This window comes from Aureimonas altamirensis (genome assembly GCF_001463885.1).
GTDB lineage: Bacteria > Pseudomonadota > Alphaproteobacteria > Rhizobiales > Rhizobiaceae > Aureimonas > Aureimonas altamirensis.
The window spans coordinates 1-56,241 of the sequence record NZ_BBWQ01000017.1 but is presented as its reverse complement, the minus strand read 5'-3'; the positions used below and the strand labels follow the sequence as shown (position 1 = coordinate 56,241).

The window sequence follows — 56,241 nt, the reverse complement described above, 5'->3', positions numbered from 1 at the left end:
CGCAGCGCACGGGCCAGTGCCCGGGCGATCTGCGAAACCTCGATCGTATGCGTCAGGCGGGTGCGGAAATGGTCTCCCTCGTGCGAGACGAACACCTGCGTCTTGTGCTTGAGGCGGCGGAACGCGGTGGAATGCACGATACGGTCGCGATCGCGCTGAAACGGCGTGCGCGTCGGGCTGGCGGCCTCTGCGACAAGGCGCCCGCGAGAGCTGGCCGCGTGCGTGGCGAAGGACGCCAGCGGCTCGCGTCCGAACCCGTGCCCAAGATGCTGCGCCATCGGTTCCCCTTCGGTTGCGGTGCATACGCCACCGGCGCGCCGTTGACCCGGCGCTGGGCCGTCCATACTTTAGGAGCGTTGTTCCAACAAGAAGAGGCCGGGGCAGATTCCCCGGATACGGCCATGAGCGACGGCACCACGGTTCAGGTTTCGGACGCCGCCATCAAGCGCATTTCCAACATCCTCAGATCCGCCGGCGGCGCCAACGCGCTGCGCATATCGGTCGAGGGCGGCGGCTGCTCGGGTTTTTCGTACAAGTACGATCTGACCGAAGCGGGCGAGCCGGACGATCTGGTGATCGAGCGGGATGGCGCTCGCGTTTTGATCGACCAGATATCCCTTCCCTATTTGGAAGGCTCGGTCGTGGATTTCGTGGACGATCTGATGGGGCAATCCTTCCAGATCCGCAATCCGAACGCCGTTGCATCCTGCGGCTGCGGAACGAGCTTTTCCATATGACGCTTGTCGCGACGTGGAACATCAACGGCGTCAAGGCCCGGATCGACGCGCTCCTGGCGTGGCTAGGCGAGCGCAAGCCCGACATCGCCTGCCTGCAGGAGATCAAGAGCGTCGACGAAGGGTTTCCCCGCAAGGAGATCGAGGCGCTCGGCTACCACGTCGAGACCCACGGGCAGAAGGGGTTCAACGGCGTTGCGCTCCTGTCGCGTCAGGCGCCACTCGAAATAGGCGTCGAACGCGGCCTGCCCGGCAATGACGACGATGTGCAGTCGCGCTTCATCGAAGGGCTGTTTCCCCTGTCGAACGGGGACCGCATCCGGGTTTCCTGCCTCTATCTGCCGAATGGCAACCCGATGGGTACGGAAAAGTTCGACTACAAGCTGGCCTGGATGCACCGGCTCGAGGCGCATGCCGCGCGGCGGCTGGAGGAGGAAATCCCCTTCGTGATGGCCGGAGACTACAACATCATCCCGGAGCCGAAAGACGCCAAAAATCCGGCTGCATGGGTGGATGACGCCCTCTTCCAGCCGGAAAGCCGGGCTGCCTACCGCCGCCTCCTCAACCTCGGCATGACCGATGCCGTCCGCGCCACGACCGATCGGAAGGAGGTTTTCACCTTCTGGGATTATCAGGCCGGCGCCTGGCAGAAAAACAACGGCATCCGGATCGACCATCTGCTTCTGTCGCCGGAAGCGGCATCGCGGCTGCGCTCGGTGGGAATCGATGCGCATGTGCGCGGATGGGAAAAGCCCTCCGACCACGTCCCCGTGGTGGCGGAGTTTCACTGACGAGGCGTTACGGAAGGTCGATCAACGGGCCTTCGGATTGCGAGTAGGCCAGCGCGGTGCGCCGTTCGTCTTCGCTGCTGAGCGAGAACGCCTCTTCCTGCAAAGGCTGGATCCAGTTGCGCTCGTCCGGGGCCGCGTCGCGCAAGGCGCGCGTCAGCATGGCAAGGCCGCGCACCGGCTCTGGCCGGACGGCAATGGCCTTGCCGTCGAAGATGAGATAGCCAAGCAACGCCTCGGCCCTCGGAAAGCCCTTGTGCGAAGCCAGCTTGAGCCACCGTGCCGCCTGGCGCGGATTGGCCTTGCCGCCCTCGCCCGCCAACAGCATCCGGCCAAGCTCGAACTGCGCGCGCGCATCGCCGAAATAGGAAGCGGCATGGCTGTACAGGGCACGCGCCTGCGCCGCATCCTCGTGCACCGGCGTGCCGGGTATGCCCTTGCGGAAATACTCGGCCAGCGCGATCACCGCGCTGGACACATAGGCGGCGTCGGTAGACCCGGAGGTTTCATCGTCCTGGTCGCGGACGATCCGCTCGAACATCTGGAAGGCCTGGTAATCATCCTCGGGTACGCCGTCGCCGTCGGCATACATCTGCCCGAGTTTCCAGCGGGCACCCGGATGCCCCTGATCGGCCGCGAAGCGAAGAACCTCGAGGGCTTCCACCTTTTCGCCGCGCTTATACGCGTTGAAGCCGAGGGCGAAGACCTCTCCCGGCGACATGCCGATGATCTCGTCGAATGGTGTGTCCTGCGCGTTGGCGGGAATCGGGGCGGCGGCGCTGGCGGACAGCACCATCAAGCAACCCACTACCCGTCCCAGGACATGCCTCACCGCGGTGCTCCACCCGTTCCATCGATGCCGGCAGCAGGTTCCATCACGGACGCTTCAAACTGCCGTATCGGCCCTTGAAGTGATGTCCGTTTATGGCAGCAGCGCGGCATTGCCAGTGTGTCGATCTATAGCCGATGCTGTTTTGCAATGGTGTTGCCGACGCACAACAAGGGCGCGGTTGGCCCCGAGATGGAAAACGGAACGTTACGAGCGTAAGCGCTTGCACAAAGCAAAAAGGATGCGCCGGCAAAACCGACACATCCTTTACAAAGCAACGATTTACTGCAGTGCTCAGAAGTTCAGCTTGAACGAAGCGGAGGCGGCGTAGACCCAGTCGTTGTCGACCTCGGCGTTGAAGATGGCGCCCCGGTCCACCGACTGCGATCCATCGGTCCAGTAGCCGACGAGGCCACCCACGCGGATTTCGCCGAAGTTCTGCTTGAACGACACGCCGCCTGACACCGTGTAGAGGTCGGTATAGGTGGTTTCAGCACCGGTCGAGACGCCGCTGTCGTAGCCGAGCATGACGGCCGCCGAAATCTCTTCGTTGAAGGCGCGGCCCAGGCCAATCTGGAAGGAGTAACCATCGTCCCAGTAATAGGGGCTGTTGTTTTCGCGGGCGCCGAGTGCTGACTGGTACGTCACCAGAACGTCGCGATTGGTGCTCCAATCCGTCCAGCGGAAATTGGCCAGAAGAAGCGTATCCTCGGCAATGCCCGTCTGGAAGTTCACGTAAAGGCTTTGCGGGCTGATGACATCGTTCAGGAAGGCAACGCCGGCCGGCAGCGTAGGCAGAACCGCTTCCGGCACGATGCCGAGCGTTGCGCCCGATGCGCTGATGATGCGTCCCGGGCCCGTAATGGTGGCGAAGCCCGTGCCGTCCGGGCTCGAATGCGTCACTTCGGAGCGATAGAGAATCTGCGCGCGAAGGGCGATTTCCGGCTTCTCGTAGGCCAGGCCGATGCGATAGCCGGGTTCGTAATCGCCGCGCGCATCGACGGAAAGCGAAACGGGAATCACCAGCGCCGCGGTTGCCGGCAGCGCCGGGTTGACGGCTGCGGCCGGCACGGCCGCGCTTCCGAGGCTGGTGCCCTGAAAATTGAAGTCTTCGAAAAAGACACCACCGAGAAGGCTGAAGCGGCCCATATCGGCATCGTAGCTGGCGCGGCAGGTGACGCCCCATTCGTTCGAATCGAACTCGAGGCTCTGAACGCGTGATCCCGTTGCGGGGTCTACCGGCTGGGCGCCTCCCGGGAGGCTCGAGTAGTTCGCCTCGGCCGCGAAGCTTTCGATATAGGTTCCGGCGCAGGCGAAGGGCCCGTTGCCGAACTTGATGGCGGGGCTGGGCAGCCGGTAGGTGCCGGTATACTGGCCGTAATCGCCGGACACGCCCTCGATGGACGAGAAGCCGCGTTCAGGGCTGACATAGGTCATGCCGAAGCGTGCGGAGAACATCCCCGGCTCGTACAGGATATCCGTATCGGCGATACCCCGCTGGAAGCCCGCCGCCGAAGCAGCGCCCGATCCAGCCGCCACGAACATCGCTGCCGACGCCAGAAGCCCACCCAGTCTACCCATGTCGCATTCCCCCCGTAGGTGCCGCCAGCCCGGCACTCTTTCATGCGACGGTATGATGTCACGCAGAATTTGCAACAGTGCCCGGCAGGCCTGGGCAACCCTAGGTAACTAAATTCAAATAAGAGACTTCGAGACTAACTTATTGAACCGTTTAAAAAATAAAGGCGGATGGCCATTGCCATCCGCCTGTAATTGTCTTCCGTATACGGAAGAGTTGGCGCTCCATGTTGCTGGGAAACAACAGAATTAGCCGATGCTGTGCGCCGCCTGTGCCAGCGCATCGCGCTCCTGCTCGTAGGCCGCGCGCTTCTCACGCTCCTGCTCGACCACCTCTTCAGGCGCATTGGCCACAAAACGCTCGTTCTGGAGCTTCTTGTCTATGCGCGAGATTTCGTCTTCCAGCTTGGCGATGGCCTTGGCCAGTCGTGCCTTTTCCACGGCAATGTCGATGATGCCTTCCAGCGGCAGCGCATAGGTGACGCCGGCGCTGACGATCTGGGCCGAATTATCGGGCGATTGCGCCGCATTCTCGATATCGAACAGCCGCGCCAGCCGGCGCAACGATGCCTCGTGGCGCACAAGCTTTTCGCACGTTGCCTCATCCGCACCGAGGGCCAGCAGGCGGATTTCGGCGCCGGGCGGCACATTCATCTGGGCCCGCACCGAGCGGATTTCCGTCACGAGGTCGATCAGCCAGTTGATGTCGGCGGCAGATGTCTCGTCTGCAAACGCGTCCCTTGGCCACTCCGACAGGCACAGCATGGCCGGCCGGCCCCCCTCCTTCGGTGCGGTGACCGACCAGAGCTCTTCCGTCAGGAAGGGCATGAACGGGTGCAGCAGCGCATAGATCCTGTCCAGCACATAGCCCGTGACGAGCCGCGTTTCCTGCTGGGCCCGCGGGTCATTGGCCATGAAGACTGGCTTGGCCAGTTCCAGATACCAGTCGCAATAGGTGTTCCAGACAAACCGGTACAGCGCCCCGGATGCATCGTTGAACCGATAGGCGGCCAGCGCCTCGTCGACGCTCGACACGGTGCGCGCAAGCTCGGTCAGGACCCACCGGTTCAGCGGAAGCTGGACATCGTCCGCGGACAAGGCCTTGCCGTGCACCGCCCCGTTCATTTCGGCAAAGCGCGTGGCGTTCCAGAGCTTGGTGCCGAAATTGCGGTAGCCGGCAATGCGCTGCGGGTCCAGTTTCACATCGCGCCCCTGGGCGGCCATGATGGCCAGCGTGAAGCGCAGCGCGTCGGCCCCGTATTCGTCGATCAGCTCGAGCGGATCGATGACGTTGCCCTTGGACTTCGACATCTTGGCGCCGGTCTTGTCGCGCACCAGCGCGTGCACGTAGACGGTGTCGAAGGGCTCCTTGTCCATGAAATGGAGACCCATCATCATCATCCGGGCAACCCAGAAGAAGATGATGTCGAAGCCGGTGATCAGGTCGCTGGTCGGGTAATAAGTGGCAACCTCTTTCGTCTCGTCCGGCCAGCCCAGCGTCGAAAACGGCCAGAGTGCGGAAGAGAACCACGTGTCGAGCACATCCTCGTCACGCGTCAGAAGCTGCTGGATGCCATCCGGATCGTCGGCCATCGCGCGCGCTTGCGAATCCGTCAGGGTGCCATTCACCACATAATGGGCCAGTGCCGTGGCGAAGGCCTCTTCTTCCTCTTCGGCGACGAAGATTTCCCCGTCCGGGCCGTACCATGCCGGGATCTGGTGTCCCCACCACAATTGCCGAGAGATGCACCATGGCTGGATGTTTTCCATCCAGTCGAAATAGGTCTTCTCCCAGTTGCGGGGCACGAATTTCGTGCGTTCGGCGCGCACGCTGGCAATCGCCGGCTCTGCCAGCGTCACCGCATCCACGTACCACTGGTCCGTCAGATAAGGCTCGATCGGCACCCCGCCACGGTCGCCGTGCGGCACCATGTGGACATGGTCGTCCACCTTGGCGAGGTAGCCTTCCTCTTCCAGCCAATCCACAAGCAGCTTGCGGGCCGTGAAGCGGTCGAGCCCCTCGAACATGCCGATGGCCCGCTCGCCGTCTTCGGCGTAGAGCCCTTCCAGGAATTCGGCGTTGTCGCGCAGCGATATTGTGCCATCCGGAGCCAGGATGTTGATTGCACGCAGATTGTTGCGGCGGCCCACCTCGAAGTCGTTGAAGTCGTGCGCGGGGGTGATCTTCACCGCACCGGAGCCAGCTTCCGGATCGGCATAATCGTCGGCCACCACCGGGATCAGGCGCCCGACCAGCGGTATACGCACCTTGCGCCCGACCAGGTCCTCATAGCGCTGGTCTTCCGGATTGACGGCCACTCCGCTGTCGCCCAGCATGGTCTCGGGCCGGGTCGTCGCGACCACCACGAAGCTTGAAGGGTCGGACACGTCGTAGGACTGCCCGTCGACAGGGTAGCGGATATGCCAGAGATGGCCGTGGATCTCGCGCTGCTCGACCTCGAGGTCCGAGATGGCCGTCCGCAGCTTCGGATCCCAGTTGACCAGCCGCTTGTCCTTGTAGATCAGGTTTTCGCGGTACAGTTGCACGAAGACCTTGCGGACGGCCCGCGACAGGCCCTCATCCATGGTGAATCGCTCGCGGGACCAGTCGCACGAAGCGCCAAGCCGGCGAAGCTGGCCAAGAATGGACCCGCCCGACTCGGCCTTCCATTCCCAAACCTTGTCGATAAAGGCCTGCCGGCCGATCTCGCGCCGTCCCGGCTCGCCACGGGCGGCCATCTGACGCTCCACCACCATCTGCGTGGCGATGCCCGCATGGTCCAGGCCGGGCTGCCAAAGCACGTTCGCCCCCAGCATGCGCTTGTGCCGGACAAGAATGTCCTGCAGCGTGTTGTTGAGGGCATGGCCGATATGCAGCGAGCCCGTCACATTCGGCGGCGGAATGACGATCGAATAGGCTTCCGCGCCCGGACGCGCCCCGGCGCCGGCGCGCGACGCACCCGCCTCGTCCCACAGATTTGCGATACGGGGCTCAACCTGAGCGGCGTCGTATGTCTTCTCGATCATGATGCGGGTCCGTTGCGGCCAGACTTGGTCGGCCATCGGTTACAGGCAAGCTTTCGGCCCTGTCAACGGAAACGGCCACGCGGCGGCGCGTCGGTGCGCGAAGGCCCGGCCGGAATCAACGCCCGCGGGTAACGGCGCGCCTTATTTCCTCGCGTACGATCTCCTGCACGGTACGCGCCAGGTTTTCTTCCAGCCATTGCTGCATCATCGGTCGCAGCATCTCCTGCGCCATCTCTTCCAGCGAGCGCAGTTCACCGGCACGGATCGCCTCCGTCAGCTCGGCAAAGGACGCATTGATGGCAGCTTCCGAATCTTCCGAGATCAGCGGTTCGGCATTGACGAGCGCATCGTCGAACCTTTGATCGTGCAGGATCGCGTCCCGATACTCGCGCATCCGGGGCTCGTCGTTGTTGGCTGCGTAAGCAGGCATGGCGGGCTCTTCCGGCTCCGCGACATAGGCCGGCTGCATGTCGCCACCATCGTCGGCCCACGCATCTGCTACGGGTTCGGCTTCCGGCACCTGTTCGGCTACGGGCTCTTCCGCGTACCATTGATCGTCGGGGGCGAGATCATAGGCGACGGACCCCTCATAGGATGGCCGCAGCGTGTAGGCTGCCTCGCTATGCTCGTTCCAGTTGGCTGCGCCAGCAGTCGTGCCTGCCGCGACATCCGCATGAACCGGCTCGGCGCTCCGCGCCGAAATCCGCTCGCTGTCGCTGCTTTCGATGATCTGCCTGATGGACGCCAGTATCTCGTCCATCGACGGCTCGGCTGCGCCGTTTGCCCTACGCATCCCGCAATCCCCGATATCGCCTCGCGAAGGCCGCGAGAATCATTGGGTAGAGCGTAACCGACAAGCCGCCTTACATGAATCCCCCTCAAGGTTGTCGGTTAAACCTTGAGGGGATTTTTCAACACTTTCTTCAGATGTCAGCGGCCGTCGGGCGTCTTCATGCCATGCCACTTGTTCTGCACGGCCTGGTAGTGAACTTCCGGATCGTAGGTCTGGACGTTCAGCGCCAGCTGTGTTGCCGACAGGCGGCCCACGGCAGACAGCAGCTCATACGAGCGCACGATGACGTCGCGCTGCGCACCGGCCAGCAGGATCTGGGCGCTGATGACATCGGCCTGCGCGTCGAGCACGTCCAGCGTCGTGCGCTGGCCCACCGTCCGCTCTTCCTGGACGCCGTTCAGCGCCAGACGCGCCGCCGCCACCTGCGCCCGATAACCGGTCACGTTGGCTTCCGCCGCCTGGATGAGCGCCCAGGCGGATGCCACCGCCGCGCGCACCTGATCGCGGATGCTGTCCACCTCGATACGGCGCTGCCCGAGGACTTCCTTGGCTTGCCGCACCTGCGAGGCAACAAGGCCGCCCTGATACAGGGGAATCGTCAGCGTAGCGCCCACGCTGGCGGAGAGTTCGTTGCTGGAGCCGACATCGATATCGACGCCCGGCAGCCCGGTTGCGGCGGCCGGCGAGGTCGAGGAATAGCTGTTGTCGACCGAAGCGCCCACGCTTACCTGAGGCAGGGCACGGCCTTCACGCGACTTCACCTCGTAGGCGGCGGAGTCGACCGCAAAGAGGGCGGCCGCAATGGCGGGGTGCTCGGCCTGCGAGATCGACAGCGCGCTTGCAATGCTTTGCGGCTCAAGCTGCGACGGCGGGCGCGTGCCGGGCGACAGGTCGCCGGCCGGATCGCCGATCACCTGCAGGTACACGGCCTCGCTGGAGGCGACCTGCGCGAGCGCGCTGTTCAGAAGCGCGGTTGCCAGGGCCTCTTCCGACTCGGCCTGCGCCACGTCGGTGCGTGTACCCTCGCCCACGTCGAAGCGGGCATTGGCGGCGCGCACCTGCTCGCGAAGGAAGGCCAGGTTCTGGCGGCGAAGCTCGGCGATCTGGCGATCCCGGATCACGTCCATATAGGCCGTGACGGTATCGAGAAGCGTATTCTGCACGGTATTGGCAAGATCGGCCTGCCCGGCGCGCACGGCGGCCTGGGTAGACTGGATGTTGTTCGGCGTCTGGAAGCCGTCGAACAGAACCTGGTTCAGCTCGATGCCGCTGCTCAGCACGCCGCCGCGACCGTTGATCCGCGGCAGGCCGTCGCCACGCGTCGTTCGGCTGCGCGTCGCCGAGGCGCTGGCGCCCAGCGAAAGCGTAGGCCGCAAGCCGGCGCGTGCCTGGGGCACGTTTTCGTCGGTGGCGCGCAGGGCCGCACGAGACGCATTCAACGATTGATTGTTGGAGTAGGCTTTGGCGAGAACTTCGCGCAGGGTATCGGCACTGGCGACTCCCATGCCGGCAACTAGAAGGCCCAGCGACATCGCCGACGTGAGGAAGAAACTCTTCCGCATTGAAATACCCCGCTTCGCGGAAGCGTACCGGACGCTCCCAAATTTACTCGCACACGACGACAACCGCCGCGCCACGCCCCTCAGCATTAAAGAAATGCACTTTGCGTTAACCGGACGCCAGTGCGAACCCAATTGCAATTCACCTTTTGGGCTGCAGGTGTGACCGATGGATAACAGTTATGCGCCATCCGGTCGGCAGCCCGGATCGACACTACCGCGAATTGCTTGCCTAAAACACGAATTGCGGTTTGGCCGCAAATCCGGGCAGTGGCCGAAGGCTGCAATTAAAAGCGAAACGGCTGGAGACGAGCCCGTCCTCCTTGGAGTAGAGCCGCGCCGCGGCCGCGTTGCCGCGCCCTTCCACGACCACGAGGCGCCCACGCTCCCGCAGCTGGTCGAAGAAGACGGGCGGAACCGCATCGACCGCCCCTTCGAAAAGGATCACGTCGAAGGGGCCTTCCTTGGCGTATCCCTCGTTCAGCGGCCCGGTGACGACGACCGACGACAGGGTGTTCGTCCCGGTCAGGTTTTGGGTTGCGGCATCCGCAAGCGCGGCGTCTTCCTCGAGCGCCACGACCGAACCGGCGATTTCGGCAAGCACGGCGGCCGAATAGCCGAGACCGCACCCGACATCGAGAACGACATCCGTGGGCTGGATCCGGGCCAGCTGCAGCAGCCGGGAGAACGGCGCCGCTTCCATCAGGTAGCGCCCCCCTCCGAGCGAGATCTCGTCGCCGATATAGGCGAAGACCCGCTTGTCTTCGGGGACGAAGCGCTCGCGCGGTACGGTCAGCATCGCGCGCAGGACCGCGTGGTCCGTCACGTCCGAGGTGCGGACCTGATTGTCCACCATCTTGATACGCGCCTCTGAGAAATCCATGCCGGCGGTCTCCTGCAATCCGATATGCAGGCTTCCATAAATCCGCTGGCCCCGGGGTGCAAGCGAGCGCCTCCCGGCGCGCTGAATTTACCCCATCACTTTGCCGGGCCGGATCGGGCCGATCGGCTTGCACCTGCGCAAGGCGGGCACCATGTTCACAGCCTGCCGCAAATGCACGATGCGACGCGTAGCGGGCGGCGACCCGAATCTTCGGAATGCATGAAAATAAGGAGAAGTGGCTCCCCGGGCCGGATTCGAACCAGCGACCAATCGATTAACAGTCGATTGCTCTACCGCTGAGCTACCGGGGAATGCTCTGGCTCTGCCTGAGCGAGGGTGCCTATAGCAAACCCCTCGCCGTCTTGCCAAGCACCCTATCGCAAAAAATCTCGCTGTCCGTCACGCCTGCTCCCTAGAAGTTGCCATGATTAGCCGCTTATAGGAATTGGTGGGGCGCACGCTCTTTTGTTGAAAGATTGATCACCGGACATGGACACGGAAAAGCGAAAAGGCGGCAGCTATGTCAGGCTGCGCGGCAATGCGATCGAAGTTTTCGGTCGCAGCGTACGCCTGCCCGCTTCACGTCCCGCGCGCGTCGCCACGGGCGCGGCTTTCGTGACGGGGGGCATCTTCAGCTTCCTGCCTGTCCTCGGCATCTGGATGCTGCCTGTTGGCTTGCTGATCCTTTCGGTCGATTTCGCTTCGGTACGCCGCTGGCGACGCCGCACGACGGTGCGCTGGGGACGGCGCAAGGGTCGCCCGCAGCGAATCATCGGTCGGCTTCCGCATATCGAACCGACGGGCAAGGGACGCGGACATTAGCTTGCCGGCCTGAACGGCAATTTCCCTGCGAAAGCCCCTTGCGCATCCCCCCTCGTGCCAGTCGGTACAGCGCCGTTGGGGCCTCGGGGCGGAGTGGTTACGCAAAGGACTGCAACGCCTCTAACACCCTAATCAAAGCAATCGGCATTCTGAAAAGCACGCCAGAAATCGTCCGGAACAGGCATTTTTCGGCCGTTGAGTATCCGGGGTTTTCAGGCATTTCCAGAATGAAATTTCGGATGGACTCGGCGAGGACGCGCACGCATCCTTTGCTTGACAGGTTTGCGATAGGCAACTGCCGATTCAGGGGCCCCGCTCCGCCCGATAGACCATTTAATGTCCCAGTTTTACTGGCGCCATTACCCGGCCGACAACAGTGCGCTAGGCGGCGGGATCGGAGCATTCATCCGGTAGCTATGAAAAGAGTTACTGCCTGGCCTAGTTTGCGCGAGCACAACAGACGCACCGGTGATCCAGCGGAGTTCGTGATCCGTCCCTGTGTCATGTAGCGGGTAGTGTCTAGGATCAGACAGTTCTACAATGTCTGCTTTCGACCCCATGTGAGACATCCCAGCGCTTGGAATTCTTCCCCAAAAGCCGACATGGTGCTATTGTTTGATTCTGGTGTTGCCCACGCCGCCCCCCTCCGCTGGGAAAGTAAATATCATGCAGGGCGAGTAATAAACCCAGCCAAGTTCCGGCCGAAAGCAAAAGGAGGGATTGCTGACAAGGCTCGCACTGGAAGGGTATTATGAAGCTCTCAGCACCAATCTATCATCTCAAGCGCACGGCAAAACAGCTCGCCCGTAGCCAGGGAGTTGATCTCAATGTCGCCCTTGACCGAGTTGCTGCGGCAGAAGGTTTCAGTAGTTGGAGCCTGCTTGCAGCTAAGCATACGTCAAGTTCGTCTGCGGCCAAGCTGTATGCAGGCCTGAAACATGGCGAAGTGATGCTTATTGGAGCACGTCCGGGACAAGGAAAGACTCTGCTTGCCTTGGAAATCGTGGCTGAGGCCCTGAAGGACGGCAAACAGGGCATGTTCTTTACACTCGAGTATACCGAAGCGGAAGTTTATGCGCGTTTCGCATTAATAGGCTTTGATGCCAGACAGTATGGAGACGCTTTCAGACTCGACTGTTCAGACTATATTTGTGCGGACTACATCATTGCCAAGGCGGAGTCAGCTCGGCCTGGAACGGTGATCGCAGTCGACTATTTGCAATTGATGGATCAGAAACGAACACACCCACAACTGTCCGAACAGATGGTAGCTCTGAGGACCTTTGCGGATGACCGAGAATTGGTGTTTCTCATGATCTCTCAGATTGCCCGCACATATGATCCTGTCGCGAAGCGCGTTCCTGATTTAACGGACGTCAGATTGCCCAATCCTGTCGACATGGCTGTGTTCACCAAGACGCACTTCATTGGCGATCATCCATCGGCATCCGAAGGGGCTCATTAGTCCGCTCGCTCTGCCGCAGGCCATACGGCCTGCGGTTTCGATGTCGGCATTTGTGGGTCACTAGACGAAAGCCACCAGTCCGTATTCCACCCCATAGCTGATCTGATCCGGAACAATTTTCACTGAATTGGCATCGTTCACACCGAAGGGTCCACCGTTAGATCCTGAGCGCCCGACCATATTTTACCGGGACTTAGTCGTTGTAGCGGTTGCCGCCCCCAGCAAACCGCGCACCCTGCGGCCAACGCATCTGATAAGTGCCGCGAGACCTCGTCCCTTATCGGAACACCCGCACGTCAATGTTGTTGGCAGGTCATCCACAAGGAGCCTGCCAATGATCCGGTCGACCCGCTTCAAGCACGGCCACCCCAACTATATGCTGGAATGCGAAGAGGCAGTGTAGTTCGCCTTAAACGAGGTCGGGGATTTTGCCGATGCCAACGGCTGGGCGCCGGATGCAGTAGATGCGGCCATGCTTAGCCTAGCCGAGAATCGTTACGGGCGAGCGAAGCGAACGACGGATCGAAACGGCCATGCGAATGCTGCGGCGAGATTCCTAGCCCTCTTCCCTACGACCATCCTCCCTGTCGCCGTGAGCGACGATCATCAACGCGTCGTCCGGCAACGGTCGCTGCAGCGCCTTCGCCTCCTCCCAAGGCGCACGCATCCACACGTCCATTTCCTCGAAAGTCGTCAGTATGACGGGCATCGCCTTTGGATGGATCGGCCCGACGACCGCGTTCGGCTCGCATGTGAGGAAGCCGTAGAGGTCGGCATTTACCTCGCCCTCTTTCACCTTTCGCGTGCTGGTCCAGTTCGTCCAGATACCGGCGAAGACGCATAGCGGCCGATCTGCCGACAAGGCGAACCACACAGGCACCTTTTTGCCGTCGATCGTGTCGTATTCGGAAAAGCTGGTCAGCGGCACCAGGCAGCGGTTTGCGGGCCCAAGCCACCGGCGCCAATGCGGGCTTGCTGTGTTCCTGATGTTCGTGACGCCGCTATCCACTTTACGGCCCTTCAGGACGAACTGCGGCGACGGCATGCCCCAGCGCATGAGCGTCAACTCCCGCTCGCCGTCAGCGCCGGTGCGGACGACCGGCGCCGGATAGTCCGGAAATATTCCAGGCATCGGAGGCAGGTTACCGGTGCGGTCGTGCAGCGATCGCGTAAGCCCGACAATGGCCGATTGCCCTTTGGTCAGCGAGTAGAGATTGCACATGCACCGGGCTCCGATCCGCAGTGGCCCAGCTTACCGCCTACTTCCGACGGGGAAAGTTAATTCGCCCCATAGGCACGGCGGCCACCACTCGCAAAACAATGCCCGAACGGCTTTTCAGAATGGCGCAAGGAACGGCTTTTCAGAATGAGATTTGCCCCCCTTGCGCAAACCCATGGGAGCCAGTAGGTACAGCGCCGTTGGGGCCTCGTGGCGGAGTGGTTACGCAGAGGACTGCAAATCCTTGCACGCCGGTTCGATTCCGGCCGAGGCCTCCATCCAAAATCACCACAAGATCAAACTTCTACGCATGGTGTTCTGCGCCGTGATCGGGTGGATATGCGGCACCGGATCCACAACCGGAAATGGCTTTTTCTCTGCGGTTCCCAAAGCTTGCGCATTTCCACGTGGTACGCGCCCCCATGGAATCGGTGCCGAGCGCGGTTGGCCAGCACAGTGAAATCATCGCGGTGGAGCGGGAATCAGCCGGGGAAACCTGAGCGGATTATCAGGTAGCTTCCGCTGCGGGTGCCAGCCATCCGGACAGGTTCTCCGTGATGATCGTCGACAAGGCGCGGATATGGGCGTCGTCGTCGTTAAGGCACGGAATGTAGGTGAACTGCGTTCCGCCGGCATGCAGGAAGGCTTCGCGGATTTCGCCGTTGATCTCTTCCAGCGTCTCGATGCAATCCGCGCTGAAGGCTGGCGAAGCCACCGCGATATGGCGGATACCCCGCTTGGCCAGTTCCGCCACATGCTCGACCGTATAGGGCTTGAGCCATTCCTCCGGGCCGAACACCGACTGGAACGTCGTATCAATGCTGTCGGCCGCCCAACCCAGGCGTTCGCGCAGCAGCCGCGTCGTCTTCTGGCATTGGCAATGATACGGGTCGCCCTGCATCAGATAGCGCTTCGGCATTCCATGATAGGAAGCGACGAGCTTTTCAGGCCGGCTATCCGCCTGCGCGTAGGCGCGCTCGACCGATTGCGCCAGCGCCTCGACGTAGAGCGGATGCTCGAAATAGGCGTCGACCACCCGTGCGGTCGGCTGCCGAAACTGCTTCATCAGAGCGCGGAAGAACTGGTCGTTGGCGGTGGCGACGGTTGCGCCCGCATATTGCGGGTACAGCGGAAAATAGAGGATGCGCGTGCACCCCTCTTCCACCATCCGCGATACCACCGATTCCACCGACGGATTGCCGTAACGCATGCAGAAATCCACGATCACGGCATCGCCGTATCGTGCGGCCAGCGTCTCGCGCAGTCTGTCCGTCTGCCGGCGCGTGATGGTCAGCAGCGGACTTTCGTTCAGGCTTTCGTTCCAGATCGACTTGTAGTTGGCGCCGGAACTGAACGGCCGCTTCGCCAGGATCACCGTCTGCAGGATCGGCTGCCATTTCCAGCGCGGGTAGTCGATCACGCGCCTGTCGGACAGAAACTCGTTCAGATAGCGGCGCATGGACCAGTAGTCGTAGCCATCGGGCGTCCCCAGATTGGCCACCAGGATGCCGACGCGCGCCGGCGGCACCCTTGGATGCCCGGCGGGCATCGACGATGTTCGGGTGGTCGAGGTCAATTCGTCCATGTACGCCGGTCCAGTCATGCTACGGGCCATCGATGCCTTTTAGAATGGCTGGATATATGGCGAGGCGGCCATAGCCGCAACTCGCCGAATGGGCCGCGTCAGAACCTGACGCGCAGCCCTGCCGTGCCGGACACCTCTATACTGTCGCCGAAATCGCCAAGATCGCTGGCAACGCCCACCTGGCCGTACACCGACCAGGCATCGTCCGACCAATTGTAGGTAGCGCCGAGTGCGCCGCCCAGCCACGTATCGCCGGTGCTGGAGTCGAGTGGAATACCGCCGACCTCAATCCTTGTGCCATCCAGGAATTCCTGGCGCACATCGACGAGGCCGTAGGTCTGCAGGCGGCGCGTATCGCCACTTGCGGATTGCCAGGTCGTCTCGTGATCCAGCGAAACGCCCAGGCGGCCGACAAGGCTGTCGCCGCGCAGCAGCCGGACACCGGCACCCATGCCATCGGTGAAGTCGTCGAAATCGACACTGCTGTAGATCAACTGAGCCTGCGGTGCCACCGACCACTCATAAGCGATGTCAAAGCTGCGCCCCACTTCCACGCTGGCCGACCAGCCGAAGCCGTCATTGCCGTCGGCCTCGACCATGTTGAGCGTGTCGGACCAGATATCCGTCTGGTACCAGGTGCCCTGCACCTGCCCGTCCACGTAGAAGCCGTTCTGGGCGTAATAGGTTAGCGAGGCGCCGACGCCCGACCCTGTCGTATCGATGGTGCCGGACCCGGCAAAGGAGTCCACATCGGCAGAGCCGCGTCCATGATGCAGCCAGACGCCGCCTACGAGAACGTCGCCGCCCGCTGCCTCATAGACCGGAAAGTCCACTCCGGCCTGGATACGCCAGAGGGAGCCGTCGGACTGCCAGCCACTTGCCGACCGGTCCGGCGTGATGTCGAACCCGCGGCCTTCGATACGCCCCCAGACGGCCCGCCCGTCGACCAGATCCTGCGGCGGCGTGTTGGATAGCGCCCCCTTCTGGAATGGCTTCGGATCGGCCGTGCCCGACCATATCCGGTTGCCGACGCGCTGGCGCAGCGTGGGCAGGCGGTTCATGTCGAGCAGCAGCGAGGGATAGGCCTCGTACAACGGCACGCCTGGTTGATAAAGCGGATCGGTGGCCGGGTCAGAACCGATGGGATCGGTCGGAAAGCCGGGCCTGTCCGGATCGGTCGGCGTACCGGGCACCGACGGATTCGTCGGATCGACGGGCGTCGTCGGATCGGTCGGGTCGGTCGGATCGACGGGGGTTGTCGGATCGGTCGGGTCCGGCGGCGCATCCTTGGCGATCGACCGTAAGTACCAGTTGCCGTTCGTCGGGTTGCTGACGCTCCCCTTGTACAGCGAGTAGGAATAGGCCCCGGCGATGATCGCGCTGCGGTTGTTCTGGTCGGTGTAATAGCCATCCAGCACGAAATTGGCGTTCGACGCGCCATCGACCTGGATAAGAAGGATGCCTTCGTTCGTCGGGGCTCCGATACCGGAGCGATCGTTGACGACCAGGGTCGAGTCGCCGCTGCTGTTTCCACGGATGATGAGCCGGTCGGTTACGGACGAGTCGTCGCCCAGAACCGTATCCATCTCCACCCAATTGCCCTGCCCCACATAATCGCCGTTGATCGTGAGTGTGCCGAACGCGCCATTGCCACCCGGCCTGATGGAGCCTGCAGCAATAACATTCTGGACGGTTCCGATGCCTTCCAGCTCGGAGCCCGACGCAATGTTCAGCGTGCCGCCGAGAATGCCGTCCACCTGGATGACCTTGTCGTGCACGTTGGCAACGGTTTCGACCACGCCATTGAACGCCGAACTGTCGCCGGAGAAGATCGTCCGTCCGGATTCCAGACTGACGACGGCATTCGGCCCGCCGACAAGTCCGGCGCCGAAATCATAGGCTGGATCGTCATGGTTGAAGACCAGGCGGGCAGAACCGGCGCCGAAGTCGATCGTCGGTGCGTTGACGACGCCAGGCGCAACCGGCGCGCTGCCGGCCGGCGCGCCAATGACGAGCGTGCCGCTGGAGCCCGCATTGCGGCCGATCACGATCGGGCCGGTGGAGGTCAACGTGCTACCCGGCCCTACGATGACCGTGCCGATATTGTTCGGCCCGATCTCCACGCCGGGATAGGACTCGATCCCTCCCACGATATAGTCCGGCGGGCTGTCGACGACCAAAGATTGTGCCGCAGCATGATACCCGGAAATGAGAACGAGGCTGGACGACGCCAGAACCATCTGGCGAAAACGACGCAACTGAAACATTCTAATAAACTTCTATATAGTTAAAACAATGGCCTGAACGACTTGCCCTGAAACTGAGCATCTGGCCGCAAACTACAGCGCGTCCGGCGAAGGGAAAGCGCTTCGAAAGTCTCATTCCTCCCCCAAAAGAGGGCCACCGCATGAAGACTTTCGCGCCATGAATCGACCTCGGCGTTCTGCCAATCGGCCGAAATCGGGAGGCAAGGTAGAAGAGGTTCGAGACAACCAATCCTAGATAGTCAACGGTATTGACTTCTGGTGGATCGACGCCGAAACGCAGGCCAGGCGTGGAACAATTGATCTATCGTCTGGTTTGGTATCGGTACGCGCTGGCTGCAGGCATACCGGTCTGGATGGTTCTCACAGGCAGAGCGTCTGGCACTGTCATCTGGTTTGGGGAGTGCCGCTTGAGCGAAGAACCGCTTCATACGATCTGCTACATCAGCACCCTGCTCGAGGAGATCTCCGAGCAGGATGCGAAGCGGCTTGCATCGAAATTCTCGGCCATGAACACGCGGGTTGGCATCACGGGCTGCATGGGCATACGCCGGCTCGAGGTGATGCAGGTTCTGGAAGGCCCGCGTGACGTCGTCCAGGGGCTGTTCCAACGCATCCAAGTGGATTCCCGACATGTCGGGATCACGTTGATGGTCAGTACGGACGTGTCACGCCGCCGCTTTGCCGAGTGGGGAATGATCGAGCTGCCGTATGGTGCGGTTGTCGAGGTCGCGGATCAGGTCCGCGGCATTCACGGCCGGTAGGCGCTTGAGCGATCTGCGGCAGCATCTCTGCTGCAGACGCGAAAAAGGGGCCGCGTGGCAGCCCCTTCCATTATCGTCCGGCATTCTGACAGAGTCAGGCGCTCTGGATGTTCTCGGCAGAGCTTTTGCCGTTCCGCTGATCCGTGACGACATCGAAGCTGATCTTCTGACCGTCGACCAGGCTGCTCATTCCGCTGCGTTCCACGGCGGAAGCGTGCACGAATACGTCGGCGCCGCCATTGTCCTGCTCGATGAAGCCGAAGCCCTTGGTGGTGTTGAAAAACTTAACCGTTCCAGTAGCCATGATGAATTCCTTTCAACCGGCGTTATATGCCAGCGCCCGGCCGGAAGCCGTCGCCATGCTGCTCGAAATTGAAGAGGAGAGTGCGAAAGCGCCGAAGCGCGGAAACATCATTCGTAACAAGATCGATGCCGCTTATATAAGCCATGCCGGGCTATTTGGCAAACTCATGCGGCCGATGGAAGCGTCCCATGCACAGCAACAGGATGCCGCCGGGGCTGTAACCCAACGGCTACGGCGCTCTCGGCGACGGATGCAATCTCAATAAGTTGGCCAGGCCGATAGTTCGCGCTCAAAGCGCTGCGCATGTGCGCCAAGGCTCACCGCAGCAAGGATAGGTAGCTGGTCCCGGCACAGATCATGATGAATGCGACGACCGCCAGAGAGCGTCGCCAATCGCGGCCTCGCTTGCGGGCAGCGATCATACGGGGGACAGCTTCTTTACCCGCTGCTCCGCATCACGCGCGAGACGCAGCGCCTTGAGGCGCGCGGATTTTTCCTTCGTCTCCGTCGTGGCTGACGGGACGGCAAGTGAGCTTGCCCCTGCCGAGCTTACGATCGGCATGAACAGCCTTTCAGCGAGCAAACGCTGGTGGGAAGTATTTTTCATGAAAACTTTCAGGCCGGGCGTGTGATCTGATCGCGCAACTGCGCGGAAAACCCGGAGGCAGCGGTAGCCGCCTACCATTATATGGGGTCGCCGCGTGCTTTTGGCAATCATCAGGCTTTACACGTAGCTTCGATTGTCCATCGCAGGCTCGATCCTACGGTGGGCGCATACGTCACACCCGGTAGATCGGAACGACGCCCTCCACGCTGTGTTGGTTTTCTTTCACAGGAGGAACAGCCATGTTCATGCGTGTCGATAGACTGCAAGCGGAATTGCCTGCTCCGAAGCGAGCAGACCCCAACGCCGCCGCAGCGCTGCAGGAACTGCTGGGCGGCAAGTACGGCGAGATGTCGACGCTCGGAAACTACATGTTCCAGAGCTTCAATTTTCGTTCCAAGGACAAGCTCAAGCCATTCTACTCGTTGGTGGCCTCCATCACCGCCGAAGAGCTGGGGCACGTGGAGCTGGTATCCAACGGCGTTGCGATGCTTGCCAACGGCCCCGACAAGCCGGATGCGGATGCTGGCGACGGGGGCGACATTTCCGGGGCGCCCTTCGAGGACATGAAGGATATGCGCAACGCGGCCGCGTTCCTGTCCGGCGCCGGCGGAGCAATGCCGGTCAACTCGAACGGCATTTCCTGGAACAACGATTTCGTCACGACGACCGGGAACGTGATCGTCGATCTACTGCATAACTTCCACCTGGAATGCGGCGCCCGCCTCCATAAGCTGCGGGTCTATGAGACGCTAACCGATCCCACGGGACGTGAGGTTTGCGGATATCTGCTGGTTCGCGGCTCCGTGCACGCCCATGCTTACGCACTGGCCTTGAAGAAGGTAACGGGCGTCGATCTCGACAAATTCCTGCCCACGCCGAACATCCCGCTGTCCAAGATCCCGGAATGCCAGAAATATCTGGACGAAGGATCACACCGCCGCCTCTACACGTTCAGCCCGGACGACTATCGCGAGATGGCCGGCATATGGGGCAATGGCGAAGTCGCGTTGCCCGACGACCCGGCCGGTGAGCTGGAGGTTGTCGAAGGTCATCCGGAAGGCGGAAAGATCGCGCAACTCGTCGGCGTGCCGTCCGCATTCACCCCGGACTATGCCCCCGAGGAAATGTTCGAAATCGCACAGAAGCTCTACAAGGCTTCCCGGTAAAAGGAGACGCTCGAATGGGCACGAATCTGAAGGCTGAGTTTGAAACGCGACGCAACGCGGAAATGGCCGTCGAGCGTCTGGTGCAGGAGTATGAGGTCGAGCGGACATCGATCTTCATCTCCCCGGTCGGCGATAATAATTCCGCCGGTGAGGAACTGGCCGGCAGCGATGCGAAGGGCGGCCAGCCGAGCACGGATGAGCGTTACGATCAGGCGCTCGATGGCATGATTGCCGTTTCAGTCGATATCGATGACGATACCAAGGCTGAGGCGATCCGCTCTGCGTTCGCAGAGTTCGATGGTCACGCGGTCAACGGAGGTTAGCCAGGGTGAACTCGTTGCTATCGATCGGAGCGAACATCCTGATGCTTGCTCTGGAGTCGCAGCAGGCTGCCAATCTGCGGTTGTGCCGCCTCGGACTGGGAGGCGCAGCCGCCATCGATGAAGCGACACTTATGGTATCGGAAAAGGTGCAGGCCTTCGGCGCGGCCTACGCGTCGCTGATAGAAGGCCAGCCCGCCGACAGCGTGATCGGCGACTATCGAGCCGTGGTGCAAGCCAATATACGGCGGCTGACAGAGAGCTAACCTCCGCCACGGCGTTCGGGACGAAGGTCTACTACCAAGCCAAGTAGCGATCTGCCCTTCGATCGGGAGTGCGCATCGGTACCCTGGTTCGGCGACTGCCCATGCGCGATGGCTCGCGCATGGGCAGTCCACGTTTCAAATACGCCAATTCGCCAATCGACTAACTGCCGTTACTTTGCCACGACCTCGTCAGCCCACCCTCGACAACCGCAGGCTTGAGGTTCGGGAACAGCGACAAGCCGGAAGCGACAGCCTCATCCGGGTTCTCATGAATGAAGACGAGCGCCTCGGACTCCAATGGGGGGAGTCTCAGGACGAAGGCAAAAGTTGCCGAATATGATCAGCAAAGTACGCATCCAGGGCGATCAGGACGTGACGCGTTCAAACATCAATGGGTGATCATTGCGATAGGCGACTTGGCCAATCTGCTTGTATCCTAGAGACGCGCAAACACGCAGTGAGCCAATATTCTCAGGATGGATGATGCAGACTGACCGCTCCATAGCGTGCGTGTTGGTCATCCAGCGATGGATGGTCTCAGCAGCCTCTTTTGCGTAACCTTGTCCATGAGCCTTGGCATCGATCATCCATGCTGCTTCGGGGAACGCATCGAAGGATTCACCAAACCCTCGGCAAAAGTGCGCTAGACCAATCTCACCAACAAAAGTGCCGTCGACCTTGCTCCGCACAGTGAAGACGCCGTAGCCGTAGACAGCCCAATGGCCAATTCGCTGCAGCAGCTTCCGCCAAACGTCCTCGCGACTTAGCAAGGTGCCCCCGGTATACCGCGCCATTACCTCGTTCCGATGCATGGCATAGCTGTTTTCGAAATCGCTAAGGGCGGGCGTGAGTAGGCTCAGGCGTTCGGTTTCAATCATGTCTAAATCGGACGCATTTGTTCTAGTCGAAGAGGTCGATCGCATGTCGCATGCATGTCGCATAGATTTGCCGAGCCTCACCGCAAACCACTGGAAACGCTCGATTGCCAGTTGCAACATGGTGCAACATGAAACCGTTGTAATACGCAGTCTAAGTAGTTGAATTCGTTGGCGACCCCGGCAGGATTCGAACCTGCGACCATCGGCTTAGAAGGCCGGTGCTCTATCCACTGAGCTACGGGGCCGGGGAAGCGGCAAAGGCCGCCTCGGTCAATGCGTCCAGGGCTGGACCCGGTCGTACTTGAAGTTGTCGGAATAGGACACGCGCGAGCGCGCGATGCGCGGCGTATCCTCGACCTCGTAGGCGATCCCGTTGCGCTCGGCGTATTCCACGGCCTGTTCGCGCGTGTCGAAGGTCAGGCGCACCTGCTGCCGCATATCGCCGCTGGAGGTGTACCCCATCAGCGGCTCCACCACCTTGGGCTTCGCCGGCTCGAAATCGAGGATCCAGACCCGGGTGCGCGCCTTGCCGGACTGCATGGCGTTACGCGCTGGACGATAGATACGGGCAACCATGGCGGCATCCTTCTTGTCGCTGACCGATCGGCGATTGGATGCCATGGTCGGAGCGGCAGGATTCGAACCTGCGACCCTCTGGTCCCAAACCAGATGCGCTACCAGACTGCGCTACGCTCCGCTCAAGGCCCGCACGCCGGAGGGCCTTGGGCTTACTAGCTTTGCCGGTGCGGCTTGGCAAGCCTTCGTCTGCACGCAAGCTGCACCCGAACCCTGTTTCTGCTACGCGCTGCGCCTATCTGGTCGAAAACCAGCCGCCGAACTGCCATCGGAAAGGGAATCGCTTGCGCCATATCGGACCCCAATTGCGTCAGGTCTGGCACGATGTCCGCCGCGCGCCCTCCCGCAGCCATCCCCCCATCTTCTCCGTCCCGCTGGTCTGCATCGCAGGCATCGGCGCGGCCCTGGCGATCGCCAGCTTTCCGGTCGACAGGCGCATCAGCCTGGCCATGCTCGATGAGCCGGCAGGCAGCCTCGCCTTTCTGCGCATCGCCACCGATATCGGCCTGGTGCGCTGGTACATCTGGCCGATGCTGGGGGTAATCATCGCGCTGACCGCGGTGGATTGGCGGCGGCTGGAAACGTCCGGGCGCCTGCGTCTGGCCCGCACCTACGCCTATGCCTGCCACCTGTTTGGTGCCGTCGCCCTTGCCGGTATCGTCACCAACATACTCAAGGTCGCCTTCGGCCGGGCACGACCGGCTCTTCTGGAAGACTATGGCAGCTTCGCCTTCCGGCTGGCGCGGTTTGGAGACCAGTTCGCCAGCTTCCCGTCCGGCCATTCCACCACCATGGGCGCCGTAACCGCCACCTTCATGGTGCTGGCGCCGCAGGTGCGCCTGCCGATCTTCATTGTCGGCTTCTGCCTGGCGCTCAGCCGTATCGTGGTGCGGGCGCATTTCCCAAGCGACGTGCTTGCCGGCTTTACCATCGGCTTCGTCACCTCCGTGGTCATCGCCCGCTTCATGGCCGGGCGCGGATTGGGCTACAGCTTCGCTGCCGGCGGCACCGGGCTGCGCGGCCTTCTGCCGGTGCCGCGCTGACGATCAGGCAACGCGATGCCCGGCGCGAAAGGCCGTAACGAAGGCCGGCGCGGCTTCGGCAACGGCGGCAAGGGAGTAGCCGCCCTCCTGCACGATGACGCTCGGCAGGGCCAACCCGGCAAGCAGGACGCCCAATGTCTCGTAAACCGCTGTCGTCACCGTGAGGCGCGATAGCGGATCGTCCCGGTGCGCGTCCCAGCCGGCTGAAATCACCAGCGCCTGCGCGCCAAAGGCCGAAACCGCGTCGGCGAGCCGCTCGACCGCGTCCGCATAGACATCGTCGCCGCTGCCCGGCGCCAGCGGTAGATTGAGGTTGCACCCCCTGCCCGCCCCGGCTCCGCGTTCGTCCGCATAGCCGAAATAATGCGGGTAATAGTTGCTTGGGTCCGTGTGGGTGGATGCGAAGAAGACGTCGTCCCGATGATAGAAGATCGCCTGCGTGCCATCGCCGTGATGGGTATCGAAATCGAGGATGGCGACCCGCTCGAACCGCTTGCGCAACTCCTGCGCGGCAATCGCCGCATTGTTGAGGAAGCAGAAGCCGGAGGCCCGGTCGGCATAGGCATGGTGGCCGGGCGGACGGCACAGGGCGTAGGCGGCCGGCTCTCCGGTCATAACGGCCCGCGCAGCCGCCACGGCACTGTCGGCAGAATGCAGGGCCGCATCGAAGGTATCGGCCATCATGGCGCAGGACAGATCGCCGATATACCACCCGGTTCGGCCGAGGATGCCTTTGGTGCGAGGCTCCGGACGTGGCTCCAGCCCGACGCTGGCGGTGCCGTAGGGGTGGACATTCGGCAAGACTTCCGGCCCCGCATTCGGAAGGCTGCGGAACTCGTCATAGGCCGAGGCGAGGAAGTCGACATAGTGGCCGGCATGGACGGCGAGGATCGGCTCCAGACCTGCGCTTTCGGGCGCCGCCGCCACAAGCCCGCATCCTTCCAGGCTCTGCCGCATCACTGCCGGCCGCTCCGGGCGTTCCAGCGGTTCGACGATCTTTCCGTGGACGAGATATTGTGTCGGGCGATGGCGCGATTGCGCGTCGTGGAAAAAAAGCTTCAAGGCGAAGGTCCCGAGTGAAACAGGTGCGCAGGGATAACCGTTAGCCGGGCACGGAAATAGCCCGCTTCCGGCGGAACCCGAGGGTTCCACAGACGTTTCCTCGACGCAATCAGCGGGAGGAACCAATGATCAGACGGCTGGCCCCGAAAATCGACATCCGCAATGTGGATGGTCGGTACAATCTGCGTTGGGGAATCTACCACCTGGACGGGCTGACCTTCGAGGAATCGGAGATCGCCCTCGATCAGATCAATGCCCGCACCTTCGATCCGACACGATGGAAAAGCTGCCGCAGCCGCATCAGCTTCGCACGCGAAGAAAAGCCGGCAAGAGGCCTTGGCGGCCACGCTGCCTGACGCATCTACGCCAAGCGACCATTCGCGTAACGGAGACATGATATGAGCGGTTTGGAATCCATTCGTGAGCATATGGAAGTCATTGGTGCCGATGGCGTCCATGTGGGCAAGGTCGATCGCGTCGAAGGCGATCGCATCAAACTGACCCGGGACGACAATCCGGAAGGTCACAAAGGCCACCACCACTACATTTCGGTTGGGCTTGTCGCGGATGTCGAAGGCGACAAGGTACGCCTGTCCGCAAACAGCGATGTCGCGGTGACCTTCGAGGAAGAGGAAAGCGGCAAGGGCGTCTGACCCGCTGTTTTCAGTCAGACATTTTTGAGGGGCTGTCGCGCAGTGCGACAGCCCCTTCTGATTCCATCGGGCGCTGACCCCTCACCTGTTGGCGTAGGCCTGCGGCCCTTATGGGTGAACCCATTCACCCCTAGAGCCAAGAGACCCGTGGCACCGCCACCGCTAGCTTTGGGGACATGCGCATCTTCTCCGACTCGCAAATTCAGGCGCTGCGCCATCTGGAGCAATCGCCCATCCTCGTGTCCCGCAACGATCAGCGTTGGCATGGCCTGCCGCATGGCATTCGCACGCTGCGTACGCTGGAGCAGTTGGCACATGCCGGTTTCTGCCGGTCGTCCTATGACCAATCCCGTCAGGCCATCACCTTCACCATCACCCGTGCCGGCCGGCAGGCTGTATCGGCCTTGGACGAGCAGCAGGATGTGCGGCAAACGCGCGGCGGCGAAACAGCCCGTTAACCGCCCCTCGGCCAGTATGGCGGCCTCACATCAGCGGGGCCGACCGACATGAACGACGCCGTCAGGAAACTTGCCCAGTCCATGCTGGATGCGGAACGGGAAAAGCGCGCCTGGAACGCCGGCCGCTTCGCCTTTCGGGACCGCGGCGAGATTGCCATCAACCCCAATCCTCCCGGCTCCCATGAGCACGGCTTGTGGGCCGACGGTTTCGCCTATGAGCGCAAGCGCGGCGCACCCCGGACGCATGCGGCCAATGCGCCGGAAATGACGCCGGCTTCCGTCTGAGGTCAGGCCCCCGGCCGCCCCGCCACCGGCAAAGCGCGTTCGAAGAACTCCACGGAGTTCAGAAAACGGACAAGATCCTTGCCCGCGTGGAGCCGCGCTGCCAAGCGTCCGACACGGGCTCCGTGACGAACGGGCCGACGCAGGCTTGCAAGCACATCGAGCGTGTCGGCCGGGGCACCGTCGCGGTAAACATCGAAGGCCTTCTGGGCGGTCGAGGGGTTCATGGCCAGCGCAACGATCTGCGTGAACAGCAGCATCGTATCGCGCGCCTGCGCCGAAGCCATCGACATGACGGCCTCCGGCTCTTCCTCGAAGTCGAAAAACAGCACCTGCCCATCCGCCAGCCCCATATCGCGCGGATGCGGCCGTCCGTGGCACACACCTGCCGCATGCGCCTGCGACAAGGCATGCGCCGCAAGGACAAGAAGATCGTCGTGCCGGTCGGCGTGCCCGGCTGCCCGCAGCGCATCCATGCGCGCCATCAGCGTCTTGCCGGCATCCGCCACCGCAAGCTTTGTGTCGGATAGTCTTTCCATATCGGGGACGCCGATCCCGGAGCGCGCGAATGCGCTTTGCTTGCGCAACTCGCGGTCGACCAGCCCAGCCGCGTCGACCGACGGCGAAGGACGCAGAAGCTCCATCCGGATGAACGCGGAAACGAGGCGGTGGACACGCTGCCCCAGCCGTACGGTCTCGTAGCTGAAATCCTTGATCCAGACGTCGATCCCGCCGCGGCGGGCCTGGATAAGGCGCTGGCCGGCCGTGCCCGCCGGTCCGCCCCGGCGCGTTGTGTTGGACGCATTCTGAAAAGCCACAGCCATCCCCTGGCAATCGTTCCGGGAATGGCTGAGAACTCTATCTCAGGTTGCGTTTCGTCAAGAGCGGATGACGCTTTTATGTCGGCCGTGTGACGGCTTTACCAGAGCTTCGTGCCCTTGGGCTCGGGCCAGTCGTCGTCCTTGTCCGGATCTTCGTCCGCATCGTCCCCGGTGGCCTCGGGGTCTTTTTCGTCCTCGTCCTCTTCCGGCATATCCTGGCCGATCAGCGAAGGATCGTTCGGACGGCCGCTGAAGCGGTTGTCCAGGCGGCGGACGGCATTGGTCAGGACGTCGACCCGCCCCTCCTGCCCTGCGTCGTGCGCGGCGTCATCGGGAAGTTCATGTTCAGCTTCGGATTTCTTGTCAGCCATGTCGGCCTCCTTTTCGACATCCCAGAAATTCGCAGGCTGTCGTCAAGGTTCCCGGCTGTCGACCCTCAACTGCGCCGGCGGCAGGGCCAGTTCCAGTCGCGCTGCTTGCCGGTGTCGATGTGGATGGCGGCCGTGTGACAATAGGTGCCGACGCCGCCGCGAGTTGGCAGCGAGCGCACATAGCGGGCAACCTCGACACCGCTGACGCCCGGAATATGGAAATCGGCAGCCTTGCACGCCATGTGCATCGAAGCCTTGGCGCCGCCGACGCGGCGGTTATGCGGCGGAGATCGGTAACCGGAGGTTATGACGACCTTCTTGCCGAACCGGCTTTCGACCTGCCGGATCATGCGCACGAGATCGCTTCCGAAGCAGCTGGTATTCACATCCTCGCGGGCGACCATAAGTCCGCTTGGAGCCAGCCGGGCCATGCCGCCCAAAGAGGCGATCTGATATTCGCCGCCGATATCGTCCAGAAAATCTTCGCTGTCGACCGACGCACGCTTGCCGATCTTGAACAGGGACGATGCGTCCACTCCCGGAAGCTCGGCGCTGGGCGAAGCCTTGCCCATGCCATCGGTATGCGTCACCACCACGCGGGCAGCGACAGCCTCCGCCACGGCTTCCGGTTTCGGCTGCTCGCTTTCGGCGCGCTGGGAAAGCGCGGCAAACAGCGACGTATCGGCCTGCCGGTTGGGCTGCGCCGGCGGCGAGTAGGCCGCAAGTGCCCCCTCGGCCGGCCGCCCGGACACGCTCGACGATGCCTGCGTCAGCAGTGCGTTCTCTTCGTTGGCCGCAGCCTGGGCCGCCGAGGCAACGGCGGGCTCCGCCGGCTGGCCGGCGGCCGACTGTTCCTTGTCCTCCTGCCCTTCCGGCTGGAGCTCGGCCGTTTCGACGGCGGGTTCGGCCGGGGCCGAAGCAGGCGTATTGAAGCCGAAGGCGGACGTATCGTCGATGGCGGACATGCAACCGGAAAGTGCGGGAAAGGCGATGACGCCCATAAGGACGACGCCGTTGCGCAGGGCCGACCGAAGGCCCGAAGTGCTATGTCCGATCAAGATCCGTTCCACCCTCTCGCATGCCTGCCAACCCAAAGGCAGAGCATGCATTAACGGCACGGCGTGACGCCGCTCCTGTCCCCGCGCAGCGCCGGCCTGGGCCGGCTGCCGCGCTGTATGCCATGAGCATTCGGGCCAAATTCCGACCCGATCAACCGGAAGTTAACCCATAACGCTTGCGCGAAACAATAGCGTTACCAGACACCGGTGTTCTGCATCGAGGCCCAGGGCTCTGCCGGGGCCTTCGCTTCGCCCTTCTGCAGAAGTTCGATCGAGATACCCTCGGGCGACCGGACAAAGGCCATATGCCCATCGCGCGGGGGGCGGTTGATGGTGATCCCGGCCTGCTGCAATCTGGCGCAGGTGGCGTAGATGTCGTCCACCTCGTAGGCCAGATGCCCGAAATTGCGCCCGCCGGAATACTCTTCCGGATCCCAGTTGTAAGTCAGCTCGACCAGCGGCGCCTTGTTCTGGCGGGCGGCCTCCAAATCGTCGGACGCAGCTAGGAAAACCAGGGTGAACCGCCCTTTTTCGTTCTCGATCCGCCGCACCTCGGTCAGACCGAGGGCGCCTTCGTAGAACTCGAGCGCCCGATCGATATCGCTGACCCGGACCATCGTATGAAGATAGCGCATGATACCCACTTCTCTTTATGCGTTGAAGGTTCGCCGCCACAAGTAGAGCGTCTGCCGCCGTGCGGCAAAGATGGACTGCATCGCACGTGGCCAAACCATACGCCAGGCTTTCGGCGCGCTGGATGTTGGCGCCTGTACACCTTGCCTTGCCACAAATCGCCGATATGTGCGCAGGGATCAGGCACAAGGCGGGCGCGCTGACAAAACGGCTTGGCGCGTGGCCGCATTCATGCTTGATTCGGCTTGGACAGGATCGGCGGACCTTTGTGATGACAGAACGCGCATCTTCTACCGAACGGGAGCTGCGACCGGAGGCGGGTGGCGTGGACAGCATCGTCGTATCCGGCCACATCAAGTGGTTCGATATCGCAAAGGGCTTCGGGTTCATCGTGCCAGACGATGGGTCGGGCGACATTTTGCTGCATGTGACGTGTCTTCGGCGTGACGGGTATACGACAGTCAGCGAGGGGGCGGGCATCGTCTGCGAGGTCCAGCAGGGCGAGCGTGGGCTGCAGGCCTTCCGCATCCTGTCCATGGACCAGTCCACCGCCGTGCACCCGTCGCAGATGCCGCCCGCGCGCACCCGGCTGAAGGTGGAGCCGACCAGCGATCTGGAACTGGCCACCGTCAAATGGTTCAACCGCACCAAGGGCTATGGCTTTCTGTCGCGCGGAGCGGGCACGGAAGACATTTTCATTCACATGGAAACGCTGCGCCGCTATGGCATGACCGAACTGCGCCCCGGACAGGAAGTGTTCGTACGCTTCGGCAATGGGGCCAAGGGCCTGATGGCAGCCGAAATCCGGCCGGCCTCGGGGGCGGGCAACAGGGTAGAGCATTGATGTCATCCATTACCGAAGGGCGCCGTAACCGGCTGATCGCCGGCGCCTTCATTCTTGTTCTTGCGATCGTCTCCTATTTCGTCTTCACCTCCGGCTCCATCGGGTCCACGGCGACACTTCTTACCAGCAGCGGCGCGCATCGCATCTCCGTCGAGATCGCCGACACGCCGGAAAGCCGGGCAACCGGGCTGATGAACCGCAACAGCATGGACGAAGACCACGGCATGCTCTTCGACTTCGGAGAGTCGCGCGATGTGTCCATGTGGATGAAGAACACGCTCATTCCCCTCGACATGATCTTCATCCGGCAGGACGGCACCGTTGCCCGGATCGCCCGCCATGCGACGCCGCTGTCGCTGACGCCTATCCCCTCCGGTGAGCCGGTCCGCTACGTACTGGAGTTGAACGGCGGTGCAGCTGCCGGATACGGCGTCGAACCGGGCGATCGCGTGCACCATCCGCTGGTTGGAAACGGGGCCAAATAAGTTTTGGGGGCGGGTTGCGTCGGAAAACGACTCACCCTATACACCCTCGTGCCGCGCCCATCGTCTAGCGGTTAGGACGGCGCCCTTTCACGGCGCAAACAGGGGTTCGATTCCCCTTGGGCGTACCATCTTCCCATTTTTTCAAAGTGCAGTTTGCAACCCGCGATTAAAGTCGCAGGTGTTTCACCGACAGTCCCATCCCTGATGGTTTCCGGTGGCGTCGGACGTCGCCACCGTCTGCGTCGGCCCGGCCTTGCCGGGGCCTGTTCAAGCCTGCCGCGTCAGGCGCCGGGCCTGCCAGCGCGGATACAGGATGCCCACCGTCAGGCCGCACAGCACCAGTGCGGCCGATCCCAGCTTCCACGCCGGTAGCGCCTCGCCCAGGAACAGGTAGGAAGCGCCCATGCCGAAGACGGGCACCAGCAGCGCCAGGGGTGTCACCGTCGCCGCTGGGTAACGCCCCAGCAGGAAAGCCCACGCGCCGTAGCCGAACATCGTATTGCCGACGCTCTGCCAAAGCACGGCCGCCCATGTGTAAGCATCCGCATTGGCAAGCCCGGCGCGGATGGCGGGCCAGCCCTCCAGCATCAGGCTGAGTGCAGCGAGCGGCGGGATGGCAAAGAGGCTAGACCAGACGACATAGGGGAGCATGTCGGTGACCCCGCTGCGCTTGGAGACGATGTTGCCGCCTGCCCAGCACATCGCGGCCACCAGCACGAGGCACAGGCCGAGCACGCTCGTATCGCCATCCGTATGGAGCGCGATGATAACGATGCCGCTGGCGGCAAGCAGCAGCGCCGCCCACTGAAAGCCGCGAACCTTCTCGCCCGTCAGCGCGATGGCAAGCCCGATGGTGAAGAAGACCTGGCACTGGATGACGAGCGAGGCCAGCCCCGGCGAAATGTGCCCACGCATGGCCACGAACAGGATGCCGAACTGGCCTGCCCCGATCAGGATGCCGTAAGCCGCCAGATTGCCGATCGAGGTTCGGGGACGCGGCATGAAGAAGACCAGCGGAAACGCCGCCAGCAAAAAGCGAAGCGTCGCGAACAGCAGCGGCGGCAGGTGGTCCAGCCCGATGCGAATGATGACGAAGTTCGTTCCCCACACCGCGACGACGCAGAGGGCCAGGAACAGGTGCCGCAGGGGCATGGACGATGCGCTCATGCAAAGCGGTTTACGCCCGAACCTTAACCAAAGCCAAGCAATTCTAACGTGTGTCGAAACAGGCTGTTAAGCTCGATGCCCTACCCTGCCGGCATGATAAGAGTTGCCAAGCAGTATCTGTTGCTCGCGCTTGTCCTGCCGCTGGCTGCATGCGCCTCCGCACCCACCAACACGGCCAATAGCTGTGCGATCTTCCAGCAGAAGGACGGCCTCTTCAACAATTGGGAGCGCGCCGCCGAGCGTACCCAGAAGGAGTTCGGCGTGCCCGTGCCGATCCTGATGGCGACGATCCAGGCCGAGTCCAACTTCGAGGCACGCGCCCGTCCTCAGCGCACCAAGCTTCTGGGATTCATTCCCTGGAAGCGCAAGTCGACGGCCTATGGCTATGCGCAAGCGCTTGACGGTACGTGGGAAGAGTACAAGCGCCGCACCGGCCGCAGCATGGCCCGCCGCAACGATTTTTCCGACGCGATCCATTTCGTCGGCTGGTATCACTACACCAGTCACCAGCGGAACGGCATCAGCCGCACCGACCCGTACAATCTTTATCTTGCCTATTACTCCGGGCATGCGGGCTATGCGCGCGGAAGCTGGCGCAGCAACAGCGCCATACAGGGCGCCGCGCGCCGTACAGCCACGATGGCCAACCGGTACGAAGCGCAATTGCGCAATTGCCGATAGCCGGTTTCCGGTCCATATCGGACGGCATGAAGCTCAAGATCCTCATCAAGGTCGCCGCATGGGGCGCGCTCGCCTTCATCGCCTTCGTGACGCTCAGTCCCATCTCGATGCGGCCGGTTTCCTCCGCGCCGGTCAATATCGAGCGGCTCGGCGCCTATCTGGTTCTGGGCGCCCTGTTCGGCGCGGCGTACCCGAAGCGCATTCCGCTGGTGCTGGGCCTGCTGGTGGCCGGATCCGTGGGGCTGGAGCTCGCGCAAAACCTCGTTCCCGGCCGTCATGGCCGGGTGGACGATGCTCTTTTCAAGGCGGCGGGAGCTTGCCTTGGCGCGCTGGCGGGTGGTGCGATCGCCCGCATCCGTGCGTTGCGCCTTACATAAAGGCGAGGATCAGCGTCAGGCCGAAGCCGGTGATGAACACTGTTCCGATTGCGCCCAGCGCCAATGGGCGAATGCCCTTTGCACACAGTTTGCCGATATCCGTTTCCAGCCCCATAGCCGCAAGCGCCGCGGCCAGCAGGAAGCTCGTGGCCGTGACGATGCCGGATTGAAGGTTGGCCGGTACGCTGACGACGCTGTTAACCAGCATCATCGCGATGAAGCCGAAGACGAACCAGGGAACGGGCACGCCGGGGCCATCTTGCGGCCCACTGCGGGCGCGGCGCATCTGCATGAAGCCAAGAGCCAGGATAAGCGGCGCCAGCAACATGACGCGGCTGAGCTTGGCAACCGTGCCGAACTGGCCCGCAACCTCGCCGCCCTGAAAGGCCGCCGCCACGACCTGCGCCACTTCGTGGATGGTTGCACCGGCCCACAGGCCGTACAGGTTCGGGGCCAGGTCCAGCATCGGCGCCAACACCGGCAGTAGCAGCATGGCAATGGAGCCGAACACCGTCACGCAGGCGATAGCGTAGGCCACATCCTCTTCATGGGCGCGCGTCACCGTATTTGTGGCGATCACCGCCGACGCGCCACATATGGAAGTGCCGGCCGCGATCAGTTCGGCCAGCTTGCGCTCCACGCCAAGGGCGCGCCCCGCAGTCTTGATGAAGACGAAGCTGCAGACAAGCGTCGCGACGATGATGGCAAAGCCCGTCGGGCCGATTTCCATCACCTGCCAGATGGTAAGCTGCATGCCAAGCAGCACGATAGCGAAGCGTAAGACCCGCCGCAGCGAAAAGGCGATACCCGGCCTGGCGATGGCGATGGGGCCCGCCATGTTGCGGATTGTCATGCCGAGCACGATGGCGACGATCAGTGGGCTCAACGCCGCAATTCCCGACAGGTGCTGAACCATCAGGGCAACAAGCGCGATGCCTAACGTCAGCCCAATTCCCGGCAGGATCGACAGCGAAAACCGCAGGACGCCATTTTGCCGGATAGTGGGCAGTACGAGTGCTGTTTTGCGCGCATCTGCGATATGGCGGTCGATTGTCATCGTCGCATGGTCCGATCATGGAAAATCCATCCAAATCTGATCTCGCGCTATCGACAAATCCAACGGATAATTATTCTCGTTTCGATCGATTCTATCGATGGGTTATTGCATGACGCTGGAACAGCTCCGTATCTTTCTGGCCGTTGCGCATAGTCAGCACATGACGCGCGCGGCCGCTGCCCTCAACCTGACGCAGTCTGCCGTCAGCGCCTCGGTGGCGGCGCTCGAGGCGCGTTACGCCGTCCGTTTCTTCGACCGGGTCGGCCGGCGCATAGAGCTTACCGATGCCGGCCGGCATTTCGTGGACGAGGCGCGGGCGATCCTGGCGCGGGTGGAAACGGCCGAGCTTTCACTGGCCGACTGGAGCGATCAGGTGATGGGCCGGGTGCGCATCCATGCCAGCCAGACGGTGGCCAGCTACTGGCTGCCGCCGCATCTGGTGCGTCTGCGGACGCTGTATCCGCGCGTGCAGGTGGAACTGACGGTCGGCAACACCACGCAGGCTGCTCACGCCCTTATGCAGGGCGAGGCGGATATCGGCGTGGTGGAGGGCCTCGTGGACGAGCCCGCCTTGATGGCAACCAAGGTTGCGGACGACGAATTGTGCCTTGTGGTGGGCATCGGGCACCCCTGGGCCGGGCTGCACCGTGTCGATGTGCGGCGCTATGGCGAGACCGACTGGGTGCTGCGTGAACCGGGCTCCGGCACGCGTGCCCGCTTCGAGGAACATCTTGCCAGCCACGAAATAGCCCTCCAGGGGCTGCGCGTCATGCTGGAAGAACCCTCCAACGAATCCATCCTCGCCGCCGTGATGAGCAGCGATGCGGCCAGCGTGCTGTCGGGCCGGGCTATCGAGCTTGCCGTTGCGGCCGGCCGCGTGCGCGCCATCGCCATCCCGCATATGGGCCGGGCGTTCACCGCTCTTCTTCACCGCCAGCGACACCACACAAGGGCCACGCGAAGCCTCATGGAGCTGCTGGTGGCGCGCTAGAGCGGATGGATCGCTTCGTGGCGTGATGCGTTGAGCCTCCAGTCGGCGTATGGCGGGGAACAGGCTTTTGCGGAACTATCGGGGCGGCCGGACGGCAGCGAATTGGGCGGGCATCGCGGCGGGTATCGCCTCGATTGCGTCGATCGGGGCAATCGCGTGGACGGTCGGTCAGGATGTGCGCGCCGCCGACCGGCAGACACGAACGCCGAAAAACCACGACCCGCTGAAAGATCCGCATGGCCGGCAGGTGACCCGGCCGCAGCAGATACCGGCCAAGGGGTGGAAGGATATCCTGTGGCGGACCGTCCAGGAGTTCATGAACGATCGGCTGATGCTGGTTGCCGCCGGGGTGACCTTCTACGCCCTGCTGGCGATCTTTCCGGCGATAACGGCGCTCGTCTCGATCTACGGCCTGTTCACCGATACGGCGGCGCTCAACTCCCAGATGCAGGTCCTTTACGATCTCCTGCCCGCCGGCGCGGTCGAGATCGTCGGCGAGCAGATGGAGCGCGTTGCCAGCAAGGGCGCAAGCCAGCTTGGTTTCGGCCTCATCTTCGGTCTCGGCATCGCGCTGTGGAGCGCCAATGCCGGCATGAAGACGCTCTTCGATGCGATGAACATCGTCTATGAAGAGGAAGAGAAGCGAAGCTTCGTCATGCTGACGCTGATCACGCTCGGCTTCACCCTGGCCACGATCCTGTTCCTGATCCTCGCACTCTCAGGCGTGATCCTGCTGCCGATCGTCCTGGACTTCCTGCGCCTCGGCCCGGTCGAAGGATGGCTGCTTCTGCTGCGCTGGCCCATCCTGCTGGCCATCGTGGCAGGCGGGCTGTCGATCATCTACCGGTTCGGGCCCAGCCGGGTCCGCGCCCGCTGGCGCTGGGTCTCCTGGGGCGCCGTGGTTGCGGCGGTGCTGTGGGTGGCGTTCTCCATCGCGTTCTCCTGGTATGCGCAGAACTTCGGCTCCTATGACGAAACCTACGGCTCGCTCGGTGCCGCCATCGGCTTCATGACATGGATGTGGGTATCGGCCATGGTGGTGCTGCTGGGCGCGGAGCTGAACGCCGAGATGGAGCATCAGACCGCAGCTGATACAACCAGAAAGCCTGCCAAGCCCATGGGCATGCGCGGCGCGCGGATGGCCGATACGCTGGGCGAACAGGCTTGAGGTGCGCTGCCGTCGGTAAAGTTGACACGGCAATTCACGAATACTAGAGCCTGCCGGTAGACATTACGGTGGCTGTCCCATGCTCAGACGTTTCTTCGCCTATTATGCTCCCTGGAAGGGGCTTTTCGCCGTCGATTTCGGATGCGCGGTGCTGGCGGGGCTTCTGGAACTCGGCTTCCCTATCGCGGTCAAGGTCTTCGTGGACGACCTTCTCCCGCGTGGCGAATGGGGGCTGGTTCTGCTGGCGACGGCGGGCCTTCTGGTGCTCTATGCGGTCAACACCGGGTTGATGGCCGTCGTCACCTATTTTGGGCACATGCTGGGCATCAACATCGAAACGGAGATGCGGGCGCGCGCCTTCGACCATCTTCAGAAACTGTCCTTCGGCTACTTCGACAACAACAAGACCGGCCATCTGGTGGCCCGCCTGACCAAGGACCTGGAAGAGATCGGCGAGATCGCCCATCACGGGCCCGAGGATCTCTTCATCGCCATCATGACCTTCATCGGCGCCTTCCTGCTGATGCTGTACATCCATCCGCCGCTGGCGATGATCACCGCCGTCATCGTGCCCTTCGGCACCTGGCTGACCGCGCGCTACGGCGCGCGCATGGCCGATACGTGGCGCGCCATCTACCGGAGCGTCGGCGATTTCAACGCCCGGATCGAAGAGAATGTCGGCGGCATCCGCGTGGTGAAATCGTTCACCAACGAAGAGCACGAGCGCAATCTCTTCCGCGAAGACAACATGCGCTATCGGGCCCGCAAGCTGGATGCCTATCGCATCATGGCGGCCAGCCAGTCGCTCAATTACATGTCGATGCGCCTGACGCAGATCATCGTGATGGTGGCGGGAACCTGGTTCGTCGTCCAGGGCGGACTGACCATCGGCGGCTTCGTCAGCTTCCTGCTGCTGGTCAACGTCTTCTTCCGGCCCGTGGAAAAGATCGCCGCCGTTCTGGAAACCTACCCCAAGGGCATCGCAGGCTTTCGCCGCTATCTCGACTTCATGGATACGCGGCCCGATATCGTCGATAGGCCGGATGCGCAGGAGTTGCAGGGCATCACCGGCGCGGTGCGCTTCAACGACGTGCACTTTGCCTACGTGGCCGGGCAGCCTGTGCTGAACGGCATCGATCTGGCTGTCCAGCCCGGCGAGACTGTGGCTTTCGTCGGCCCCTCCGGAGCCGGCAAGACGACCATCTGCTCTCTGGTGCCGCGCTTCTACGATGTCACGGGCGGCTCCATCACCATCGACGGTATCGATATCCGCGATATCTCGATGGCTTCGCTGCGCCAGCATATCGGCGTGGTGCAACAGGATGTGTTCCTGTTCGGCGGCAGCGTACGCGAAAACATCGCCTACGGACGGCTCGACGCGACCGAGGAAGACATCATCGAGGCGGTGCGCCGCGCCAATCTGACGGAAACCGTCGCCGCGCTGCCTGAGGGCCTGGACACCATCGTCGGCGAACGCGGGGTCAAGCTGTCGGGCGGGCAGAAGCAGCGCCTGTCCATCGCCCGCATGTTCCTGAAAGATCCGGAGATCCTCATTCTCGACGAGGCCACATCGGCGCTCGACACCGAAACCGAACGCGCGATCCAGGGCGCCTTGGCCGAGCTGTCGCGCGGGCGGACCTCGCTCGTCATCGCGCATCGCCTGTCCACGATCCGCCATGCCGACCGCATCGTCGTCATCGACATGGGCCGCATCGTGGAACAGGGCAGCCACGATGCCCTGGTGGCGAGTGGCGGACACTATGCGCGCCTGAGCGCCGCGCAGGATGCCCTGCCCCCATTCATGCAGGTTGCCGAATAGGCAGCGGCCAACCCGCAACAGCACCGCCGAATTCGTCCGGGCCGCAATTCCACGGTCCGCAGTGCCATGGTTAACTGAAACCGGTGGTTGCGTTTACTCGGGGGCGTTGATGATTCGGCATGGCGGCACCGGGGCCTATCGCGTCGTCCTGCTTGGCACCACCATGTTGGTCGCCCTGCCGGCCTATGGCCAGTCCGCGCCCCCGTTCGACATGTCCGGAGACGCCGGAGCCGCTCCGTTCGCCATCACCGACAGCGATCTCGTCGTCTATTCGGGCACGCAGAGCGCCGGCGAGGACAGCATCACGCGGAACACCGGGCAGGCTGTGGAGTTTCGCGATTCCTCCACGGCCGGCAATGCGGGCATCATCACCAATTCCGGCGGCGCAGCGCGCTTTCTAGATGCCAGCAACGCCGGCACCGCCCGCCTGACGAACAATGGCGAAACCGCCTTTGCCGGTGCCGCAAGCGCCGCCGACGCCGACATCGTCAACAACGGTTCAGGCCAACTGACCTTCGATGGCGATGCCACCGGCGGCAACGCGCGGATCGGCAACAGCGGGTTTGCCGCCTTCCGGGGCAATGCCAGCGCCGGCAACGCCAGCATCACCAACAATCAGAGCGGGCGCATCGAGTTTTCCGCCAATGCCGATGCCGGCTCCAACCTCTTGTCCAACAGCGGAACGGTGAGCTTTTCGGGGGCAAGCTCGGCCGGTACGCGCTTCATCGCCAACAATATCGGCGGATCGGTCACCTTTACCGACAGCGCCACGGCGGCCGGCGCCGATATCGGCAACAGCGGCACCCTCGCCTTCGGGGGCCAGTCCAGCCTTTCCGACGGCACCATCGTCAACAATGCGGGCGGCGCGGTACGCTTTCTGGGCTCGGCCTCGGCAGCCGGCGGCGAGATCGCCAATGCGGGCACACTCGATTTCGTCGATAGCGCGGATGCCGGCACCGCGATCATCCTGACGCAGACGGGCGGGCGCACGATTTTTTCCGGCAATGCATCCGGTGGACTGGCCGAGATGCGGCTTGACGATGGCGCAGTCGTCGACATTTCCGGGCTGGTCAACGGCGGCACCAGCGTCGGCTCGCTGCTCGGAACCGGGCAGGTATTGCTGGGTGCAAACCGGCTGACCGTCGGCGGCAACGGCCTCGACACCACGGTCGGCGGCCTTGCGGATGGCGGTGTCGCCGGGGGTACAGGCGCCTCGCTGCAGAAGGTCGGGCCGGGCACGCTGCGGCTTCAGGGCACCAACAGCTATACAGGCGCAACCATCGTCAGCGCCGGCGTGTTGCAGGCGGCCAATGCAGGCGCCTTCGCGCCCGTGTCGGCCGTCACCGTGGCGTCCGGCGCTCTTTTCGATATCGCAGGCTTCGACCAGACGATCGGCTCCCTGGCCGGCAACGGCACGGTCGACCTTGCCGCCAATACGCTGACCCTCGGTGGCAACGACACCTCAACCGAGTTTTCCGGCAGCTTTACCGGCGCCGGTGGCTTCGACAAGGTCGGCGCCGGCACGTTCCGCCTGTCCGGCGACAGCTCCATCTTCGGTGCCTCGCGCGTCAGCGCCGGCACGCTCCAGGTGGATGGTACCCTGGCGCTCTCACCGCTCGCCGTCGGCGCGGGCGCAACCCTTTCGGGCACCGGCACGGCGGGGCCGACTTTCGTTGAGCCCGGGGGCGCAGTCTCACCGGGTCCGGGCATCGGCACGCTGACGATCGCCGGCAATCTCGGGCTTTCGGCCGGCTCCATCTACCGCGTCGACAATGGCGGGGGCGCTACCGATGCCATCGCCGCAACGGGCGTAGCCACCATCGACGGCGCAACCCTTTCCCTCACCCAGACGGGGCTATACGTGCCGGGCGCCGCCGCCACCATCCTGACCGCAGAGGGTGGCGTTGCCGGAACATTCGGCCAGGTGGTGGAGGATTACGCCTTCCTTACCCCCGTGCTTGCCTATGGCCCGGGCGCGGTCACCCTGGGCCTGTCGCGCAACGACGTGGCCTTTGCCGATATCGGAGAGACGTTCAATCAGCGCAATGCGGGTGCAGGCCTGGACAGCGCTCCGCCCGCCAATCTTGCCCAGCGGGCTGTCCTGTCCGGCAATGCAGACAATGCGCGTGCCGCCTTCGACCAGTTGTCCGGCGAAATGCACGCCTCGATGCGCTCCACGCTGATCGCCACCAGCAGGCAGCTCGAGCGCGCCATGCTGGACCGGGGCCGCGCGCCGGCCATCGTCCAGCCGGGCCCGGAGGCCGTCTTCGTCTCGCGTCCCGCCGGTTGGGCGCGTGCCTACGGGGCACGCGGCACGCAGGATGGCGACGGCAATGCGGCCGAGGCGACGCGCGACGTTTCGGGTGTCATGGGCGGTGTCGACGCAACGGTGGGCGACACGTTCCGGCTCGGCTTTGCCGCAGCCTATGGCCAGGGCTCCGTCGATGTGGACCAACGCGCCTCCAGCGCCGACGTCGACAGCCTTCTGGTCGGCCTTTACGGCGGCGGCGCCTTCGGCAATGTCGGCCTCAGCGCCGGTGTCTCCTATGGCTGGCACCAGATCGACGCGACAAGGAGCGTAAGCTTCCCCTTCTTTGCCGAAACGCTTGCGTCCGATTACGACGCCAGCAGCGCCAGCGCCTTCGTCGAGGCGAGCTATCTGGTCCAGGCCGGACGGTGGCGCCTGGAGCCGTTCGCCGGCCTTTCGCATGTGATGGTCGAGACGGATCGGTTCACGGAAAGTGGTGGCGACGCCGCCCTTTCGGCGGAAAAATCGCGCGATCAGGTTACGTTCACCTCGCTCGGGCTGCGTGCCGGCGTGCCCATATCCCTCGGCTATGCCCTGCCCGGCGAAGTCCACGCCCGGGCGGCGTGGAACCATGCCTTCGGCGATACGACCCCGCAGACGCGGTTGTCGTTCCTCGGAGGGCTGCCGTTTACGACTGAGGGCGTGGGGCTGGCCGAGGATACGGTCTCCATCGAGGCCGGGCTGCGCCTGTTCCTGTCCAATCAACTCGCATTCGGGCTGACGTACCAGGGCGCGTTCGGTGACGGCGAAAGCGTGCATGGCGGGCTAATCAACGTCGCCTACAGATTTTAACCGCGCTTGAACCGCGGTAACGGCCTCACGCGGCTTGCTATTCGTTAAGTATGGCAACCCTAATGGTTCTTCGTGCAACTTTCTCGAAGGCCCCGACATGGTCCCGCCAATCTCCGGTCGCATTCCGCCCTACCGCCAATTGTGCCAGGAATTCCATAGTCGCATCGTCAACGGCAGATGGCCGCGTGGCCGCCTCCTGAAATCCGATGGGCTCATTGCCGAAGAATTCGGCGTCAGCGTCGCGACGGTCCGGCGCGCCTTCGATATCCTCGAACGCCTCCACATCATCGAGCGAGTGCGCGGGCACCGCAAAATCGTTAGCCTGGACACGGCCCGCCGGGCGGCTGTCCTGACCAATGTGGTGGATCTGAATGGAGCGCCGGTCGCGGGCGATATCGAGATCCGATCGGTGGAAGCGCTGCCGCAATCGAAGCTGCGGGTGGGCCGCGTGCGCTTCTATCGCGGCCGCCCCTTCGCAATCGAATGCGCCGAGATTGCCGCCACGGCAGACCAGCCCAGCCTGGAAGATCTGGCCGTGTCGGCCAGCAACGCCGTGTTCGACGGTCGCATTGCGGTCACGAAACAGGAGTATGCCGCTGTGGTGGAACCGTGTACGCACGCGGTCGAGCTGTTTGCGCTGAAGCCCTCTGCCTCGGTCCTCGAAATACGGCGCACGCTGTTCGATCTGGACGAGCAGCCACTGGAAAGCAGCATCGCGCATTGCGTGCTGGGCACCGATCTTCGCTACCGCACCGCCGAACCAAATCGAGTTCTGTAAATTATTTTACAATGCTCTATTACGGCGCGCACTGAAATCCGTGCTTTGGCGGACACACCAAACCTACCCCTTTCGCACTAGGCTTTAGCTGACGCCCCCATTCGGTGGCGCAGTCGGCAAACGGTCGGAGGCAATGGAATGGTGGCAAGGCGCGTCGTAATATCGCTCGTCGGTTTGGTGGTTATCCAGGCTTCGACGGCCTGGGCGCAAACCAGCACGGCCAATCTGAACGTCTCTCTGACCATCGAAGGGGAATGCACCATCGGCGGCGGCACGCTCGCCTTTCCGACCTCCGGTGTCCTGACCAGCAATGTTGATGCCCAGTCCACCCTTACCGTGCAATGCACCGCCGGAACGCCGTACACGATAGAGCTGAATGCCGGCACCGGCACTGGCGCCACGCCGGCCGCCCGCCTTCTGACGGGGGACGCCGGCGCAACGGTGCCCTACGGCATCTACACCGATGCGGCACGCTCGGTGATCTGGGGCAATGCGGTCGAGGGCTCTCCACTGGCCGGAACGGGCACCGGCGCAGTCGACAGCATCCCCGTTTACGGGCGCGTACCGGCACAGGCCAGCGCACCTGCCGCCGGAACCTACACCGACGTCGTCACCGCAACGATCATCTACTGACGCACCGCAGAGGGAGGAGTGCCGCCGATGACGAACATGTTTGCCCTTGCGGCGATGGCCGCCGCCCTGTCGGTTTCCCTTCCGGCCCAGGCAGGCTCCATCCGCGTTTCGCCGACCAAGGTGGAGATGGCAGGCAACACGGCCTCCATGCTGCGCGTGCGGAACGAGGAGAAGACGCCCGTGACGGTGCAGGTCCGCGTGTTCCGCTCGATCCCGGCGGGAGATGGGTTCCGGCTGGAAGAGACGCGCGATGTGGTGGCGAGCCCTCCCATGACCACATTGCGGCCGGGCGCGGAAAACATCGTCCGCATCGTCCATGTCGGCGGATCGACCGCCGGCGGGCAGCAATCCTATCGCCTGCTCGTGGACGAGGTGCCGGACAGGCGCAGGATGAAACCAGGAACGGTCGCCGTGGTGGTGCGGCACTCCATTCCCGTGACATTCAGCGATTAGACGGGCCGGCCTGTGGCGTTTGTGTCCCGGGCTTCCATCAGGCGAGTGGCCGTATGGCTGCTATGCGTAGCCTTTGCGGTTGCGGTACCGACAGAAACCCACGCGCGCGATCTCTATCTGGAGGTGTTCGTCAACGGCGTCGGCACCGGCCTGGTGGCCGCCTTCCGCGAAGGCGCCGATAAGACGCTTTTGGGCGAGGCCAAAGAACTGGCAGGCGTCGGCATTGCCACCGAGGGTTATTCAACCGACGCCGATGGCTTCGTCGCCTTGTCCGGTCTTCGGGGTGTCTCCTATCGCTACGATGAAGAGAGCCAGTCCGTTCATTTCGAGGCGGTGGACGAAGCCCGGGCCGCCTTCGACCTCGACGCGTCCGGGGCGGCCAGTGCGGAGGCATCGATACCGCCGGCCGGCGACCCGATCTTCGGCGCGCTGGTCAATTATTCACTCCTTGCCGGCGCCGGTGGCGGCAGCCCATCCGACATGTTCGCCTTCGAGGGCGTGTCGGGGCTGTTCCAGCCGCGGGTGTTCGGCCCGCTCGGCATCGTATCCGGCGGGCTGGTCACACAGACCAACGACGGCCTTTACGGAACGCGCCGGCTGGACACGACGTGGAGCTATACCGACCCAGGCACGATGCGGACCTATGCGGCCGGTGACATCATCACCGGCGGCCTCTCCTGGACGCGCCCCGTCCGGTTGGGAGGGGTGCAGATGAAGCGCGATTTCAGCCTGCGGCCGGATCTCGTGACCTTTCCGGTGCCGACGATTTCCGGCAGCGCGGCTGTGCCGTCCACGGTGGATCTTTTCGTGGACAATGCGAGGCGCTTTTCCGGCGAGGTCCCGGCCGGTCCCTTCCAGATCACCAATCTGCCCGTCGTCACCGGTCAGGGCAGCGCGCGGCTGGTGGTGCGCGACGTGCAGGGACAAGAGGTGGTCAGCGAATCCGCTTTCTTCGCCTCTCCCCAGCTACTGGCGGAAGGCCTGATCGATTACGCGCTGGAAGCAGGCTTCGCCCGGCGCTTCTACGCGATCCGCTCCTTCGACTACGACGACCGCTTCATGGGGTCGGCGACACTGCGCTACGGATTGACCGACGGTCTGACTGTGGAGACGCATGTCGAAGGGGGTGACGGGCTGGTAAACGGCGGGGCCGGGCTGGTTGCCGCTGCCGGTTCATACGGCGTCGTTTCTCTGGCCGGGGCGGCAAGCGACAGCGGCGGAGATACCGGCTTTCTGGTGGCCGGCGGGTTCGAGTTCGACATCGGCGCCGTCCGCCTGTCCGGCCGCAGCCAGCGCAGCTTCGGCGATTATGACGACATCGCTTCCGTAACGGCCGACCCGGAATGGGACTATGTCGACGATCTGATCTTTCCGGAAAGCCTGTCGCGCCCGGCACGTGCCATCGACCAGCTATCCCTCGCCTTTCCGTCACCCTTCGACGACAGCATTCTGAGCCTCAACTATACGCGGCTGGAGACCGCTTACGGGCAGGAAACCGAAATCGTCGGCGGCTCTTATTCGCGGCAGGTTTTCGGCAAGGCGAACCTTTTCGCAACCGGCTTCAAGGCCGTCAACGACGACGCCTTCGGTCTGTTCGCGGGCCTGACCTTCGCGCTCGGCGACCGGGTCAACGTCACTACCGGCCTGTCCGCATCCGAGGACGGCGTCATCGCGACCGTCGATGCCGCGCGCCCCGAAAGCTGGGATACGGGCGATTACGGGTGGCGGCTGCGGATGGGCGAAGGTCGACATACCGTGCGCGATGCTTCGGCCAGCTACCGTGCCGCACAGGCGCGCGTGTCTGCCTCGCTGTCGCAGTTCGACGACCGCTACGACGCCACGCTGCAGGCAGAGGGTGCGGTCGTTGCAAGCGATGGCGGGGTCTATTTCACCAACCGTATAGACGATGCCTTTGCCGTCGTGGATGCGGGCGCGCCGGGCATCGCCGTCAGCCATGAGAACCGGCCGGTCGGACGCACGGGGCGCAACGGCAGGATTATCCTTCCGAACATGCGCGCCAACGAACGCAATACCGTGTCCATCGACCCCATGATGCTGCCCATCGACGCCGTGGTGGAGGCGACGCGGCTGGAAGCGTCGGCAAAGCGCGGCAGCGGTGTGCGTATCGATTTCGGATCACGGCTTGCCTCCCAGTCTGCGTTGGTCGAGTTCGTCCATGTGGATGGCGGCATCAGCGAACCTGTCCCCGTAGGAACGCTCGTGACCGTCAACGATGCTCCGGAAGCCGTCCTTGCCGGCTACGACGGCAGCGCCTTCGTCGATGGGTTGTCGGCGCGCAACGAGGCGCTGCTGGAGTTTCCGGATGGGCGGCGCTGCCGCGCGTGGTTCGTCTTCGCGCCGCGACCGGGCGAGCAGGTGAACCTTGGACGGATTTCATGCGAGCCACTCACTGAGGAGGATGGGTAATGCGCATCGCCCTTGCCTTTTGTGCCCTGTTGTTTCTGTCGGTCCCCGCCAGTGCGCAGCTTCGATGCGACATGACGGTCTCTTCTATCGATTTCGGCTCGATAGATCCGCTGCGCACGACATCTGCCACGGCCATCGGAACGGTCTCGGTCAATTGCGGCCTTCTCGGCGTCTTCTGCCCCAGCATAGGCTTCGGATCCGGCGGCGCGGCGTCGTCGCCCCGGCGAAGGCTGAACGGGCCGAACGGCGCGTTCCTGGAATTCGACCTGTTCCGCGATGCAGCCTATTCCGTGCCCTACGGTTCACGCGATAATCCGGCGCTCGGCCCGCCGCTTGCCATCAGCCTTCTGAACTATTCCGCGCCGGTCTATGCAAGATTGTATCGCGGCGCGTCCATACCGCAGCCCGGCCTTTACACGGCGAATTTCACAGGCGCGGATGCCTATGCGGATTATGGTTTGACCGCATTGCTGAGCTGCGGTCTGCTCACCTCCCGCGCCACAACGTCCTTCAGCGTGCGCGCGGTGGTGGAGTCCCAATGTACCGTGGGCGCGGCATCGCTGAACTTCGGAACGACGGGCCTGATCCGCCAGCCGATCGATGCGACGACCAACCTTTCGGTGCAATGCACACCGGGCACGCCCTACCGGATCACGCTTGGCGGTGGCCAATCCTCTGCGGCCGATCCGACGCAGCGCCGCATGCGCGCCGCCAACGGAAGGGAGGTGACATACGGCCTCTACCGCGATCCCGCGCGCAGCCAGGGCTGGGGCAACACCAGCGCCACACTTCTGTCCGGGACCGGAACCGGCTCCGGCCAAACCGTGCCGATCTATGGGCGCGTGCCACAGCAGGCCACGCCGCCGCCGGCGGTCTATACCGATATCGTGCTGATCACCATCGAGTATTGAGAAGCGTCAGGTAGGTGCGGTCACGGGGGCTCAGGAGGCGGCGGAAAGCACCGCTGCGATGCCGTGCACACCGCTGACGAGCGCAATGCAGGCGAAGACGGCAAGCGAAGCCGCACGGTGATGCCGTGCGCCGTAGGCGCGGAAGAGGCGGTTGCCGGCATGGGTGCCGAAGATCATCAGCGGCAGCCCGGCCGCCGCGGTCAGCGCGAGTTCCGGCGTCCACCAGCCGCCGAGGATCGTGGGCGTCAGCGCAAGCGCCGCAGTGACCGTAAAGAAGACGACCAAAGATACGCGCGCCACCTGCGCACTGACGGGAGCGGCAAGGTAAAAGGCCACGACAGGCGGGCCGGGCATGGCGGCAAGCCCGTTGAACAGGCCCGCCAGAGCGCCGACCGCCACGGTTGCGCCGCGCCCCGGCAGGTTGACGAAGCTGCGCCCCGCCGCCAGAAGGCCAACCGCGCTCAGGCATACGGCGGAGATCAGAAGCTGCGCCATCCCGGATGAAACGCCCATCAGGGCCGCCATGCCGACGGGCGTTCCGGCCAGCGCGCCCAGCATCAGCCAACGCAGGGTGGGCCAATGGGCCATCTGGCGGCCGGCTCGCAGATCCGAGGCTCCGCCCAGAAATTGCAGGGCCAGCGCAATCAGCACCGCCCCGGCGGGTTCGATCACCAGTCCCATCAGCGGCACGGCTGCCAGCCCGAAGCCGAAGCCGGTAAATCCACGCAGCACGGCCGACAGGAAGATGATCCCGCTCATCGACAGGATGGTTGCGAGTTCGGGCACGGACAAAGACCCTGGGGACGCTGGCTCCGAACCGGAGACGAAAAGGGTTGAAACGGTGCCGGGGTGATGCCACCGCGTACCGCCTCACGCAATTGGTTTTAGGGGCTTCTTAGTCATAATCTGCCAGACATCGTGCATCGTCGCCTGCATTCAGCCAAATCGAGTCCATCCATGTTCCACCCCCGTCTGACCCGCAGCCTGCGCCGGGTTGCCCTTATCGCTTCCCTGGCCCTTGCGCTGGCGGCCTGCCGCAGCGGCGACGTGCTGACGGTCAGCAGCCCGCCCCCCGCCACGATGCCGACCACCGGCGTCATGGCGGCCGTGCAGGAGCGCGGCCAGTCCGAGCTGGTGCTCGACGCCTCCACAGGACGCATCCTGTACCAGGAAAACGCCAACGAGTTGCGCTATCCCGCCTCGCTGACCAAACTGATGACCCTGTATCTGCTGTTCGAGGCCGTCGAAAGCGGAAGGCTTACCCTCGAAAGCCCGTTGACCGTATCGGCCGAGGCTGCCTCGCGCCCACCGGCAAAGCTCGGCCTTCCGGTCGGCACGTCGATCACCGTGCGCGAGGCGGCAACCGCGCTGGCGGTGCGCTCGGCCAACGACGTGGCCGTGGTGGTGGCCGAGGGCGTCGCCGGGTCCGAGGAAGCGTTTGCCCGCCAGATGAACGCGCGGGCGCGCGCCATCGGCATGTCACGCACGCATTTCGTCAACGCGTCGGGCCTGCCGGACGAGGGCCAGATTTCCACCGCCCGCGATATGGCGCTGCTGGCGCTTCAGTTGCGCACGCGCTTTCCGGCGTACCAGAACTTTTTCACCCTCAAGGAATTCCGCTTCAACGGGCGCCGCTACGAAGCCACCAACAAGCTTCTCGGCAAGGTGCCGGGCGTCGATGGCCTGAAGACCGGCTACATCCGCGCATCGGGGTTCCATCTGGTGGCCACCGCGCAGCGTGGCAACAAGCGGCTGATTGCCGTGGTCATGGGTGGCGAGACCGGCAGGGCCCGCGATGCGCGTGCCGAACAGCTTCTGGAAACCTGGTTCTAGGGTCTGACGTCAAACCGAAACTCCAAGATACGGGCCTGGAAAGCATGGTTGCGACTTTCATTACCGGCGCGGGCGGCGGCCTTGGCCGCAAACTCATCGCCGCTCTGCTGGCGGACCCCGCATGCACCCGCATCGTGGCCGCCGACCTGACCCCGCCCGCCGACCTTGCGGATGGGCGGATCGAGATGGTCGCCGGCAGCCTTCTCGACGCCGAAGGCGAATGGGTCCGGGCGATGGCGGGCTGCGACACCGTTGTCCATTTTGCCGCACAGAACCCGCATACGGACGCAAGCTGGGCGGATGCCACGGCCTCCTTCGATATGACGATGGCGGTCTTCGACCGCGCCGCCAACCATGGCGTGTCGCGGGTGGTGTTCGCATCGTCCAACCATGTGATGGGCGGCTACAAGGATGCGCCGCTGGCGCAGGGCGAGCCGGGTTTCCTGACGGCGGACCTGCCGCCGGCGCCCGGCACGCGCTGGGACACGGGCACGCAGTGGATGGACTCCACCGCCTATGCCACCGCCAAGCTGATGGGCGAACGCGCCCTTCATGCGCTTGTGGCGCGGACGCCCGGCATGACGGGCATCAATATCCGCATCGGCTGGGCGCAGCCGGGCGAAAACCTGCCGCAGACCATCAATGTGTCGGGCGACGCGGCCTTCGTGTCATCCTCCGAGCCCGCAGATGCGGACGGGCGGCGCGACCTTGCCTGGTACCGCGGCATGTGGCTGTCGAACCGGGACTTCGCCCAGTTGTTCACCGCCGCCATCGCCGCATCCGCCGAGGGCTGGCCCGCCCGCTGCGTGACGATCAACGGCGTATCGGGCAATCGCGGCACAGCCTGGGATCTTACCGAAGCCGACCGGCTGATCGGCTACCGGCCGAAGGACGATCTCTACGCCGCCCTCGGCCTGTAGCCTGCTTTCAAATTGTCGCGGCGATCCGCTCAGGCGGCAAGCGCCGCCTCGACCGCGTCGATGGCGGCTTGCGCCTTGTCCCCGTCGGGGCCACCGGCCTGCGCCATATCCGGACGGCCGCCGCCGCCCTTGCCGCCCACCGCTGCCGATGCCACCCGCACCAGATCAACGGCGCTGAAGCGCGCGGAGACATCGTCCGTCACCCCGATGACGATGCTGGCCTTGCCTTCGGCAACGCTGACCACCGCCGCGACGCCCGAGCCGAGCCCCTGCTTCATCCCGTCGACGATGCCCTTCAGATCCTTGGCCGGAACGCCCTCCAGCACACGGCCCAGGAAGGACACCCCGTTGATCTCCTTCGGCGCGGCGGGCGCGGCGGCGCCGTCACCGGCCAATGCCAGCTTGCGCCGGGCATCCGCCAATTCGCGCTCCAGCTTGCGGCGCTCGTCGACCAGGGCTTCCACCCTGTCCGCAACCTCGGCCGGCCCCACTTTGAGCGCCGAGGCAATGCGGCGCACGCGTGCATCCTGCTCCTGCAGATAGGCGCGGGCAGCATCGCCCGTCAGCGCCTCGAGCCGCCTGACGCCGGCGCCGACCGCCGACTCTGACAGCACGTGAACAAGGCCGATATCGCCGGTCGCGCCGACATGGGTTCCGCCGCACAGCTCGATCGAGAAGATCTTGCCCTGCTTTGCGCCCTCTTCGGCGGTGCCCATGGATACGACGCGCACTTCGTCGCCGTATTTTTCGCCGAAGAGCGCCATCGCACCCATTTCGATGGCATCGTCCACGGCCATCAGCCGCGTCTCGACCGGGGCGTTCTGCCGCACGATGGCATTGGCCATCCGCTCCACCTCGGCCAGCTCATTCGGCTCCAGCGGTTTGGGGTGCGAAAAATCGAATCGCAGACGGTCGGGCGACACCAGCGAGCCCTTCTGGGCGACATGGCTGCCCAGGATCTCGCGCAGGCCCTCATGCAGCAGATGCGTCGCCGAATGGTTGGCGCGGATACCGCCCCGTCGACGATGATCGACCTCCAACTCCAGCGCCACGCCGGGCTTCAGCGTACCGGAGGCAACCTTGCCGCGATGCACGAAGAGCCCATTGGCAACCTTCTGCGTATCGGCGACGTCGAAGCGCACCCCCTCGCCCTTCATGACGCCGGTATCGCCCACCTGGCCGCCGGACTCACCGTAGAACGGGGTCTGGTTCAGGATGACGGACACCTCGTCGCCCTCGGACGCGGAGTCCACTTCCTTGCCGTCCTTTACCAGGGCCAGCACCTGCGCCTCGGCGCTTTCGGTGTCGTACCCCAGAAACTCGGTGGCCCCGAGCCGCTCGCGCAGCCCGAAATAGATGCCCTCGTCGGAAACCTCGCCGGAGCCGGCCCAGCTTGCGCGGGCCTCGGCCTTCTGGCGGGCCATCGCGTCTTCGAAGCCGGCGAGGTCGACATTGATGCTACGCGCGCGCAGGGCATCCTGCGTCAGGTCCAGCGGGAAACCATAGGTGTCGTACAGCTTGAACGCCGTCTCGCCATCCAGCATGTCGCCCGCGCCGAGCGACAGGGTCGCGTCGTTCAGAAGGGCCAGGCCGCGATCGAGCGTGGCAAGAAAGCGCTTTTCCTCGAGCTTCAGCGTCTCGGAGATCAGCGCCTCCGCCCGGACCAGTTCGGGGTAGGCGCGGCCCATCTCGGCCACCAGCGTCGGCAGCAGCTTGTAGATGACCGGCTCGCGCGCACCCAGAAGTTTTGCGTGGCGCATCGCCCGCCGCATGATGCGGCGCAGGACGTAACCCCGGCCCTCATTGGACGGAAGCACGCCATCGGCGATCAGGAAGGACGTGGCGCGCAGATGGTCGGCGATGACCCGGTGGCTGGCAAGCTGCTCGCCACTGGCGGGCGCGCCGATGATGTCGGCGCTGGCGCGTATCAACTGGCGGAACAGGTCGATGTCGTAATTGTTGTGCACACCCTGCAGGACGGCGGCGACGCGCTCCAGCCCCATGCCGGTATCGATGGACGGCCGTGGCAGATCGACCCGCTGGCCACCGGCCATCTGCTCGAACTGCATGAAGACGAGGTTCCAGATCTCGATGAAGCGGTCGCCGTCTTCTTCCGGGCTGCCCGGAGGGCCGCCCCAGACGCTCGGCCCGTGGTCGTAAAATATCTCGGAACAGGGGCCGCAGGGGCCGGTATCGCCCATGGCCCAGAAATTGTCGCTCGTGGCGATGCGGATGATACGCTCTTCCGGCAGGCCGGCGATGCGCTTCCAGTAGTCGGCTGCCGCATCGTCGGTATGGTAGACGGTGACGAGCAGCTTGTCCTTGGCCAGCCCGAACTCGCGCGTGATCAGGTTCCACGCCAGTTCAATGGCATTTTCCTTGAAATAATCGCCGAACGAGAAATTCCCGAGCATCTCGAAAAAGGTGTGATGCCGCGCCGTGTAGCCGACATTGTCGAGATCGTTGTGCTTGCCCCCGGCGCGTACGCACTTCTGCGACGTCACGGCACGGTCGTAGGGCCGCTTTTCCAGCCCGGTGAACACGTTCTTGAACTGCACCATGCCGGCATTGGTGAACATCAATGTCGGATCGTTGCGGGGAACGAGCGGCGATGAGGCAACCTGTTCGTGGCCATTCTTCCCGAAGTAATCGAGGAAGGTGGACCGGATTTCATTAACGCCGTTCATTCCCAGAACCCCTGACAGGCAATCTTCATTCGCAGGAACCGATACAGGAAGTCGCGCTTTTGGCTCAACCTAAATCGAAGGCACCCGCGAAATCGAATGCCTGCCGGGGAAACGACTATTCTTCGTCGCCTTCACCGTCGGCTTCGAGAAGCTTTTCGGCAATCAGGCCCGAATTCTGTCGGATGGCGCTTTCGATCTCGGCCGCCACGGCCGGATTGTCGCGCAGGAAGGACTTGGCGTTTTCGCGTCCCTGCCCCAGCCGCTGGCTGTTGTAGGAGAACCAGGCGCCCGATTTGTCGACGATGCCGGACTTGACCCCGAGATCGACCAGCTCGCCCATCTTGGAGACGCCCTCGCCATACATGATGTCGAACTCGACCTGCTTGAACGGAGGCGCAAGCTTGTTCTTCACCACCTTGACGCGGGTCTGGTTGCCGGTGACCTCGTCCCGCTCCTTGATGGCGCCCGTACGGCGAATATCCAGGCGCACCGAGGCATAGAACTTCAGCGCGTTGCCGCCGGTCGTGGTTTCGGGCGATCCGTAGACAACGCCGATCTTCATGCGGATCTGGTTGATGAAGATGACCATGCATTTCGATTTGGAGATCGATCCGGTCAACTTGCGAAGGGCCTGGCTCATCAACCGGGCCTGGAGGCCGGGCAGCGCGTCGCCCATTTCGCCCTCGATTTCGGCACGCGGCGTCAGTGCCGCAACGGAATCGACAACCAGAACGTCGATCGCGCCCGACCGCACCAGCGTATCGGTGATCTCGAGCGCCTGCTCGCCCGTATCGGGCTGCGAGATCAGCAGTTCGTCCAGGTTGACGCCCAGCTTGCGCGCATAGACCGGGTCGAGCGCATGCTCGGCATCGACGAAGGCGCAGATGCCGCCGCCCTTCTGGGCCTCGGCGATGGTATGGAGCGCAAGCGTGGTCTTGCCCGAGCTTTCCGGACCGTAGATCTCGACGATGCGGCCCTTCGGCAGGCCGCCGATGCCGAGCGCGATGTCGAGCCCGAGAGAGCCGGTGGACACGGTATCGATATCGAGCTTCTCGGTTGCCCCGAGCCGCATGATGGAGCCTTTGCCGAAGGCCCTTTCGATCTGCGAAAGAGCGGCGTCGAGCGCCTTGTTCTTGTCCACGGAAGTATCCTCAACGAGACGAAGTGAATTCTGTGCCATCGGCATGGTCCTTATTTCACGCGGCGTGGGGACACGCAACGCTTCCGCAGGGACCCTTCATGTACCCTTTTTGTTCCCTTTATTCAAGGGATATTCTTGTTTTGTTCTGGTCAAGACGCGCGATTCGCTGCGACAGCTCGACTCTCTATTCGTCTAATATTTCCTTAACGGCCACCGCCAGCTCGCGCAGCGAGAACGGCTTGGCCAGGAAGCCGAATCGGGCGCCTTCGGGCAGGTTCTTGGCGAAGGCGTCTTCGGCATAGCCCGACACGAAGATGAACTTCAGCTCCGGGCGTTCCTTGCGCATCTCGCGCAGAAGGGTCGGCCCATCCATTTCCGGCATCATCACGTCCGAGACGACCAGGTCCACCCGGCCGCCGAGCTCTTCCATGATGGCCAGCGCCTCGACGCCCGACGACGCCTCGTGCACGTCGTAGCCGCGCATCTTCAGGGCGCGGACATTGCCGGCGCGGACATGGTCCTCGTCTTCGACCAGAAGGATCGTCGCCGTACCCGACAGGTCGAGCTTGCCGGCGGGCACGGCCGCCGCCGCAAGCGTTTCCGGTGCCGAATGGGCAACTTCCGCCGGCACGTGGCGCGGCAGGAATATACGGAAGGTCGTGCCTTCTCCGGGCCTGGAGTCGACATAGATGAAGCCGCCGGACTGCTTGATGATGCCGTAGACCATGGACAGGCCGAGCCCGGTGCCCTTGCCGATTTCCTTGGTGGTGAAGAACGGCTCGAAAATGCGCTCCGCCACCTCCGCCGGCATGCCCGATCCCGTGTCGGATACCTCGACCAGAACGTAATCGCCGAATGTCAGCTCGGGGTAGTTGAAGGCCGCCGTCTCGGCTGCCGGCACGTTGCGCGTGGCGATGTCGATCCGCCCGCCTTCCGGCATGGCGTCGCGTGCGTTCTGCACGAGGTTGGTCACCACCTGCTCGAACTGGCCGATATCGGCCATGACCGGCCACAGATCGCGCGCGTGATGGCGCTCCAGCTTGACGAGGTCGCCCGAAATGCGACGCAGCAGAAGATGCATGTCCGCCACCACGTCGGTGAGGTTCAGCATCTTGGGCCGCATGGTCTGCCGCCGCGAATAGGCAAGCAATTGCCGGACAAGAGACGCCGCCCGGTTGGCGCTCTGCTTGATCAGCAAGAGGTCCTGGAAGGAGGGATCGCCGGTCCGGTGGTTGAGCAGCAGGAAATCCACCGATGCGGTGATGATCGTCAGTACGTTGTTGAAATCGTGCGCGATGCCGCCGGCGAGATTGCCGATGGCCTGCATCTTCTGCGCCTTGGCGAACTGCTCTTCCAAAGCGCGCTGGTCGGTAAAGTCGATGCCGTAGACCAGCGCGGCCTCCGAGCTGTCGTCCGCGACGTCGCCGACGGCGCTGAAATACAGGCGCACGGAACGCGCCGGATCGCCGGCAATCTCCACGTCGAGCGACGGGATGCCAGCCTGCCCCCGCGCCGCCGCGTCGATGGCGCCGCGCATCGCTTCGCGGCCCTCGTCGCGCAGGGCACCCTCCAGCGTGGCCGTGCCTTCTGCCACCTTGGCACCGAAGAGGCGTGAAAAGGCCGCGTTGGCCCGCGTGACATGGCCACTGGAATCCAGCGAGGCGATGGCCATGGGCGAGGTGTGGAAGAAGCGGTTGAAGCGCATCTCCAGCTTTTCCAGCGTATCGCCCGCGCCGGCCACCTGCCCCGAACGGTTCAGGACGACGGTGCGCATATGCCCCAGCCGCTCGTCGGCGGTGGCTGTCGCCTGCCGCATCAGCCGCACCGGAAGCCGCTGTCCGGAGCGCGTCACCAGATCCACGTCCAGGACATGGATTCGATTCGGCTCCGATTCGCCGGTCGCGGACAGGAAGGCACGGCCTTCCTCGCCCACCAGTTCCGGCACCGTCACGCTGCCGGGATCGAAGGTGGCAAGATCGAAGCCGAGCCAGCCGGCCAGCGTCGCATTGAGATAGACGATCGACCCGTCGCGCGCCGACGAGAAGAAACCGACCGGCGCATGATCGAGATAGTCGATGGCGTTCTGCAGCTCCTGGAAGAAGCCTTCCTGCTCCGCCCGCTCGTCGCTGATATCGGCGACCTGCCATACGTTCAGGCTTCGGCCGCCGCTGTCCATCGGGCGCACCCCGACGCGGTACCAGCCTGCGCCCGCGCCGCCGGAAAGCCGGCGCGACAGGCGAAACTCTTCCTGCGCCTCGCGCCCGTCGCGTGCCGCGTTGGCCAGCCGGTAGACCGCCTCGGATGCCTCCCCCTCGCGCGACAGGAGCTGCTCCAGCGTCCGCGCGCCCGCAAGCCCTTCGATGCCGACCGTTTGCGCATAGGCGCGGTTGGCGTAGACGATCCGGCCCTTGCGATCCGTCATCAGGGTGCCGGTCGGCAGGACATCCAGGAAATCGCGGCCCAGGCCCGCATCCGAAAGCCTGTTCGACACCTGAAGGAAGCCGAGCGCCAGCGCAAAACAGGACAGGATGCCGAAGACCGCCAGAAGCCCGAAAATACCGAGAACGGCGATTCCGCCCGAGACGTGTCCGGCGATCGCCAGCGCGGCCGCCACCACCAGCATGAAGGCGGACAGCGCCAGAAGGCGCCACACACCCGAATGCGCGGCGCTGCGATCCACCAGCGGCTTGCGGTTGGCCATGCGCGTGTCAGCCGTCATATCGGATGGAAACCAAGTCGCTTCGAGCCCCGCTCGTGTAGAAGATATCGTTCAGCACATTTGCGCATTATACGGCATGAAACTGTCGCAGCCCTTGAAGCCGCGACGTTTTCGGCACATGAACCTATCCAACGGAACGGGGTTGTCCATAGCGGCGCCCGCACGTATCCGACATGACGTAACGGTCATCGCATGCGGACGGCAAGCCGTGGCGGGGCAAACGACCAGGGAGACTGGCAAAATGTACGAGCGACTCGTAAACGCTCTCGGCGGTGAAGGCATCGCCACGGTGGTGCTGGCCATCATCGTCATCGCCGTGCTTGTGATCCTCGGCTATCTGCTGCTCGCTTTGGTCCGCGGCGTCACATCCGGCGGCCGTCTGGGCGCAGGCCGCAGCGCCGCGCCGCGCGTGGCCGTGCTGGACATCGTGCCGGTGGACCAGAAGCGTCAGCTCGTGCTGCTCCGCCGCGACGAAGTCGAGCATCTGGTGCTGATCGGCGGCCAGAACGACCTTGTGGTCGAGGCTGGCATAAGCCGCATGCCGGCGCGCCGGCGAGTCGAACCGTCCTTCGCCGAGACGCCGGCGCAACCGCGCGCCGAGGCGGCTCCGGTGGTGGCTTCCGCCCCGGCCGCGCGCCCGGTCGAGACCCCGCAGCCCGTACGCAGCGAGCCGCGCCCGACGACGGCACAGACATCCGCTCAGGCACCCGCTCAGGCGCCAGGGCAGACACCCGCTCAGTTGCCCGCTCAGGCACGGCCTGCCGCGCCGGACGTCTCCAGCCCCCTGCCGCCGCGCCGGACCGAGCCGTCGCTTGCGCCTGCCCGGCCACAGCCGCCCGCAGCGCCGCGCCCGCAGCCGGCACAGCCCGCGCAGCCGCGGTCGATGGCAACGCCCACCCTGCCGCAGCGCCCTTCCGCACACCCCATCGAAGCGGCCGAAGGCCCCCGCGCCCAGCAGCCCGCGCCTGCCGTCACCGTCGCTTCCGGATCGCCGGCGGCGACCGAGGTTTCCACGGTGCGGAGCAGCGGCGCGTCGCCGCTGCCGGGCCGCCCTTCTGGGTCCCAGGCCGCCCCGGCAAAGCCGGAGCCGTCCGCCTTGCCAGCCGCCCAGCCGGCACAGGCACCGGCGGCAAAGTCCGAGGGCTCCATGGGGCCATTGCAGGTCAAAAGCTTCGCCACCAGCGTGCAGACGCATCGCAGTGACAAGGCAGCCGCATTCCCGCCGCTGGGTGCCGCGGCGGG

54 protein-coding genes and 5 tRNA genes (1 of these 59 only partly in view) are annotated in these 56,241 nt (G+C 63.7%); 32 read left to right on the top strand and 27 right to left on the bottom strand.

The annotated features are described in order from the left end of the window. A protein-coding gene (locus AUL31_RS12850) for a deoxyguanosinetriphosphate triphosphohydrolase (protein WP_060607111.1) crosses the window boundary here: on the bottom strand, nt 1–278 show its 5' portion. 925 nt of this gene lie to the left of the window's left edge; only the first 278 of its 1,203 coding nucleotides appear in the window; the start codon lies at nt 276–278; the stop codon falls past the left edge of the window. Between the two features lie 123 nt (nt 279–401). Here AUL31_RS12850 and AUL31_RS12845 point away from each other — a divergent pair, with 123 nt between their 5' ends. Next, nucleotides 402–737, top strand: coding sequence for a HesB/IscA family protein (locus tag AUL31_RS12845; RefSeq protein ID WP_060607107.1), 336 nt, complete (start codon nt 402–404; stop codon nt 735–737). After that, nucleotides 734–1,525 carry an exodeoxyribonuclease III gene (gene xth / locus AUL31_RS12840; RefSeq protein ID WP_060607103.1) on the top strand — a complete coding sequence of 264 codons (792 nt, stop codon included), beginning with the start codon at nt 734–736 and terminating at the stop codon, nt 1,523–1,525. Before AUL31_RS12845 ends, xth begins: the two co-directional genes overlap by 4 nt. Before the next feature lie 7 nt (nt 1,526–1,532). Here xth and AUL31_RS12835 read toward each other — a convergent pair whose 3' ends face one another. The 7 genes from AUL31_RS12835 to AUL31_RS12805 all read right to left on the bottom strand — a co-directional run bounded on the left by AUL31_RS12835 (nt 1,533) and on the right by AUL31_RS12805 (nt 10,502). Further along, on the bottom strand, nt 1,533–2,318 hold the full coding sequence (locus AUL31_RS12835) for a tetratricopeptide repeat protein (protein ID WP_060607100.1): 786 nt from the start codon (nt 2,316–2,318) through the stop codon (nt 1,533–1,535). 327 nt (nt 2,319–2,645) lie between these two features. Next, nucleotides 2,646–3,932 (bottom strand): long-chain fatty acid transporter, encoded by a 1,287-nt coding sequence (locus tag AUL31_RS12830; RefSeq protein ID WP_244489405.1) that lies wholly within the window; start codon nt 3,930–3,932, stop codon nt 2,646–2,648. Nucleotides 3,933–4,178: 246 nt separating this feature from the next. Then, complete coding sequence (locus AUL31_RS12825) at nt 4,179–6,956, bottom strand: valine--tRNA ligase (RefSeq protein WP_060607143.1); 2,778 nt, start codon at nt 6,954–6,956, stop codon at nt 4,179–4,181. Between the two features lie 115 nt (nt 6,957–7,071). Next, a complete protein-coding gene (locus AUL31_RS12820) occupies nt 7,072–7,749 on the bottom strand; it encodes a PopZ family protein (RefSeq protein ID WP_082646939.1) in 678 nt (225 codons plus the stop codon). A 137-nt stretch (nt 7,750–7,886) separates the two neighbouring features. Next, a complete protein-coding gene (locus tag AUL31_RS12815) occupies nt 7,887–9,311 on the bottom strand; it encodes a TolC family outer membrane protein (protein WP_060607095.1) in 1,425 nt (474 codons plus the stop codon). Nucleotides 9,312–9,540: 229 nt separating this feature from the next. Next, nucleotides 9,541–10,191: a protein-L-isoaspartate O-methyltransferase family protein gene (locus AUL31_RS12810; protein WP_060607140.1), complete on the bottom strand. Its 651-nt coding sequence runs from the start codon at nt 10,189–10,191 to the stop codon at nt 9,541–9,543. A 236-nt stretch (nt 10,192–10,427) separates the two neighbouring features. Next, a tRNA-Asn gene (locus tag AUL31_RS12805) sits at nt 10,428–10,502 on the bottom strand. A gap of 178 nt (nt 10,503–10,680) precedes the next feature. Here AUL31_RS12805 and AUL31_RS12800 point away from each other — a divergent pair. After that, nucleotides 10,681–11,013 carry a hypothetical protein gene (locus AUL31_RS12800; protein WP_060607092.1) on the top strand — a complete coding sequence of 111 codons (333 nt, stop codon included), beginning with the start codon at nt 10,681–10,683 and terminating at the stop codon, nt 11,011–11,013. A 751-nt stretch (nt 11,014–11,764) separates the two neighbouring features. Next, on the top strand, nt 11,765–12,478 hold the full coding sequence (locus tag AUL31_RS12795; RefSeq protein ID WP_060607089.1) for a DNA helicase: 714 nt from the start codon (nt 11,765–11,767) through the stop codon (nt 12,476–12,478). 556 nt (nt 12,479–13,034) lie between these two features. Here the strand turns inward: AUL31_RS12795 and AUL31_RS12790 are convergent. Further along, nucleotides 13,035–13,700: an SOS response-associated peptidase gene (locus AUL31_RS12790; RefSeq protein ID WP_060607086.1), complete on the bottom strand. Its 666-nt coding sequence runs from the start codon at nt 13,698–13,700 to the stop codon at nt 13,035–13,037. 201 nt (nt 13,701–13,901) lie between these two features. Here AUL31_RS12790 and AUL31_RS12785 point away from each other — a divergent pair. Continuing rightward, nucleotides 13,902–13,975: transfer RNA gene (locus AUL31_RS12785), tRNA-Cys, on the top strand. 230 nt (nt 13,976–14,205) lie between these two features. Here the strand turns inward: AUL31_RS12785 and hemH are convergent. Next, nucleotides 14,206–15,282, bottom strand: coding sequence for a ferrochelatase (hemH, locus tag AUL31_RS12780; RefSeq protein ID WP_082646937.1), 1,077 nt, complete (start codon nt 15,280–15,282; stop codon nt 14,206–14,208). 98 nt (nt 15,283–15,380) lie between these two features. Further along, a complete protein-coding gene (locus tag AUL31_RS12775; protein WP_082646936.1) occupies nt 15,381–17,549 on the bottom strand; it encodes an autotransporter family protein in 2,169 nt (722 codons plus the stop codon). 407 nt (nt 17,550–17,956) lie between these two features. Between AUL31_RS12775 and AUL31_RS12770 the strand changes: the two genes are divergently transcribed. Beyond that, complete coding sequence (locus AUL31_RS12770; RefSeq protein WP_060607075.1) at nt 17,957–18,310, top strand: BLUF domain-containing protein; 354 nt, start codon at nt 17,957–17,959, stop codon at nt 18,308–18,310. Nucleotides 18,311–18,404: 94 nt separating this feature from the next. Here the strand turns inward: AUL31_RS12770 and AUL31_RS12765 are convergent, their stop codons facing one another. Beyond that, nucleotides 18,405–18,614, bottom strand: a complete 210-nt coding sequence (locus tag AUL31_RS12765; protein ID WP_060607072.1) for a cold-shock protein — start codon at nt 18,612–18,614, stop codon at nt 18,405–18,407. Nucleotides 18,615–18,669: 55 nt separating this feature from the next. Between AUL31_RS12765 and AUL31_RS20345 the strand changes: the two genes are divergently transcribed. From AUL31_RS20345 to AUL31_RS12745, 4 genes are all read left to right on the top strand, one after another. Beyond that, a complete protein-coding gene (locus tag AUL31_RS20345; RefSeq protein WP_143190236.1) occupies nt 18,670–18,879 on the top strand; it encodes a hypothetical protein in 210 nt (69 codons plus the stop codon). Nucleotides 18,880–19,460: 581 nt separating this feature from the next. Further along, nucleotides 19,461–20,387 (top strand): manganese catalase family protein, encoded by a 927-nt coding sequence (locus tag AUL31_RS12755; RefSeq protein ID WP_060607065.1) that lies wholly within the window; start codon nt 19,461–19,463, stop codon nt 20,385–20,387. A 14-nt stretch (nt 20,388–20,401) separates the two neighbouring features. Continuing rightward, nucleotides 20,402–20,710, top strand: a complete 309-nt coding sequence (locus AUL31_RS12750) for a hypothetical protein (RefSeq protein WP_060607063.1) — start codon at nt 20,402–20,404, stop codon at nt 20,708–20,710. A gap of 41 nt (nt 20,711–20,751) precedes the next feature. Then, a complete protein-coding gene (locus tag AUL31_RS12745) occupies nt 20,752–20,973 on the top strand; it encodes a hypothetical protein (protein ID WP_073469300.1) in 222 nt (73 codons plus the stop codon). A gap of 365 nt (nt 20,974–21,338) precedes the next feature. Here the strand turns inward: AUL31_RS12745 and AUL31_RS12740 are convergent, their stop codons facing one another. The 4 genes from AUL31_RS12740 to AUL31_RS12725 all read right to left on the bottom strand — a co-directional run bounded on the left by AUL31_RS12740 (nt 21,339) and on the right by AUL31_RS12725 (nt 22,548). After that, the gene (locus tag AUL31_RS12740) at nt 21,339–21,851 is read right to left on the bottom strand and encodes a GNAT family N-acetyltransferase (protein WP_073469302.1); all 513 of its coding nucleotides are present in this window, start codon (nt 21,849–21,851) and stop codon (nt 21,339–21,341) included. Nucleotides 21,852–22,020: 169 nt separating this feature from the next. Next, nucleotides 22,021–22,096 (bottom strand) — tRNA-Arg (locus AUL31_RS12735). 25 nt (nt 22,097–22,121) lie between these two features. Further along, nucleotides 22,122–22,427 carry an ETC complex I subunit gene (locus AUL31_RS12730; RefSeq protein ID WP_060607131.1) on the bottom strand — a complete coding sequence of 102 codons (306 nt, stop codon included), beginning with the start codon at nt 22,425–22,427 and terminating at the stop codon, nt 22,122–22,124. Nucleotides 22,428–22,471: 44 nt separating this feature from the next. Next, nucleotides 22,472–22,548: transfer RNA gene (locus tag AUL31_RS12725), tRNA-Pro, on the bottom strand. Nucleotides 22,549–22,711: 163 nt separating this feature from the next. Between AUL31_RS12725 and AUL31_RS12720 the strand changes: the two genes are divergently transcribed. After that, nucleotides 22,712–23,470 (top strand): phosphatase PAP2 family protein, encoded by a 759-nt coding sequence (locus AUL31_RS12720; RefSeq protein ID WP_143190237.1) that lies wholly within the window; start codon nt 22,712–22,714, stop codon nt 23,468–23,470. Between the two features lie 3 nt (nt 23,471–23,473). Here the strand turns inward: AUL31_RS12720 and AUL31_RS12715 are convergent, their stop codons facing one another. Next, the gene (locus tag AUL31_RS12715) at nt 23,474–24,532 is read right to left on the bottom strand and encodes a histone deacetylase family protein (RefSeq protein WP_060607054.1); all 1,059 of its coding nucleotides are present in this window, start codon (nt 24,530–24,532) and stop codon (nt 23,474–23,476) included. Between the two features lie 125 nt (nt 24,533–24,657). On the opposite strand from AUL31_RS12715, the gene AUL31_RS12710 reads away from it, so the two are divergent. The 4 genes from AUL31_RS12710 to AUL31_RS12695 all read left to right on the top strand — a co-directional run bounded on the left by AUL31_RS12710 (nt 24,658) and on the right by AUL31_RS12695 (nt 25,928). Beyond that, entirely contained in the window at nt 24,658–24,888 is a 231-nt protein-coding gene (locus AUL31_RS12710) for a hypothetical protein (RefSeq protein WP_060607051.1), read from the top strand. Between the two features lie 42 nt (nt 24,889–24,930). Next, the gene (locus AUL31_RS12705) at nt 24,931–25,185 is read left to right on the top strand and encodes a DUF2171 domain-containing protein (protein WP_060607048.1); all 255 of its coding nucleotides are present in this window, start codon (nt 24,931–24,933) and stop codon (nt 25,183–25,185) included. Between the two features lie 176 nt (nt 25,186–25,361). Then, nucleotides 25,362–25,643 (top strand): hypothetical protein, encoded by a 282-nt coding sequence (locus AUL31_RS12700; protein WP_060607045.1) that lies wholly within the window; start codon nt 25,362–25,364, stop codon nt 25,641–25,643. Nucleotides 25,644–25,691: 48 nt separating this feature from the next. After that, complete coding sequence (locus AUL31_RS12695; protein ID WP_143190238.1) at nt 25,692–25,928, top strand: hypothetical protein; 237 nt, start codon at nt 25,692–25,694, stop codon at nt 25,926–25,928. 2 nt (nt 25,929–25,930) lie between these two features. On the opposite strand, the gene AUL31_RS12690 is transcribed toward AUL31_RS12695, so the two are convergent. The 4 genes from AUL31_RS12690 to AUL31_RS12675 all read right to left on the bottom strand — a co-directional run bounded on the left by AUL31_RS12690 (nt 25,931) and on the right by AUL31_RS12675 (nt 28,810). Next, nucleotides 25,931–26,749 carry a BUD32 family EKC/KEOPS complex subunit gene (locus tag AUL31_RS12690; RefSeq protein ID WP_060607037.1) on the bottom strand — a complete coding sequence of 273 codons (819 nt, stop codon included), beginning with the start codon at nt 26,747–26,749 and terminating at the stop codon, nt 25,931–25,933. A gap of 95 nt (nt 26,750–26,844) precedes the next feature. Continuing rightward, entirely contained in the window at nt 26,845–27,117 is a 273-nt protein-coding gene (locus AUL31_RS12685; RefSeq protein ID WP_060607035.1) for a hypothetical protein, read from the bottom strand. A 65-nt stretch (nt 27,118–27,182) separates the two neighbouring features. Continuing rightward, nucleotides 27,183–28,175: a YcbK family protein gene (locus AUL31_RS12680; RefSeq protein ID WP_060607032.1), complete on the bottom strand. Its 993-nt coding sequence runs from the start codon at nt 28,173–28,175 to the stop codon at nt 27,183–27,185. 194 nt (nt 28,176–28,369) lie between these two features. After that, a complete protein-coding gene (locus AUL31_RS12675; protein WP_060607027.1) occupies nt 28,370–28,810 on the bottom strand; it encodes a VOC family protein in 441 nt (146 codons plus the stop codon). Between the two features lie 269 nt (nt 28,811–29,079). On the opposite strand from AUL31_RS12675, the gene AUL31_RS12670 reads away from it, so the two are divergent. The 3 genes from AUL31_RS12670 to AUL31_RS12660 all read left to right on the top strand — a co-directional run bounded on the left by AUL31_RS12670 (nt 29,080) and on the right by AUL31_RS12660 (nt 30,265). Continuing rightward, complete coding sequence (locus AUL31_RS12670; RefSeq protein WP_060607024.1) at nt 29,080–29,652, top strand: cold-shock protein; 573 nt, start codon at nt 29,080–29,082, stop codon at nt 29,650–29,652. After that, nucleotides 29,652–30,137: a DUF192 domain-containing protein gene (locus tag AUL31_RS12665; RefSeq protein ID WP_060607021.1), complete on the top strand. Its 486-nt coding sequence runs from the start codon at nt 29,652–29,654 to the stop codon at nt 30,135–30,137. The genes AUL31_RS12670 and AUL31_RS12665 overlap by 1 nt, the downstream gene beginning before the upstream one ends. Before the next feature lie 53 nt (nt 30,138–30,190). Continuing rightward, nucleotides 30,191–30,265 (top strand) — tRNA-Glu (locus AUL31_RS12660). Between the two features lie 139 nt (nt 30,266–30,404). On the opposite strand, the gene AUL31_RS12655 is transcribed toward AUL31_RS12660, so the two are convergent. Further along, nucleotides 30,405–31,304, bottom strand: a complete 900-nt coding sequence (locus tag AUL31_RS12655; protein WP_060607016.1) for an EamA family transporter — start codon at nt 31,302–31,304, stop codon at nt 30,405–30,407. Between the two features lie 75 nt (nt 31,305–31,379). Here AUL31_RS12655 and AUL31_RS12650 point away from each other — a divergent pair, with 75 nt between their 5' ends. Next, a complete protein-coding gene (locus AUL31_RS12650; protein WP_409359968.1) occupies nt 31,380–31,985 on the top strand; it encodes a transglycosylase SLT domain-containing protein in 606 nt (201 codons plus the stop codon). 26 nt (nt 31,986–32,011) lie between these two features. Next, on the top strand, nt 32,012–32,362 hold the full coding sequence (locus AUL31_RS12645; RefSeq protein WP_060607125.1) for a VanZ family protein: 351 nt from the start codon (nt 32,012–32,014) through the stop codon (nt 32,360–32,362). Here the strand turns inward: AUL31_RS12645 and AUL31_RS12640 are convergent. Next, the gene (locus AUL31_RS12640; protein WP_082646933.1) at nt 32,355–33,419 is read right to left on the bottom strand and encodes a YeiH family protein; all 1,065 of its coding nucleotides are present in this window, start codon (nt 33,417–33,419) and stop codon (nt 32,355–32,357) included. The genes AUL31_RS12645 and AUL31_RS12640 overlap by 8 nt on opposite strands. 109 nt (nt 33,420–33,528) lie before the next feature. Here AUL31_RS12640 and AUL31_RS12635 point away from each other — a divergent pair, with 109 nt between their 5' ends. The 9 genes from AUL31_RS12635 (at nt 33,529) to AUL31_RS12595 (ending at nt 45,699) form a co-directional block, all read left to right on the top strand. Then, nucleotides 33,529–34,410, top strand: a complete 882-nt coding sequence (locus AUL31_RS12635; protein WP_060607013.1) for a LysR substrate-binding domain-containing protein — start codon at nt 33,529–33,531, stop codon at nt 34,408–34,410. A 67-nt stretch (nt 34,411–34,477) separates the two neighbouring features. Then, on the top strand, nt 34,478–35,578 hold the full coding sequence (locus tag AUL31_RS12630) for a YihY/virulence factor BrkB family protein (RefSeq protein WP_244489404.1): 1,101 nt from the start codon (nt 34,478–34,480) through the stop codon (nt 35,576–35,578). Nucleotides 35,579–35,657: 79 nt separating this feature from the next. Beyond that, the gene (locus AUL31_RS12625) at nt 35,658–37,397 is read left to right on the top strand and encodes an ABC transporter ATP-binding protein (RefSeq protein ID WP_060607008.1); all 1,740 of its coding nucleotides are present in this window, start codon (nt 35,658–35,660) and stop codon (nt 37,395–37,397) included. 109 nt (nt 37,398–37,506) lie between these two features. Continuing rightward, nucleotides 37,507–40,497 (top strand): autotransporter outer membrane beta-barrel domain-containing protein, encoded by a 2,991-nt coding sequence (locus AUL31_RS12620; RefSeq protein WP_060607004.1) that lies wholly within the window; start codon nt 37,507–37,509, stop codon nt 40,495–40,497. A 97-nt stretch (nt 40,498–40,594) separates the two neighbouring features. Next, nucleotides 40,595–41,275 (top strand): GntR family transcriptional regulator, encoded by a 681-nt coding sequence (locus AUL31_RS12615; protein WP_060607001.1) that lies wholly within the window; start codon nt 40,595–40,597, stop codon nt 41,273–41,275. Nucleotides 41,276–41,413: 138 nt separating this feature from the next. After that, entirely contained in the window at nt 41,414–41,908 is a 495-nt protein-coding gene (locus AUL31_RS12610; RefSeq protein WP_060606998.1) for a Csu type fimbrial protein, read from the top strand. A 27-nt stretch (nt 41,909–41,935) separates the two neighbouring features. After that, nucleotides 41,936–42,361, top strand: a complete 426-nt coding sequence (locus AUL31_RS12605; RefSeq protein WP_060606988.1) for a fimbrial biogenesis chaperone — start codon at nt 41,936–41,938, stop codon at nt 42,359–42,361. 45 nt (nt 42,362–42,406) lie between these two features. Then, nucleotides 42,407–44,788, top strand: a complete 2,382-nt coding sequence (locus tag AUL31_RS12600; RefSeq protein ID WP_060606985.1) for a fimbria/pilus outer membrane usher protein — start codon at nt 42,407–42,409, stop codon at nt 44,786–44,788. Beyond that, nucleotides 44,788–45,699 carry a Csu type fimbrial protein gene (locus AUL31_RS12595; RefSeq protein WP_060606981.1) on the top strand — a complete coding sequence of 304 codons (912 nt, stop codon included), beginning with the start codon at nt 44,788–44,790 and terminating at the stop codon, nt 45,697–45,699. Before AUL31_RS12600 ends, AUL31_RS12595 begins: the two co-directional genes overlap by 1 nt. Nucleotides 45,700–45,729: 30 nt before the next feature. Here AUL31_RS12595 and AUL31_RS12590 read toward each other — a convergent pair whose 3' ends face one another. Continuing rightward, nucleotides 45,730–46,485, bottom strand: coding sequence for a sulfite exporter TauE/SafE family protein (locus AUL31_RS12590; RefSeq protein WP_143190240.1), 756 nt, complete (start codon nt 46,483–46,485; stop codon nt 45,730–45,732). A gap of 171 nt (nt 46,486–46,656) precedes the next feature. Here AUL31_RS12590 and AUL31_RS12585 point away from each other — a divergent pair, with 171 nt between their 5' ends. Beyond that, nucleotides 46,657–47,532: a D-alanyl-D-alanine carboxypeptidase family protein gene (locus AUL31_RS12585; RefSeq protein WP_060606974.1), complete on the top strand. Its 876-nt coding sequence runs from the start codon at nt 46,657–46,659 to the stop codon at nt 47,530–47,532. 44 nt (nt 47,533–47,576) lie between these two features. Next, a complete protein-coding gene (locus AUL31_RS12580) occupies nt 47,577–48,452 on the top strand; it encodes an NAD-dependent epimerase/dehydratase family protein (RefSeq protein ID WP_060606971.1) in 876 nt (291 codons plus the stop codon). Nucleotides 48,453–48,481: 29 nt separating this feature from the next. Here the strand turns inward: AUL31_RS12580 and alaS are convergent, their stop codons facing one another. The 3 genes from alaS to cckA all read right to left on the bottom strand — a co-directional run bounded on the left by alaS (nt 48,482) and on the right by cckA (nt 54,999). Beyond that, complete coding sequence (gene alaS, locus AUL31_RS12575) at nt 48,482–51,139, bottom strand: alanine--tRNA ligase (protein WP_060606969.1); 2,658 nt, start codon at nt 51,137–51,139, stop codon at nt 48,482–48,484. A 115-nt stretch (nt 51,140–51,254) separates the two neighbouring features. After that, entirely contained in the window at nt 51,255–52,319 is a 1,065-nt protein-coding gene (recA, locus tag AUL31_RS12570; protein ID WP_060607118.1) for a recombinase RecA, read from the bottom strand. A gap of 145 nt (nt 52,320–52,464) precedes the next feature. Continuing rightward, a complete protein-coding gene (gene cckA, locus AUL31_RS12565; protein WP_060606966.1) occupies nt 52,465–54,999 on the bottom strand; it encodes a cell cycle histidine kinase CckA in 2,535 nt (844 codons plus the stop codon). Nucleotides 55,000–55,240: 241 nt separating this feature from the next. Between cckA and AUL31_RS12560 the strand changes: the two genes are divergently transcribed. Beyond that, nucleotides 55,241–56,241 (top strand): flagellar biosynthetic protein FliO (locus AUL31_RS12560; RefSeq protein WP_060606964.1); only part of this gene is annotated, 1,001 nt, incomplete at its 3' end.

Excerpts from the sequence above, each read along its gene's own strand:
- AUL31_RS12845 (WP_060607107.1), top strand. The coding sequence starts at position 402 with ATGAGCGACGGCACCACGGTTCAGGTTTCGGACGCCGCCATCAAGCGC.
- xth (WP_060607103.1), top strand. The coding sequence starts at position 734 with ATGACGCTTGTCGCGACGTGGAACATCAACGGCGTCAAGGCCCGGATC.
- AUL31_RS12835 (WP_060607100.1), bottom strand. The coding sequence starts at position 2,318 with ATGGTGCTGTCCGCCAGCGCCGCCGCCCCGATTCCCGCCAACGCGCAG.
- AUL31_RS12830 (WP_244489405.1), bottom strand. The coding sequence starts at position 3,932 with ATGGGTAGACTGGGTGGGCTTCTGGCGTCGGCAGCGATGTTCGTGGCG.
- AUL31_RS12825 (WP_060607143.1), bottom strand. The coding sequence starts at position 6,956 with ATGATCGAGAAGACATACGACGCCGCTCAGGTTGAGCCCCGTATCGCA.
- AUL31_RS12820 (WP_082646939.1), bottom strand. The coding sequence starts at position 7,749 with ATGCGTAGGGCAAACGGCGCAGCCGAGCCGTCGATGGACGAGATACTG.
- AUL31_RS12815 (WP_060607095.1), bottom strand. The coding sequence starts at position 9,311 with ATGCGGAAGAGTTTCTTCCTCACGTCGGCGATGTCGCTGGGCCTTCTA.
- AUL31_RS12810 (WP_060607140.1), bottom strand. The coding sequence starts at position 10,191 with ATGGATTTCTCAGAGGCGCGTATCAAGATGGTGGACAATCAGGTCCGC.
- AUL31_RS12800 (WP_060607092.1), top strand. The coding sequence starts at position 10,681 with ATGGACACGGAAAAGCGAAAAGGCGGCAGCTATGTCAGGCTGCGCGGC.
- AUL31_RS12795 (WP_060607089.1), top strand. The coding sequence starts at position 11,765 with ATGAAGCTCTCAGCACCAATCTATCATCTCAAGCGCACGGCAAAACAG.
- AUL31_RS12790 (WP_060607086.1), bottom strand. The coding sequence starts at position 13,700 with ATGTGCAATCTCTACTCGCTGACCAAAGGGCAATCGGCCATTGTCGGG.
- hemH (WP_082646937.1), bottom strand. The coding sequence starts at position 15,282 with ATGGACGAATTGACCTCGACCACCCGAACATCGTCGATGCCCGCCGGG.
- AUL31_RS12775 (WP_082646936.1), bottom strand. The coding sequence starts at position 17,549 with ATGTTTCAGTTGCGTCGTTTTCGCCAGATGGTTCTGGCGTCGTCCAGC.
- AUL31_RS12765 (WP_060607072.1), bottom strand. The coding sequence starts at position 18,614 with ATGGCTACTGGAACGGTTAAGTTTTTCAACACCACCAAGGGCTTCGGC.
- AUL31_RS20345 (WP_143190236.1), top strand. The coding sequence starts at position 18,670 with ATGCTGCTCGAAATTGAAGAGGAGAGTGCGAAAGCGCCGAAGCGCGGA.
- AUL31_RS12755 (WP_060607065.1), top strand. The coding sequence starts at position 19,461 with ATGTTCATGCGTGTCGATAGACTGCAAGCGGAATTGCCTGCTCCGAAG.
- AUL31_RS12750 (WP_060607063.1), top strand. The coding sequence starts at position 20,402 with ATGGGCACGAATCTGAAGGCTGAGTTTGAAACGCGACGCAACGCGGAA.
- AUL31_RS12745 (WP_073469300.1), top strand. The coding sequence starts at position 20,752 with ATGCTTGCTCTGGAGTCGCAGCAGGCTGCCAATCTGCGGTTGTGCCGC.
- AUL31_RS12740 (WP_073469302.1), bottom strand. The coding sequence starts at position 21,851 with ATGATTGAAACCGAACGCCTGAGCCTACTCACGCCCGCCCTTAGCGAT.
- AUL31_RS12730 (WP_060607131.1), bottom strand. The coding sequence starts at position 22,427 with ATGGTTGCCCGTATCTATCGTCCAGCGCGTAACGCCATGCAGTCCGGC.
- AUL31_RS12710 (WP_060607051.1), top strand. The coding sequence starts at position 24,658 with ATGATCAGACGGCTGGCCCCGAAAATCGACATCCGCAATGTGGATGGT.
- AUL31_RS12705 (WP_060607048.1), top strand. The coding sequence starts at position 24,931 with ATGAGCGGTTTGGAATCCATTCGTGAGCATATGGAAGTCATTGGTGCC.
- AUL31_RS12700 (WP_060607045.1), top strand. The coding sequence starts at position 25,362 with ATGCGCATCTTCTCCGACTCGCAAATTCAGGCGCTGCGCCATCTGGAG.
- AUL31_RS12695 (WP_143190238.1), top strand. The coding sequence starts at position 25,692 with ATGAACGACGCCGTCAGGAAACTTGCCCAGTCCATGCTGGATGCGGAA.
- AUL31_RS12690 (WP_060607037.1), bottom strand. The coding sequence starts at position 26,749 with ATGGCTGTGGCTTTTCAGAATGCGTCCAACACAACGCGCCGGGGCGGA.
- AUL31_RS12685 (WP_060607035.1), bottom strand. The coding sequence starts at position 27,117 with ATGGCTGACAAGAAATCCGAAGCTGAACATGAACTTCCCGATGACGCC.
- AUL31_RS12675 (WP_060607027.1), bottom strand. The coding sequence starts at position 28,810 with ATGCGCTATCTTCATACGATGGTCCGGGTCAGCGATATCGATCGGGCG.
- AUL31_RS12670 (WP_060607024.1), top strand. The coding sequence starts at position 29,080 with ATGACAGAACGCGCATCTTCTACCGAACGGGAGCTGCGACCGGAGGCG.
- AUL31_RS12665 (WP_060607021.1), top strand. The coding sequence starts at position 29,652 with ATGTCATCCATTACCGAAGGGCGCCGTAACCGGCTGATCGCCGGCGCC.
- AUL31_RS12655 (WP_060607016.1), bottom strand. The coding sequence starts at position 31,304 with ATGAGCGCATCGTCCATGCCCCTGCGGCACCTGTTCCTGGCCCTCTGC.
- AUL31_RS12650 (WP_409359968.1), top strand. The coding sequence starts at position 31,380 with ATGCCCTACCCTGCCGGCATGATAAGAGTTGCCAAGCAGTATCTGTTG.
- AUL31_RS12645 (WP_060607125.1), top strand. The coding sequence starts at position 32,012 with ATGAAGCTCAAGATCCTCATCAAGGTCGCCGCATGGGGCGCGCTCGCC.
- AUL31_RS12640 (WP_082646933.1), bottom strand. The coding sequence starts at position 33,419 with ATGACAATCGACCGCCATATCGCAGATGCGCGCAAAACAGCACTCGTA.
- AUL31_RS12635 (WP_060607013.1), top strand. The coding sequence starts at position 33,529 with ATGACGCTGGAACAGCTCCGTATCTTTCTGGCCGTTGCGCATAGTCAG.
- AUL31_RS12625 (WP_060607008.1), top strand. The coding sequence starts at position 35,658 with ATGCTCAGACGTTTCTTCGCCTATTATGCTCCCTGGAAGGGGCTTTTC.
- AUL31_RS12620 (WP_060607004.1), top strand. The coding sequence starts at position 37,507 with ATGATTCGGCATGGCGGCACCGGGGCCTATCGCGTCGTCCTGCTTGGC.
- AUL31_RS12615 (WP_060607001.1), top strand. The coding sequence starts at position 40,595 with ATGGTCCCGCCAATCTCCGGTCGCATTCCGCCCTACCGCCAATTGTGC.
- AUL31_RS12610 (WP_060606998.1), top strand. The coding sequence starts at position 41,414 with ATGGTGGCAAGGCGCGTCGTAATATCGCTCGTCGGTTTGGTGGTTATC.
- AUL31_RS12605 (WP_060606988.1), top strand. The coding sequence starts at position 41,936 with ATGACGAACATGTTTGCCCTTGCGGCGATGGCCGCCGCCCTGTCGGTT.
- AUL31_RS12595 (WP_060606981.1), top strand. The coding sequence starts at position 44,788 with ATGCGCATCGCCCTTGCCTTTTGTGCCCTGTTGTTTCTGTCGGTCCCC.
- AUL31_RS12585 (WP_060606974.1), top strand. The coding sequence starts at position 46,657 with ATGTTCCACCCCCGTCTGACCCGCAGCCTGCGCCGGGTTGCCCTTATC.
- AUL31_RS12580 (WP_060606971.1), top strand. The coding sequence starts at position 47,577 with ATGGTTGCGACTTTCATTACCGGCGCGGGCGGCGGCCTTGGCCGCAAA.
- alaS (WP_060606969.1), bottom strand. The coding sequence starts at position 51,139 with ATGAACGGCGTTAATGAAATCCGGTCCACCTTCCTCGATTACTTCGGG.
- recA (WP_060607118.1), bottom strand. The coding sequence starts at position 52,319 with ATGGCACAGAATTCACTTCGTCTCGTTGAGGATACTTCCGTGGACAAG.
- cckA (WP_060606966.1), bottom strand. The coding sequence starts at position 54,999 with ATGACGGCTGACACGCGCATGGCCAACCGCAAGCCGCTGGTGGATCGC.